Raw genomic sequence first — 57,671 nt, 5'->3', positions numbered from 1 at the left:
TAAGGCATGGAGGTGAAGCATCTTGGACAATCAAGAATCAATCGTAGTTGGCGGCGGACTTGCAGGACTAATGGCAGCGATTAAACTTGCTGAAGCCCAAAAAAAGGTAAAGTTATTCTCATTTGTACCTGTTCGCAGATCCCATTCTGTTTGTGCTCAAGGCGGCATAAATGGAGCAGTAAACACAAAGGGAGAAGGAGATTCAGTCTGGGAGCATTTTGAAGATACGATTTATGGTGGAGATTTTTTGGCGAATCAGCCTCCTGTAAAAGCAATGTGTGAAGCAGCACCTGATATCATCTATCTCCTTGCCAGAATGGGCGTACAGTTCAACCGGACTGAAGAGGGACATATCGACTTTAGAAGGTTAGGCGGAGCGAAGTATTCACGTACTGCTTTCGCTGGTTCCACTACAGGTCAGCAAATTCTTTATGCGCTTGACGAACAAGTTAGACGATTCGAAACAGAAGGCGTAGTCGAGAAGTTTGAGTACTGGGAGTTCCTTTCACTTGTTATCGATGATGACGGCCGGTGCCGGGGAATTTCGGCTCAAAACTTAAAGACAATGGAGATTCATACGTTTAAATCTGATGCCGTGATTCTTGCGACTGGCGGCATCGGTAATATTTTCAGAAAAAGCACGAACTCCATTATTAATACAGGCAGTGCCCACAGTATTGCTTATCAGCAGGGCGTTCGTTATGCCAATGGAGAGTTCATCCAAATTCATCCTACCGCGATACCTGGAGACGACAAGCTTAGATTGATGTCAGAATCAGCACGAGGAGAAGGTGGAAGAGTATGGGTGTACCGCGACGGGAAACCATGGTACTTCCTTGAAGAAAAATATCCTGCGTACGGCAACCTTGTCCCAAGGGATATCGCAACTCGTGAAATTTTTCATGTATGTGTAGATTTAAAGCTAGGAATCAATGGTGAAAACATGGTTTATTTAGACCTCTCACATCTTTCACCTGAATTACTGGATAGAAAGCTCGGAGGCATTTTGGATATTTATGAAAAATTTGTTGGTGATGACCCTCGCAAACTACCGATGAAAATCTTTCCGGCCATGCACTATTCAATGGGAGGACTGTGGGTGGATTATGACCAGATGACGAACATTCCCGGATTATTCGCATGTGGGGAATGTGAGTATCAGTACCATGGAGGAAATCGCCTTGGCGCCAACTCCTTAGTGTCTGCGATTTATGGCGGTATGGTTGCAGGTCCGAATGCCGTTAAATATATGAACGGCTTAGAGGTAAAGTGTGAGGACTTACCGGATTCTATTTATCAGAATGAATTGAAAAAACAAGAAGAAGACTATAAAAAGCTTCTTAACATGGATGGTCATGAAAACCCTTATCAGCTTCATGTGGAAATGAGCGATTGGATGGTTGATAACGTTACGGTTGTCAGACATAATGACCGGCTTCAAAAAACAGATGAAAAGCTTCAAGAATTGCAAGAGCGGATGAAAAACATTGGGATAGACGATCGAAGCTCATGGCAAAACAGAACCGTTCCTTTTGTACGCCAGCTGAAACACATGCTGGAGCTCGCAAGGGTCATTACAGTTGGAGCACTGCATCGAAACGAGAGCAGAGGAGCCCACTACAAACCAGAGTTTCCGGAAAGAGATGATGAGAACTGGCTGAAGACAACGATTGCTACATACACACCATCCGGACCAAGTCTTTCCTATGAGCCTGTAGATATTCAACATTTGAAACCAAGACCGAGACGGTATGATGTGGTTACGTCGAGCAAAGAACTTTCAAAAGCCTAATGAGGCAGAAAGGAGAACGGTATGAGTTCTGAAAAGGTAATACGGCTAAAAGTAAAACGAAAAGACCAGATGGACAGTGAATCGTACTGGGAAGAGTTTGCGATTCCTTATCGCCCTAACATGAATGTCATCTCTGCTTTGATGGAAATACAGCGAAACCCTATTAACGCAGAAGGAACTCAAGTGCGTTCTGTAGCCTGGGAATATAACTGTCTTGAAGAAGTTTGCGGAGCATGCAGTATGAGAATTAACGGGAAAGTAAGGCAAGCCTGTTCAACTTTAGTGGAGAAGCTCGAACAGCCAATCCAGCTAGAGCCTATGGAAACATTCCCTGTTGAAAGAGATTTAGTCGTAGATCGTCAGCGGATGTTTGACGCTCTGCAAAAAATAAAAGGATGGATCCCAATTGATGGGACATACGCAATGGGATCAGGTCCATTAATTTCGTCTGGGGAACAACAAGAAGCCTATAAATTTTCAACCTGTATGACTTGCGGCTGCTGCCTGGATGCTTGTCCTAATGTAAACAGCGGCTCTCCATTTATTGGCCCTCAGGCGCTGGCTCAAACAAAGTATTTTAACATGCACCCCACAGGAAAATTAACAAAAAATGAACGCCTGGAAGTGGTTATAGGTGATGAAGGCATTTCGAATTGCGGGAATTCACAAAACTGTGTTGAAGTATGCCCGAAAGATATTCCTTTAACAACGGCTCTTGCAGAATTAAATCATGAAGCCAATCGTTATGCATTATGGAGCTGGCTGAAAAAGTAGAGCCTAGTATGGAGGTCATTTTTATGTCAGATAAATCTTATCATTTTGATGTGATTGTAGTTGGCGGTGGCCACGCAGCATTAGTTGCTGCCATTTCAGCACGGGATAGCGGTGCATCTGTTGCCCTCGTTACAAAAGGGAAAGCAGGACTCGGAGGATCATCGGTGATTTCTGACGGTGTGTATGCAGCCATTTTTTCTGAACATGATTCTAGTGACATTTATTATACGGACATTTTAAAAGGCGGAAAGGGATTATCCAATCCTCGGCTAGCAAAAGTGCTCGCAGAAGAATGTACAGAAAGAGTGATGGAGCTTGAAAGTGTTTATGGTGTGGAGCTGCAGTTTGAAAAGATGGTTGCTACCCCAGGACACTCCTATCCAAGAAGGGTATATGCCGGAAAAGGAATCGGGAAAACTGTAACGAAAGCGCTAAGAGATGCTGCTATTGAAAAAGGTATAACCCTGTTTGAAAATTATACTGTGCTTGATCTGATTAGTGACGGAATACAAAATTATGGCGTGATCGCACAAAAAGATAATCAAATATACGAGTTTATAGCCCCTTCTACCATTCTAGCAACAGGTGGATTTGGCGGACTTTATACATCCACAGACAATCCAAGAGACATTACAGGTGAAGCGATTGGAATGGTTTGGCGGAATGGTATTGAATTAATAGATATGGAGTTTGTGCAATTTTATCCGTATCGTTTGAAGTCCCCTGCAAATATCGACGTTATGACGAAAATTTTCGGCAAAGGTGCCATTTTGCGAAACGAAAAACAAGAACGGTTTATGGAGAGATATCCCAAAAAAGAACTGGAAACCCGGGACGTTCTTAGTTATGAGATGTTCCAGCAAAAAGAGGTTTACTTAGATTTTTCAAACGTATCAGAGAATGATCTAGAAAAAGACAGTCCAGCCCTTTTTCGTCTTATAAAAAAAGGTCATGAGGGGAAATGGATAATGAGTCCCGTACAGCATTATTGTATGGGCGGAATCAAAGTGGATGAGTGGGGAAAAACCAGCTTGAACGGGTTATATGCTTGCGGCGAATGTACAGGCGGACTGCATGGTGCAAATCGCCTTGGAGGCGGATCCATTACCGAGGCTCTTGTATTTGGAAAACGGACAGGATATGCTGCAGCAGAAAATAAGAAAGAGATCACCTCATTTAATTATACAAAGACCGTTAGTCCAACTGATATTGAGGTTGATAGAGAACTAGAAAAAGAGATTTATACAAAAGTCAGAGAAATTATGTGGGAGAAAGCAGGAATTGAACGGACAACCCAAACACTTTTACAGGCAAAGGAAGAATTAAATCAACTTGCTGAAGAAACTTGTTCTGTACGATTAAAGGATAAAATTCGAGCAGCCTGGGCTTCCGTTTTTGCGGCTTCCATCCGTATAGAAAGCAGAGGAGCACATAAACTTCAAAATGCAGCTTCAGAAAAAAAGGAATGGGAAGGTAATATTGAAATTCATAATAGAAGTGCCCGGTTTATTCCTGCAGCATTAGATGAAGGCGGGAGAAAAAAGGAGCAGGTAGCTTATGAAAATCATCAAGTATGAGGAAATAGTAAAGCACGTTTCAAAAATGTGTCAGGAAGCAAACTTTGATTTAGGTCAAGATGTGGTCAATGCCTTTCAATCGGCTCTAAAAAAAGAGAAATCAGAAACAGGAAAAGATATTCTGGAACAGTTGATAGCCAATGCTGATATTGCAACAAGTGAGAGAGTCCCCATGTGCCAAGATACTGGTGTTTCTGTTTTTATTATCGAGCTTGGGCAAGACTGTCATATCACAGATGGCAAGCTGTATGATGCCATCAATGAGGGTGTCAAAAAAGGGTATGAAGAAGGGTATTTACGGCATTCAATCGTAGACCACCCCATTACGAGAGAAAAAAGTAAAGGGTATAACACACCTTCTATTATTCACGTAGAACTCGTTGAAGGCGACGAGTTGGTCATTCATATGTCCGCTAAAGGCGGCGGCAGTGAAAATATGAGTACGTTAAAAATGCTTAAACCCTCTGATGGTGTGGAAGGTGTGAAAAATTTTATCTTGGACACCGTCAGAGTGGCTGGTCCCAATGCCTGTCCACCGCTTGTGGTAGGCGTTGGTGTTGGAGGTAACTTTGAAAGAAGTGCCTATTTAGCGAAAAAGTCGTTATTCAGACCAATCGGACACAGAAATGAACGGACAGAAATAAGTGAGCTTGAAATGGAACTGATGGAGAAGATTAACCAGCTAGGGATCGGACCGCAGGGAATGGGCGGCAGTACAACTGCATTAGATGTAAAAATAGAAATTGAGCCCTGTCACATTGCAGCACTGCCGGTTGCGGTAAATTTGAATTGTCACGCAAGCCGGCATAAGGAAATCCGCTTGTGAAAAGGAGAGTGAAAACATGGCTGCCATTCAATTAAGCTGTCCAATTTCAGATGAAGAAATTAAAACATTAAAAGCAGGTGACAGGGTATTGCTGAGCGGAACCATTTATACAGCCCGCGACGTTGCTCATAAGAGAATGTCAGAAGCACTCCAAAACGGTGAAAAACTGCCTGTTCAGATTGCAGGACAGATTATTTATTATGTTGGTCCTACACCTGCAAAGCCCGGTCAGGTGATCGGATCAGCTGGTCCCACTACAAGTGGAAGGATGGATAAGTACACACCAGCATTGCTTGAACTTGGTTTGAAAGGAATGATCGGAAAAGGATATCGAAGTGAAGAGGTTGTTGAATCCATCAAAAAAAATAAGGCCGTATACTTTGGTGCTATTGGTGGATCAGGTGCTTTAATAGCACGAACGATAAAGTCTTCAGAAGTCATTGCATATGAAGACTTAGGTCCCGAAGCAATCTATAAATTAGAAGTAAAAGAATTTCCTGCCGTAGTTATTATAGATAGTGAAGGTAACGATTGGTATGAAATCGGAAAGCAGCAGTATCAATCTTAATCATAAACGTATTTAAGCAGCCTTATACAGGTTGCTTTTTTAGTTCCCAATCCCTTATCCCTTTTATACACTAATAAAAACAATAAAGTTGTAAGGTCAGGGGGAGGCTCATGCAGTCCAAGGATGAATTCATCAAGAGCGAAGGAACATCGTTTCCAGGAAAAACCTATGTCGATCATCTGCTTCGTCCTGTTTTTAACGATCAGCGGGACTACTTATTTAAACAAATGTTTAAAATACACCGTGCTCATGTCGTTATGCTCGCTGAACAAGCTATTTTAGATAAAAAAGAAGCAGCAATCATCCTTCAAGGAGTGGAAACCGTATCCCAAACGGATCCTCAGACACTCCAATACGACCCGCAGTTTGAAGATCTCTTTTTTATGATGGAACATAAAATCAGTGAACAAATTGGCCGGGATCTGGCTGGGGAAATGCACATCGCTCGAAGCCGAAATGACATGGGTGTGGCTATGTACCGGCTCGTTTTAAGAGAACACATTTTAACGCTATTACAGAGTTCTATACTATTAACAGATGCCCTTCTCGAACAAATTAATGAACACGCAGAAACTGTTATCACTGCCTACACACACACCCAGCCCGCACAGCCTACAACACTCGGCCACTACCTAACTGCTGTATTAGATGTTTTGCTAAGAGACATTCATAGACTTTGGTCGGCTTATGAAACCGTAAATCGATCCCCCATGGGTGCAGCTGCTTTATCCACAACCGGCTTCCCAATAAATAGAAAAAGAGTGTGCGAGCTTCTAGGTTTCAGGGAACTCGTCGAAAATTCTTATGATGCCATTGCAGGTGCTGATTACCTAATAGAGTCTGCAACTGCCGCCTTATCCATGATGGTCAACTGCGGCAGGTGGCTTCAAGACTTCCTTCAGCTTGTAACCCATGAATATAAAATCATAAAAGTCGCTGATCCTTACGTTCAAATCAGTTCTATCATGCCTCAGAAAAGAAACCCGGTCTCGATTGAGCATTCGCGATCACTTGCCAGCTCTTCAGTAGGCGAGGCACTCGCAGCGATCCAAATGATTCATAACACGCCATTCGGTGACATCGTGGATACGGAAGATGATCTTCAGCCACATCTTTACAGAAGCTATGAAAAAGCGAACCGTGTCATCCACCTGATGCATGCTGTTATACGGACAATGGAGGTCGACAAACAACGAGCACTCCACCAGGCCAAAACTTCATGTATCACAATAACCGAATTAGCTGATGTTATGGCACGCGACAAAAACGTCCCATTCCGTCTTGCTCATCAGATCACAAGCTCAATCGCAAAAAAATGTTCACAAGAAAAACTTAAGTTAAACGAACTCTCAATTCAAACCATAAACGAGGAAATCAGTAAACGTTGCAATGTCTCTTTAAGTCAGGAAGAGTGGAACAGCATCATTTGTCCAATCGAATTTATAAAAAAACGCAACATTCAAGGCGGTTCAAATCCTGATGAAGTAAAAAGAATGGCTGAAGCGCGTTACAAATTAACTAGAGCGAATGAAGATAGGCTTGCGGAGGAAAAGAATAGACTGCAAATAGCAGAAAAGAAGCTAACTGAATCTGTGCAAAAAATAATAGGCAAAAAATAAAAGAGCCAGCAGGCTTTTTTTATTTTTATGTCGAAATTAAGTTTAAATAAATATCCATTATTGCCGATATATGTAATAAACGGGACTTTGAAGGAGGAAAACATGGATAACACAGTGGTGAAACGGTTAATGATGACTTCTGCGTTTGCTGGTGCTTTTTTTGCTGTTCCTCTCGTTGGTGAAGCTGCTTTAGGCGACATGACCTTAAAGCAGGGAATCACTCATGGTGATGTGAAACAACTTCAAACAATATTAAAAGAAAAAGGCTTTTTTAAAGAGCAGCAAACGACTACTTATTTTGGACCGGTAACCCAAAAGGCAGTCATGGATTTTCAGAAAGCGAACGGACTTGTGGTTGATGGGATTGTCGGAAAACAGACTTACAAAAAGCTTTTAGAGAAATCTTTTCAAGAAGCACCACCTAAAAAACAGCCGGTTCAAACTGTTTCATATTCTTATTCAAAAGAATTAAAGCTGCATTCGACAGGACAAGATGTAATGAAACTTCAGCAAGATCTTAAGTTTCTTGGCTTTTTTACATATTATAAAACAACTGATTATTATGGGACGATCACGACGGAAGCGGTTCGGAAATTTCAAATCAGCCAGAAGCTAAAAGCGACAGGGGTTGCAGATGCGACGACATTAGACCGCATCACGAAAACAGTTGCGGCAAAGAAAAATCCAGTGCAGCCAGCACAACCTAAGCCAGCTGTAACTAAACCAGCAACACCGCCGGCACCTGCTAAATCAGTACCGGCTCCACAGCCTCCACAAAACACCGTGAAGGAATTGAAGTTTGGCATGACAGCACCGGAAGTAAAACAGCTTCAAACGCGCCTGAAAAATCTAGGGTTCTTTACATATCCGATGATCACGGAGTATTTTGGAGCGGTAACAGAGGAAAGTGTTGAATCTTTTCAGAAGGCGTATGGTTTACCTGTAACGGGAATCGTAACAAAGACAGTTTTAGATAAAATGACAGAAGTGGAGAATAAAAAAGGTGAAACGCCTAAAACTTCTGATCAAATTACGATTAATGTTATTGCTAATGCTGCTGAACTTATGGGAACACCTTATGTTTGGGCAGGTACGACTCCTCAAGGTTTTGATTGCAGCGGCTTCCTTCAATACATTTATACAAAAGAAGGGGTATCACTACCGAGAACAGTTGCTCAAATGTGGGATGCAACAACTTCAGTCAGTGAACCTGCAGTTGGCGATCTTGTATTCTTTGAAACTTATACTACTGGACCATCTCACGCAGGAGTCTATCTTGGCAACAACCAGTTTGTCCATGCAGGAACAAGTACAGGAGTAACGATAAGCAACTTGAACTATTCGTATTGGCAAGACCGTTACCTTGGGTCAAAGCGTGTAAATTATTAATCTATAACATTCATACAAACATTTTATGAGCAAATGAAAGCTCATAAGGTGTTTTTTTTATCATGTGTTTATCATACATTTATTACCATGCCCTTGTTATACTTAAACAAACGTTTAAATGGAAGGAGATCTATTTTTGAAAAATCTTTGCAAAATAATGTTGTTAGCCATGTTTTGTTTTACGTTGTTGGTCGCATGTTCTGAGCCTCCTAAACCAGAAGACGCATTAAAGAAGTATGCAGCCTCCTGGCAAAAACAAGATTTTGAGAGTATGTATGAGATGTTAGATTCAGAGTCTAAGAAGAAAATTACGAAAGATGACTTTGTAAAACGCTACAAAGACATTTATAGTGGGATTGAAGCTAAGAATCTAGCCGTAGAAACAAAAACTTCAAAAGAGAAAAAAGAGGAAGAAAGCGAGAAAGCGAGTCTAGCATATTCCGTTAAAATGGATACAATCGCTGGACCGATCGAATATACACATAAGATCAATATGAATCTTGAGGAGAGTGAGGATAAAGAGGCATGGAAGGTGCAATGGAACGCGTCGAATATTTTTCCAAAAATGGAGGAAGGCGATCGAATTTCAGCCTCAACTCTATCACCAAAAAGAGGTGCGATTTTAGATCGGGAAGGAAATCCGCTGGCATTCAACGGAACAGCTTATGAAGTGACGATCGTTCCGCAAGAACTGCCGGAAGATCCGAGCGAAACGATTGAACCTCTAGCAAAAATTATAGGAATGACTCCAGAAGAAATCCAGAAAAAGTTGGATCAGCCATGGGTGAAGCCACACTACGGAGTGCCAATAAAGAAAATGGAGACAGATAATCCTAAAATACATGATGCTGTTGAATTAGAAGGCGTGAAATCTCCGAAGAAGGAAACACGAATATATCCACTGAAGGAAGCGGCGGCGCATCTTACGGGCTATATCGGCCAGGTGAACGCAGATGACCTCAAAAGATTAAAAGGCAAGGGATACACAGCGCAAGACTGGGTCGGAAAAGCAGGGCTTGAGCAAGTGTACGAAGAGCAGCTGCGCGGAACTCCCGGCGGAATCATCAAGATTTTAACGAAAGAAAAGGAAGAGAAAGCGGTGTTGGCGGAAAAAGAAGTTGTAAATGGAGAAGACGTGAAAACGACGATTGACAGTAGCGTTCAGCGGTCTATCTATGCACAGCTAAAAGGAGATGTGGGGACGTCGTCCGCCATTCATCCAAAAACAGGTGAAGTCTTTGCTCTTGTGAACAGCCCATCTTACAACCCGAATGAATATACGCTTGGCATCTCAAACGAAACAAAAAACAAGCTGGAAAACGATTCGAAAAAACCAAAATTGAATCGTTTTATCTACACTTATGCTCCGGGTTCAACTCTAAAACCTTTAACAGCGGCAATTGGATTAGAAAACGGCACATTGGATCCAAATGACGTCATGAAGGTGAACGGGAAAACGTGGAAGAAGAGTGAGTCGTGGGGGAATTATCACGTAACTCGTGTTAGTGCAGTTCCAAGTGTGAATCTGGAAAAAGCGCTTATTTACTCCGACAATATTTATTTTGCTCAAAAGGCGCTCGACTTGGGGCAGGAGAAGTTTGTGAGTGGACTTAAGGAATTTGGTTTAGGAGAAGATATGCCGGTCGGGTATCCATTTACTGCTTCAACAATTGGAGAAAAAGGTATGACTGAAATCCAACTTGCAGACAGCGGATACGGCCAAGGTAAAATCCAGATGAGCGCTCTTCATTTAGGTATCTCCTACACACCTTTCTTAAATGAGGGGAACTTGTTGGCACCAAAATTGGATCAAGCCAAAGAGGATTCGACTATCTGGAAAGAAAACGTGATCTCACCTGAAACAGCAAAAATCATTCGGGATGACCTAACGAAAGTAGTAACAAGCACGAACGGAACAGCGCATGAGGCGTATATGCCAAAACTGCCTCTAGCCGGAAAAACGGGAACCGCTGAGTTAAAAAAGAGCAAAGATGACAAAAACGGCATGGAACTCGGCTGGTTTGTTGCTTATAACACAGAGGATCCGTCACTTCTCGTTACGATGATGATTGAGGATGTAAAGGGAAGAGGCGGCAGCCATTATCTTGTGCCGAAAGTGAAGAAAGTCTTTCAAGAAAGCTTAATCCAATAAAGCTGCCCCTTTATAAAGGGGCTTTTTCTATTTTATTTAAAGACTTTAAGTGGGTTGACTTTTGATTCTCTTTCAGGAGAAACATAGTGTGTTATAGTTAATGCAAATAATGTTTAGGTGGATAGTAATGAAAAAATTCTTAATTTACTGGTTGCCAGTTCTCATATGGATGAGTATGATTTTTTATGCCAGTTCACAGCCTTACGAAAAACAAGATCTTCGTCCTACGATATCTAATTATATAAATTTAGAAATCATTGAAACTCTATTCTCAACTGTTGTGATTCATTACGCTGGTGACGAGATTAGCATTAAAGCATTAGGATCCGCTCATTTTATTGAGTTCTTTATCAGGAAAGCGGCACATTTTTCTATGTATTTCGGATTAGGATTCTTGATTTACCGGGCATTAAGCCTTTCAATTTTAAACAAACGTTTAGTTTTTATACCTTCATGGGTGATAACGATTTTATATGCTATCTCAGATGAGATCCACCAAGGGTTTACTCCAAACCGTTCCCCTCACATTGAGGATGTAATGATTGATGCGATTGGCGGGCTGTTTGGAATAATATTAGCCTGGCTCATCTATAAAAAGATTCGTACAAAAAGAATCTAAATTTTGCACGAGATGCTATAATGAATTTAAAAAAGAATGCAGGTGAAACCATGCAAATGCCAATTACGATGCAAACTAATCTGGTGACACTCGGAAAAGAATCCCGTCTTGAAGGTAATCGATTTCAAATCTTTTTAGATGGTTATAAGTTGTTTATTTTAGATCATCCTGTTCCGGTTCTAAAAAAAGAAAACAGTTCTCCTGTAGGAAAAGCTGTTATAAAAGAAGTGGCATGGAAAGAGGATTCCACCCATCTCGTATATGAACTAATCGATCTTCATGGTGTTAATTAACAAGCGGCTCTATTGAGTCGCTTTCTTTTATTTATAGGTAATGGCTTGTGAACCCATCTGTTCCCATGCTTTTCTAAAATCCTTATATGGCAACTTTCGATTTTTTTCATTGTGCAGCGGGTCGTTAACATAAATATTATCCTTATCGAACCCTGTAATAACAACAGAATGTTCTTTCCATGTAATTTGAACTTGTCCGCTAGGTGTGTTCCATGTTCGAAAATCATTCTTTGGAAGCTTTTTGAAACTGGCATTTGTAATAATCCATACGGGTTTACCTTTTTTCACATTCTTCAATACATGTTCAAAAGCACTACCGGTTAGATTAACAATCCTTTTAGGTAAGTAAGTTTCAGCTAAATCAGCTACAGGTCCATGGTAAACCCCATATCCCATATTATCAAATGTATAAATGTCTCCAACAAAGCCATCATTCGGATTTCCGTAATAATATGTTCCGTTTTTATTTTCATAAGGTGTATCTACTTTTTTTATTCTATGGGCAAGTTCCATTTTATCTGTTTTAACTCCAGCATGTTGAAGGAGCATCGCTAATGAAGTTACTTCACAGCCACGATCTAGTTCTGGCTTTTGCTGAATTAATGGAACATCTTGAATTAAGATTCTGCCATTTTCATCTTCCTTTAACACCGTTGTCACCGGTTTACGTTTATTGCCTTTAATAATCTTATTGTCTTTTGTACCGTTTTCTTGAAAGGCAGCAAACAATCCTCCGATTATAAATGCCACTATTAAAATGAGTAAATATTTTTTCAAAATGGTCTCCTTCTTTACACGATATTCTTATACTACCAAAATATAGATGATTTAAGTATTCAATATCAGATAAATGTTCTTTTTAGATTAGAAGGATTTTGTCGATATAAGGAGAAAGAGAATTAGGAAAATATAAAAATGGAGGATATTGGAAAATTAAATTATGATTTTGCTTGGAGTTTCATAGCTGTATCTCTTATAAGGGAAGGGAGCTGCATTAAGGGATCAGACGCTTGAACCAGGAGGGACAAAAAATCTACATAGTTCCATTTGGACAGATTTTTGGAAATTTAATCTATAATTATAACAATGAAGGAGCCTGCATTTGAGACGCTTTATTGAAATAAATGCCGTGGTCAGCAGTATTATTGGAGTTTTTTATCAATTTTTCTATTGGGATCTGATTAAAAATGATCCTATGCAGCTGCTTGTCTTTTTTCTTAAATATGTAGTTTATGGTTACTTTACCATTGTAGCAATTGTATTGGTTTTTTTATTCTTTAGAGGAAAGATCTTGAAGATTCCTATAATCATTCAAAGTATAGCTCTAGCTGTTTTGTTATTTGTACCTTTAAGTGAAGCAAGAGTTAAGCTTGATTATTTTATAAATAAATCCGATCGAGAAAAAGTTGTTGAAATGATTGCAAATAGTAAGTATAAGTCAACTGGCCGTAATCAAGAGATGAATCTTCCGGCTTCCTATAAGCATGTGTCATCTGGAGGAAAGGTTCAATATTTAAAAAAAGAAAACGAGTACTTCATTAAATTTACGATATATGCTACCTTTTGGGGTGAATCTGCTTATATCTTTTCTTCCTCTCAAGAGAACTTAGATAAGGAACCTTATTATTTAGACGAAATGAATTCTGAGAAACTAGAAGCGCATTGGTTCTTTTTCAGCGACTTTAACCATCAATATTGGCCAGATAATAATTAATGTTCATTAAAATAAAGTGAGGACTTAAAAAACCATCCATACTAAATATGATCTAACACCTAGAATATAAAAAGATGGCCTCGGGACAGTGCCGTGGCCATCTATTAGTTAGTTTACAATTACATTTTTTAAATAAATATCGATATACATCTAAACTATGGGACTATTTTATTCACTATTGGTATTTTTTGAAGAATGAGAACTGCCAAATAACTAGATAAGGTGACCACAACAAAAGTAACCGGTACTCCGAATAAAACATGAATGGTTTTACTGTGCAGTGCAAATCCGAATAAATCCTGAAAAATCCTCGATTTATAAAAGACTAAAAAGAATGGATGGATTAAATAAATTCCAAAGCTTGCGGCTGCAAAAGAATTTACAAGACGTACATTAAAGTTAAAATTTTGTTTAAATAAAACAAAAATGGCTGCTGAAACTAATATGGTGTTAAGAGAAAGGTAGTCATACCAATAGATATCTAAAACACCTTTTGATGCAGTCGAAAAATATGTACCGAATATGGTTATTAAAAGACCAACCACTCCACCAATGTATATAAAGGCGGTTACTTTTTTGCTTAACGTATGTTTTGCTAGCAGATATCCTAATAAGAAGTAACCGGTAAAGCCTAAAAACATTCCTAACTTAAAACCAGTATGCATAGAGGTGAAATAAAATATAAGATTTTCTACTCTCAACAATAACCAAACTATTATAAAGTAAATAAGTAGTTTATTATTTTGTGCGATTGGTCGAAAAATCGGGGTGATTAAATATATGCCTACTATCATGTATAGAAACCACAAATGGTAAAAGGTTTTATCCGTATAAATATTAACAATAGCCGTCTTTAACGAAAACATATCAATATCGGTTCTAACTTTTAATAGCTCATAAAAAAGAATCCAGAAAAGAAAAGGAATAATAATCTTCGAAGCTCTTTTCTTTAGAAAGACAGAAAGTGGTTCGTCTTTACCAAGCAATAGAGCGCCACTCACCATAACAAACACAGGAACACTCCAGCGAGCAAAGCTCTCTATAATATTAGCCAGCCACCATGTTTTTGAAATATCTCCAGCTATTAAACTAGCTACTACATGAATCATCACAACTGCCATAATAGCAAGCGCTCGAAGTGCGTTAGCGTATTGAATCAAATGATCCCCTTCTTTCATCATCTTCCTAAAATTCACTTTCTTTTATTTAATAATACAAATAGCAATCCATTAAGACAACTATCCTCAATAATATCTTTTAATTACTTTGATAGACTCAAACTATTAAGGGAGAAGGATAAAAAGGTGATAATTATATTGGTAAGGTAAAAAGACTAATGATGGGTATAAAATACTAAAATATCCATTTTTTCAGCAAAATAGTAAAAAGAGGTTCCTTTTTTAAAATAATAATGTAATATAAATATGCGTATGAGATTTCCGACCCCCAAAAAATTTTTTAAAATTATAAAAAAGTTGTCACTGAAGAGGAAACTAAATTTTCCCAAAATATACTTTGTCTTAAATAATTACAAATACCTACAAAATCTGCATTTATTTTGAAAAACCTCTCCTTAATTGTAAAAAATATGTTAAAATTACTATGCAAGAAATGGAATTTTACTAAAAATACCAATAAATAAAGGGTGTTATTTAAATGAAAGTTAGAAAGGCCATAATACCTGCAGCAGGATTAGGAACTCGATTTTTGCCTGCTACTAAAGCTATGCCTAAAGAAATGCTGCCAATTGTCGACAAACCTACCATTCAATACATAGTAGAAGAAGCGATTGCTTCTGGGATTGAAGATATTATTATTGTCACAGGTAAAGGCAAAAGAGCGATCGAAGATCACTTTGACCATGCTTTTGAATTAGAACAAAACCTGTTTGAAAAAGGGAAAGTGGAACTTCTAAAAAAAGTTCAACATACTTCTAAAATGGCTGACATTCATTATATTCGTCAAAAAGAACCAAAAGGACTTGGACATGCTGTATGGTGTGCTCGTAAATTTATTGGTAATGAACCGTTTGCTGTGTTATTAGGTGATGATATTGTTCAGGCTGAAAAGCCTTGTTTAAAGCAACTAATTGAACAATATGAAACTACTGGTTCTTCTATTATTGGAGTTCAAGAAGTACCTGAAAGTGAAACGAGTCGTTATGGAATTATAGATCCAGATTATCAAAAAGGTCGTTTATATGGGGTTAGCAATTTTGTTGAAAAACCAGTTCAAGGTACAGCTCCATCTAACCTTGCAATCATGGGTCGTTATCTTTTAACTCCAGAAATATTTAAGTTTCTTGAAAGACATGAAACTGGTGCAGGTGGAGAAATCCAATTAACTGACGCTATACAAAAACTGAATTCAATTCAAAAAGTTTTTGCTTATGATTTTGAAGGTACTCGTTACGATGTGGGAGAAAAATTAGGCTTCATAACTACAACTCTTGATTTTGCTCTTAGAGATGAAGAAATAGGAATGCAATTAATGCCAGAATTAGAGCGCATACTTGAGCAATTAAAAATAGATACAAAAACGAAGTGAAATAAAAATTACTAAATATCAAAGTAATTATAAACAAAATGTTTATAGTCAACATAACAATTAAATTAAGATTTTATTAAGTTAGTAAGGAAGTGAAGACCAGTGTCTAATTTAGCTGAAAGAGAATATATCCACTTACATACTGGTGTAACCATTAATACTGAACAGCAGAGAAGCTACTTACTGGTAAAACGTATTATTGATATAACTGGATCTTTATTCGGTCTGTTTTTACTAGGGATATTATTTTTAATAGTTGCAATAGCAATAAAGATAGAAGATCCTAAAGGACCAATAATTTTTACTCAAAAAAGAGTGGGCAAAAACGGCAAAGAATTTAAAATGTATAAATTTAGATCTATGATATCCGATGCGGAAAATAGACTTGAAGACCTTCTGAAATATAATGAAACAACTGGAGCTATGTTTAAGATGAAAGACGACCCTCGAGTAACTCGTATTGGACGTTTTATTCGAAAAACCAGTATAGATGAATTGCCCCAATTGTGGAATGTATTTTTAGGAGATATGAGTTTGGTAGGTCCCAGACCACCTCTTTTACGGGAAGTGGAAGAGTATACTGAATATGATATGCAACGTTTACTTGTTGTGCCTGGTTGTACGGGGCTCTGGCAAGTGAATGGAAGAAGTGATATTGGGTTTAATGAGATGGTGGAATTGGATTTGCAATATATCAGATCACGTAATTTAAAATTAGATATACTCATTATTTTAAAAACTATTAAAGTTATGATATTACCTGATAAAGGAGCATATTAGGGGGGAAGTATGAAAAAGAAAATAGTTATAACGTATGGGACATTCGATGTTCTGCATTACGGTCATATTAATCTTTTAAAAAGAGCAAAGGCTTTAGGAGATCATTTAATAGTCGGACTATCAACTGATGAATTTAATGAACAAAAAGGTAAGAAATCTTATTATTCTTATTATCATAGGAAAGAAATTTTACAGTCTATTAAATATGTTGATAAAGTCATTCCGGAAGAATGTTGGGAACAAAAAGTTTTAGATTTAAAAAAATATGAAGTTGACATATTTGTAATGGGAAATGACTGGGAAGGGAAATTCGATTTCTTATCTGATAACTGTAAGGTAATTTATTTACCTAGAACTGAAGGTATTTCCTCAACATTGATTAGAGAAAGCGTACTTACGTAGTTTTTGTGCATGGTGAGGATACATGTTGAGGAACTTGGGGTTAATTAATTGCAATGAAATTAAAGTTTAATATGGTTACAAAAAAGGAGTTTAATGCAACATGTTAATAACTCATAAAAGTATTGATGTAGTAACAGTAACGTACGGAGAAAGATGGGAGTTACTTGAAAAAGTTATTAAACGAGTTATAACTTTTAAAGAAGTAAATTCAATAATAATTATAGATAATGCATCTACTTATTCTATTGAAGAAAAATTAGCCGAGCAAAATTTAATTGAAAAAGTAATAGTTATGAATCAGAACGTTAATTTAGGTTCAGCTCTCGGTTATAAAAAAGGGATTCAAAGAGCTGAATTGGAAAAAGGAAAATTCATATGGTTATTAGATGATGATAACTTACCAGATGAAAATGCTATACAAAATATAATAAAAGCACAGAAAAATTCAAAAGATGAAGAAAAAAACGTGTATTCCTCCTTTAGAAATGATCGTGAAGAATTAATTAGAAATAATGGCCAAAAGTTAATTAAGAATACCTTTTTTGAATTTAGTATTTTTGAAAAAATGAAAAAGAAAAAAAAGTTCAGAGTAAGATGGATTCAAAAATTTTATCTTGTGATTATGTTCCATATGGCGGTTTAATATTTCCTAAGGCTGTATTACAAGAAGTAGGTTATCCAAATGAAATGTTTTTTTTGTATGTAGATGACTTTGAATTTACTTATAGATTGACTAGAAAAGGATATAAAATAAAATGTGTTACAGATAGTATAATTGAAGATTTAGAACGTTCTTGGTTTAGGGTTGAAAAAGAACCTTTATTCAAGAGTTTCTTTAAAACTGATGATTCTTATCGAGGATTGATGCATATTCGCAATCGGGTATATTTTGAAAATGAAAATAACAATTCTAATGTGTTTATATATAATTTGAATTTAATTGTTTATTTAACTTTTGTATTGTTAAAATACATGCCAAAAAATGCAACTGGTATAAAGAAGTACAAGTCAATATTAAAAGCAATAAATTTGGGTAAAAAAGGTAAGTTGGGAAATGAGATTAAATAAACAAGCTGTAAACAATATTTTACAAATGGGTTTTGTCCAAGGTTTAAATTATATTTTACCACTTATTATGATCCCTTTTTTACTTAGAACTATTGGTGTTGAGAACTATGGTAGAGTGGCAGCCGCGATAGCAATAGTTCAAGTTTTATTAATAATCTCTGATTTCGGTTTTAATTTCACAGCAACTCAAAAAATTGCTGTAAAAGGTGAAATTGATAATAAATTAATTAGTACTATTTACATTTATAAAATAATAATAATAATAATTACTCTATTAATAACAATTATAGGATTAATTTATTTAAAAAATAGGGATGAAATATTATTCGTAGTTGGTTTTTTGTTTTTTTTATAGGCCAATCCTTAATACCAGTTTGGTTATTTAGAGGAATAAACAAAATGGTCTATGTTTCTATATTAACTTTCATTTCAAAGTTATCAACTCTGATTCTTCTTTTTGTATACATTAATCAAACAACTGATTATTATTTAATGGGTTTAATTTATGGTGTGCCATCTTTAACCACTATGATATTTTCTTATTTTATAATGAAAAGGTATGGATTTAAATTTGTTCAAGTTAGTTGGGAAGACTTGAAAGAAGAATTAAGTTTTGGAAAAGATATGTTTTTATCAAATATTGTAGGGACTTTTTATACAACACTAAACCCCATTATCTTAACTCTTATTGCAGGCCCTTATGCGACGGGTATTTATTCCACATGTGAAAAAATCATTGGGGTACTAAACAGTATGACCAACGCTGTATCACAAGCTGTATATCCAATAGTGTGTCAAAAAATTAATGAGAACCCATATTTTAAAATGAAAAAATATATGGTCCCGATCTCTTTTTTATTTTTCGGATGGTTTCCACCCTTTATTCTCATAATTAGTTTAGTAATAAATTTTAATAGTGAATGGATATTGGAAATAGTAAATGGAAGTGATGTCCCAAATGGACAAATATCTTTGCTAAAAATAATGATTTTTATTCCATTTGCCATTAGCCTTGGCCATCTTTTGGGTATTCAATCTCTTTTACCTCTTAACGAAAGAGTGAGTGTAAGAAATTCAATATTCAAGGGTGCAGTTCTTAATCTAATTCTCGGAACGTCAGGAACAATAATTTTTGGTGTTATAGGAATGGGAATTTCAGTTTTAATATGTGAAATTGTAGTAGCTTTATCAATGTTTTTTTATTTAGTGAGATATTTCAAGGAGAATAAATGGAATAAAATAATAACATCTTTAAATTAAAGTTTAGAGAAGGTATAGGTAATAAAATGGCTAAAATTAACCCTACTATTGTTTTGTATAATCAAAAAATCGACAAAAGTATTACATTCATTTCTTTATATAAGACATTAAAGAAAAACACTGAGCTAATTAATCACATAAATAAAATTTTAGTAGTAGATAATTCAGATAATGAAAACATATCCAAATACAACAGAGAAAAACTAGAAAATTTAAATGATGAAGTTATTACTGTTTTATATTTAGGTAAGCGAAAGAATTTAGGTATTGCTAAAGCTTACAATTTAGCTGTTAATATTCTTGAAATAGAGAATTTTTCTAATAATAATTGGATCTTATTGTTGGACCAAGATTCAACATTAACAAAAGAATTATTTTTAGGCTTTTTACAAAATGATAAAGAATATATGAACAATAATATTGGAATTGTTATGCCAAGAGTTATTTGCAAACAAAAAATTGTATCTCCGCTTTTAATTAAAACGCCATTTGATTTTAAAGAACCTTCAAAAAACATAAAAGGTATACAAAAAAAAAGAGTTACTGGAATAAATAGTTGCAGCTTTATAAATTTAAATGCTATTAAAAAAATAAACGGTTTTAATGAAGATTTCCCAATCGACTATTTAGATCATATTACATTTTGGGAAATACAAAACAAGGGTTATCAAGTTTACGTATTAGAAACAATGATTAATCATGACTTATCCTTTTTTGATTTTCCATCTGTTCCACTTCACCGTTATAAAATATACTTAGAAGCACGGTTGAATTTTATAAAAGAGATTTCAAAAACAAACAAAAAGCCATTGAACAGATCAATATTTGTAAAAGATTTTTTATTCTTACATTGTAAAAGAACTATTAAGAACAAAATGTACAAACATTTTGTTTACGGTAGTAAAGTGTTTCTAAAATTTATGTTTCTAAACAAAAAAAGTAAAAGATATTTTTAAAGGGGCTTATAATGAAAAGGGGAATTTTATCATTTAGGAACTTTTGCACACTTACAATCGCAGTTTTAATGTTACTAATGCTTACAGAAGTTCTAATTGCACGATTATCATTGCTGTTGTCAGATAATATTTTTTTTCTAACTAATTGGAAAATATTATTTATTTTAGGTCTCGTCCTATTATTAGGAACTTTTAAACGTGACAAATTAAAATCTTTCATAAATCGAGAATTTTTTATTGTACTAATAGTTTTTGCGACTTTTTTGATTCAAGCCTTAATAATTTTATGGAATACAGAGTTATCGCCCAAAGATGTAATAGGTGAAATATTATTACGATACTATTGGATATACTTAATAGGATTAATAATCTTTTTTAAAATTAAAAATATAAATATTAAACTATTCTTAAATTTCACAATATCTTTTATATTATTAAACGCAATTCTTGGTATCTTTCAATACTTAAATCGTGATCCTTTTTTACAAACAATGTACAATTCTGAACCCATTTCTTTTTCAATCTATTATTTAAATGGGACAAGTTCTTCATATGAATGGTTATATAACATGGGTGCTCAAGTCAGAGCCTTTGGTTTTATGGATAGTGGATTAACATTAGGACTTTTATGTGTTTTTGCTTTAAGTCTATGTATCTCAAACTTACAAAAATTATATAGTAAACTACCTTTTAAAGTAAATAAATTAAAAGTTTCATCTTTAATGGCTATATCCAGTGTGTTTTTAATTACCATATATATGACAATTACAAGGAATGTATATTTGACGCTTTTTAATTTGCTTTTATATTACTTCCTCTTAACTTTATTTAAGAAAAAAGGGATAAAAATTATAAAAGCATTATTTGTAGCACAGTGGGTATTAAGCATAGTCTATATAGGATTTACAAAACAACTATATGATATAGCTTCCCTCGTATTACCAAATTACAACATTGAAACTTTTAATAGTAGAATTGAAACCTATGAAAGAGTAAGTGATTTATATAATAACAATATTTTAAGTGCATTATTAGGAAAAGGGATTGTTTCATCAAAGGAATGGGTTATAGATAATGACTTATTATCCATAGTTAGTCATATTGGTTTATTATCTTATATTATTATGCAAGGGATTTATATTTGGATTATATTCAAATCATTAAATTATATTAGAAATAAAGATAATGAAAACCATATTTATGTTCAGGGATTAGTATTATTTTTAATGACTTATCCTCTTGCTGCGACATTAAACTACGTGAGTTATATTTACTTTTGGGTAGCTCTGATTACTACTTTTATTTTATTTAATAATAGGATAATGCAACCCTTTACATATAACTTTATTGTACATTCTATGAATATGAAAAATATGGAGTCATTCATTAAATTCTTCAAAGATAATAACTTTAATAAAAACATTAATTTAATAATTATAGAAGCAAATGATGACATTAAGACTAAAATTAAAAAGTTTTTTATACTTATTTCAAAAAATATGATGGTATCTTATCAGACTATCCCACTACTTTATTAGAAAAAAGTGAAAAGATTAGTATAGCAATGGGGCATGGTACTGCTATTAAAAAATTTCCATCTGATGCGGAACTGGAAAATGAAAAATATTTAAGACTATTTCGAGCTGTAAAATCTGCAAATTATTTTATTACAACTAGTGAGAGACAAAATGAATTAGAATTTCGAAACCCAATATTAGATAAAGACTCTAAAAATGTCTATTTACCTTTAGGGTTACCTAAAAACGACTATTATTTTAATCTATATAAAGTCAATAAAGTAAATTTAGAGGCAAGAGAAACTCTAGGAGTATTACCATCTGATTATTTAATCTTATACGCACCTACTTTTCGAGATTATTCTCTGAAAGAATCACCTATAAGTAAAGAAGTACTTATAAAAATAAATCAATTATTGTCAGGGAATAATGCTTACATGCTTTATCGTCCTCATAAATTAGGAGGAACTATTAATGAAGATTTAGTTAATAGATTAAATTTAGACAGAATTTTATTAACGAAGAGGTATCAACTTGATACATTTAGTTCATTGTGTGTTTCAAATGCATTAATAACTGATTATAGTTCTATTGGTATTGAATTTCTTCCTTTAAATAGACCAATAATATCTTTTGTCTTTGATGAGGAAGAATATAAAGAAAAAAGAGGTATTGAAATAGATTTCAATGACGAAAGTCTATCTCCAGGATTAGTTGTCAGGGATAGTGATCAACTAATAAAATCTTTAAGCCTACTTTTTAAGCAAGAATATGATAATGATTACTGGGTGAATAGAAGGAATGAATGCCTGAATAATCATTATACTTTTCCTGATGGAAAAGCTTCAGAAAGAATATGGAAATTAATATTAGAATTCTTAGAAAAATAGCTTTCTAATACTAATTGATAAAGAGGTGTGGGATGCATAAGGCTATTAATAAAATTATTAGTACGGTGAAAAAGGACAATTTTGAAATAGATAAAGATATTTATTTCCTTGATATATTAAGTATTATCTTTAAAAGAATTTTAATGATGTTAAAAGGATTACTTAAATCATTTGGAATGAAAAATAAAAGCGGGATAGTCTTTTTTGGAAGCAATGTAACTTTATATCACAAAAGATTAATTAGTCTAGGAAGGTCTGTAACGCTTGAAGAAAGTGTAGAAATTGATGCTCTTTCAAAAAATGGAGTAAAGTTAGGAAATAATGTACGAATTGGAGCTTTTTCAAAAATAAAGTGTTCAGGGACAATAAGGAATTTAGGTAAAGGTTTAACAATTGGTAAAAATAGTGGTTGTGGAGAATTTTCATATTTTGGAGCTGCAGGTGGAATTAGTATAGGTGAAAATGTAATTATGGGGCAAAATATTCGTTTTCATTCGGAAAATCATGTATTTGATCGTTTAGATATTCCAATAAAAGAACAGGGCGTTACGAATCAAGGGATAAAAATTGGTAATGATTGCTGGATAGGAGCAGGAAGTGTTTTTTTAGATGGTGTTACTATTGGTGAAGGTTGTGTAATAGGGGCAAATACTCTAGTTAATAGAGATATACCGGCATATAGTGTCGCTGTTGGTAGCCCTGTAAAAATTATTAGAAACCGAAAAGAAATCTTAAAAGTAAAATGAAAATACTTCATTACAGTTTAGGACTTCCTCCTTATCGAACCGGTGGACTTACCAAATATTCTATAGATTTAATGATGTCTCAATTAAAGGCTGGTCATTCTGTCAATTTGCTTTACCCTGGGCAACTAGATCCTATAATAAAAAAAACAAAGATTAAAAGTAATAATAGCTACAATGGCGTTTTAATATTTGAATTAATTAATCCATTACCAGTTCCTTTACTTGGCGGTATTACAAACCCTTTTATATTTATGGAGAAATTAAAGGAACAGAATGCATATTATAATTTTTTATCAAAGTTACAACCTGATATTATTCATTTCCACACGCTAATGGGAATTCATTATGAGTTTCTTATTTTAGCAAAAAAGATGGGTGTGAAGTTAATTTTTAGCTCACACGATTATTATGGAATATGTCCTAAAGTAAATCTTATAGATCATAACGGAAATGTATGTACGGATTACAATAAGGGGTTAAAGTGCGAAACCTGTAATTTAAATTCTTATAGCCTGCCATTGATTTACCTAATGCAATCACATTTATATAAAAGTTTAAAAAACAATAAAATAATATCAAAATTAAAATCCAATAAAAAACAAAGAATTAAAGAAAATAATATTCGTTCTTCTAAAGAGAATAAACATAACCAAAAGCAGGTATCCAATGGAGAGAATTTTATACAATTAAGAAATTATTATTTAAATATGTTGAATAAAATGGATAAAATTCATTTTAATAGTGAGGTTACAAAACAAGTTTATGAACAGCATTTAATGATAAAAAGTGATGTGATCTCTATAACTCATTCAGATATAAAAGATAATAGAGTTTTGAAAAAGTATGATATGAAAATTCCTTTACAGATTGGATTTCTGGGTCCTATAGACAAGTATAAAGGTTTTCCATTATTAAGGAATAGTTTGTTGAACCTTTTAGAAGAAGATGAAGATAATTGGCACTTACATGTATATGGCAACGCCGAGAATATTACCCTAGATAAAGATATAGAACACATAACTTTTTATGGAAAATACGAATACAAAGATTTAACAAATATTTTTAACAAAATTGATATATTGGTTATTCCAAGTATTTGGAAAGAAACATTTGGTTTTATTGGATTAGAAGCTTTATCTCATGGTGTTCCCGCTATTGTATCAAGTTATGTGGGTTTTAAGGATCTCGTTAAACATAATTCTACAGGGTTAATCGTAGATCCAGTAGAAGAACAATTATCTGCTGCAATTAAATATGTTATTCATAATCGGAATGAAATTAAAATTTGGAATTCTAATATTTGTTCTGGAAATTTCAATTCTATTATGAAGGATCATCATCTATTAATTGAAGGACTGTACGATTCAGTATTAGGAGAAAAGAAATGAAGAATGTATTTATAATAGGTTCTAAAGGAATTCCTGCACAGTATGGAGGCTTTGAAACGTTTGTTGAACTATTAACACGTTACAAAGTAAACAAGAACATATCATATCATGTTTCTTGTATGAGCACTGAAAATAGTGAATTTTATTATCAAAATGTTCGCTGCTTTAATGTTAAGGTACCCAATATGGGTAGTGCTAGAGCAGTTTTATATGATGTTTTAAGCTTGAAAGAATGTATACGTTATATAAAAGAGAAGAATATAGAAAATGCGATTATTTATATCTTGGCTTGCAGAATTGGCCCATTCATTTCAAATTACAAAAAACAATTAAGAAACATGGGGGTTACATTATTTGTGAATCCTGATGGGCATGAATGGAAACGAAGTAAGTGGAATTATTATATTCGACATTACTGGAAATACTCAGAACGACTGATGGTTAAACATGCAGATTTACTAGTATGTGATTCAAAAGGCATTGAGGCATATATTAAAGAGGATTATGCTGCTTATTCACCAAAAACTACTTTTATAGCATACGGAGCAACAGTAAAAAACTCGGTTCTATCAGATGATTCTAGTAAACTTTTAGAATGGCAAAACAAACATAAAGTAATGCCATTAAACTATTATTTAATTGTCGGAAGATTTGTACCAGAGAATAATTATGAACTTATGATTCGCGAATTTTTGCTATCTAATTCTAATAAAGACTTAGTGATAATATCAAATGTAGAAGAAAATACTTTCTATAAAGATTTATTAAATAAAACGCAATTTCAAAATGATAAGCGTATTAAATTTGTTGGCACCGTTTACGATCAGGATTTATTAGAAAAAATTCGTGAGCAAGCATATGGTTATCTTCATGGCCATGAAGTTGGTGGCACAAATCCCTCACTGTTAGAAGCGTTAGCTTCAACAAAAGTAAATTTGTTGTTAAATGTAGTTTTTAATAAAGAAGTAGGCAGTAATGGAGCAGTTTATTTTGATAAGGAAAAAAATAGTTTAGCTGCTCTTTTGGATGAAGTAGATCAATATGATATTAACTTTATAAATGAATTATCTAGAAAGGCAAAAAAACGTATAACTGATGAATATTCTTGGGAAAAGATAGTAAAGGATTACGAGACTTTATTCTTAAATTAAAAAGGAGTCGAACATAATGAAAGGAATTATACTAGCTGGGGGAAGTGGTACAAGACTTTACCCTTTAACGAGAGCTGTATCAAAACAGTTATTACCTATTTATGATAAACCAATGATTTTTTATCCCTTATCTGTACTAATGCTTGCTGGTATTCGAGATATTTTAATTATTTCTACTCCAAGTGATACTCCGAGGTTTGAGCAATTATTAGGTGATGGCAGTGATCTAGGTATTAATCTATCTTATGCTGTACAACCTTCTCCAGATGGATTAGCTCAGGCTTTTATTATTGGGGAAGATTTTATAGGAAACGATTCTGTAGCTTTAGTTTTAGGAGATAATATCTTTTACGGTCATGGTTTTACTAGAACACTAGAACGTGCTGCATCTCGTACAGAAGGTGCGACAGTATTTGGCTATAATGTAAAAGATCCTGAACGATTTGGAGTAGTAGAGTTTGATGAAAGTGGTAAAGCCATTTCAATTGAAGAAAAACCACTTGATCCAAAGTCAACTTATGCAGTAACAGGTTTATATTTTTATGATAATGATGTTGTTGAGATTGCTAAATCTATTAAACCTTCAGACCGCGGTGAATTAGAAATTACAGCAGTCAATGAAGAGTATTTACGCAGGGGTAAACTTCAAGTTGAATTATTAGGTCGTGGATTTGCTTGGCTGGATACTGGTACACATGAATCCTTATTGGAAGCTTCGACATTTATTGAAACGGTTGAAAAACGACAAAGTTTGAAGGTTGCATGTTTAGAAGAAATTGCATTTAGAAAAGGCTATATCAACAAAGAGCAATTAATTAAACTAGCAGAACCGTTGAACAAAAATGAATATGGACAGTACATGTTAAGACTGGCAAATCAAAATACTTTAGAAAAAATGTTGAGCAGGTGATTGACAGTGAATATACTTGAAACCAAATTTGCAGATTCGATACTTATTGAGCCAAAAGTTTTTGGGGATCACCGAGGTTTTTTTATGGAAAGCTACAACGAGGAAACCTATAAAATGCATGGGATAGATATGGATTTTATTCAAGATAATCATTCACTATCACAACAGTCAGGGACTTTACGTGGAATGCATTATCAGTTAGCACCTAAAGCACAAACTAAATTAATACGTGTAACACGCGGAGCAATTTATGATGTAATAATTGATATCCGAAAGAGTTCGCCAACTTATGGGCAATGGCAAGGGTTCATTTTATCAGCTGAAAATAAACGTCAACTCCTTGTTCCGAAAGGTTTTGCTCACGGATTCTGTACAATCACTGAGGATACCGAGGTTCAATATAAAGTTGATGAATTGTATTCACCTGAGCATGATCGTGGAATCGCTTGGGATGATCCTGCATTAAGTATTGATTGGCCTGTTAATAATCCTATTCTCTCTGATAAGGATAAACAACATCCAACTTTAGCAGAAGCTGAAAATAATTTTTAATAGGAGTGCAAAGGTATGAACATTTTAGTAACAGGTGGGGCAGGATTTATCGGAAGTAACTTTGTTAGACATATGATTGAAACTTACCCAAACTATCATATTGTAAACTATGATTTACTTACATATGCTGGTAATCTAGAGAACTTAAAAGACATTGAAGGTCATGAGAACTATACTTTTGTTAAAGGTGATATTAATAATCGTGAACTCGTAGACTATTTAATAAAAAAATACAATATAAATATACTCGTAAATTTTGCAGCCGAGTCTCATGTTGACCGAAGTATTACGGACCCTTCAATTTTTGTTAAAAGTAATGTATTAGGTACCCAAGCCTTATTAGATGTAGCAAGAGAGAATAATATTACAAAATATGTACAAGTTTCTACTGATGAAGTTTATGGTTCATTAGGAGAAACGGGATACTTTACGGAGGAGACTCCATTAGATCCTAATAGTCCTTATTCTGCAAGTAAAGCAGGCGGAGATCTATTAGTTAGTGCTTATCATGAAACCTTTGGCATGAATGTTAATATTACGAGATGTTCAAACAATTATGGACCATATCATTTTCCTGAAAAGCTAATACCTCTTATGGTAACAAATGCACTAGAAGGGAAAGATTTGCCTATCTATGGTGACGGTAAAAATATTCGTGACTGGCTGCACGTAAAAGACCATTGTTCGGCAATTGATTTAGTTATTCATAAAGGTGAACCTGGCGAGATCTATAACGTTGGCGGTCATAATGAACGCACAAATAATGAAATCGTACATCTAATTGTAGAGAAATTAAATGCTCCCAAGGGGTTAATTAAATACGTAGAGGATAGACTTGGCCACGATCGTCGATATGCAATAGACCCAACTAAATTAACAACAGAACTTGGTTGGAAACCAAAGTATACATTCGATACTGGAATTGTTGAAACTATTCAATGGTACATTGATAATCAAGAATGGTGGGAAAATATAAAATCAGGTAATTATTTAAACTATTACGACCAACAATACGGTGATAAATAATGTCACAAAAAGTACTTATAACTGGTGCAAATGGACAGTTAGGAAGAGAGTTAGTCGAATATTTTTCCAACAAGAATGACTTTGAAGTATTTGGTTATGGTCGTCATGAATTAGATATTACTAATCAAAATCAGGTAGAGAAACTATTTTCATTGGTTAAACCCAATATAGTTATCCATTCTGCAGCTTACACGAAAGTTGATTTAGCTGAAACAGATGTTGACACAGCATATTTAGTTAATAGTGTTGGAACTAGAAACATAGCTGTTGCAGCAGAAAACATTGATTCTAAGTTAGTCTATATTAGTACCGATTATGTCTTTGACGGTACTAGTGGCGAACCCTACAATGAATTTATGAGTACATCTCCTATTGGCGTGTACGGTAAAACAAAATTAGCTGGAGAAGAATTTGTCAGTGGATTTCATAACAAATACTTTATTGTAAGAACTTCTTGGGTATATGGAAAGCATGGTAATAACTTTGTTAAAACTATGCTCAAAATGGCTAATGAAAAGGATAGTCTTTCTGTAGTTCATGATCAAGTAGGTTGCCCAACATATACATTTGACTTAGCTGCTTGTATTTCTGAATTAATAAAGACTTCAAAATATGGAGTATATCATGTTTCAAATTCTGGTATGTGCTCATGGTATGAATTTGCAAAAGCTATATTTGAAGAAGCTGGCTTAAAAGTGCAATTAAACGCGTGTACTTCAAAGGAGTTTCCTCGACCAGCACCCAGACCTGCATATTCCGTATTTGATCACATGAGTTTAAGATTAAATGGCTTTAAGTCTATGAGACATTGGAAAGAGGCTATTGCAGAATTCATCGAAAAAAATAAATAAGATTAAAGAACAGAGATTGCAAAAGCAATCTCTGTTCTTTTTGAAACTATAAAGAGTTCTGAATATCTTTTAGAGACTCCTTGGTAGGTACCCAGTAATATACTCCATCTATTTTCGAACCACTACCTTTTAATTCTAAAGTCTTCTTGTTCTTTCTAGCCCCGATATAACCCTTTTGAATATCCTTCATTTCAGAGAATGTCATATTTGTTTTTACGCGATCTCCAAGAACTTCGAGAATATTATCAATCTTATTAATAGAAGAAACGCTAGCTCCTTTATCAACGATAGCATTAATAACCTGTCGTTGGCGGGCTTGACGACCAAAATCTCCGTTGTTATCAAGATGCCGCATTCTTACATATCCAAGGGTTTTTGGACCATCTAATGTAATTTCACCTTTTTTATAAATATAACCTTTTTTGTAATAACCTTCGTCAGACCAAGTAAGGTTATTATTCACTGTAATTCCGCCTAGAGCATCAACGATTTCACTGAGTGCTTCCATATTTACTTTAATATAGTAATCTAGTTTAAGATCTAGGAAATTTTCGACAGTTTCTACAGTCATTTTTGTCCCGCCAAAAGCATAGGAGTGATTGATTTTATCCATTTTTCCACGACCTACTATTTCTACCCGTGTATCCCTTGGAATACTTAGCATTGTCAGTGAATCATCTTGCGGATTAATTTTCATCACGATTAGGGTATCAGAGCGTCCTTTATCCCCAGCCCTTTCATCAACCCCCATTAATAGTATATTCAAGGGTTCTTTTTGTTCGATTTTTTCTTTTTGATTGCCTGATCCTGTCCAGTCGATTTTTTCATGCATTTTTGTTGCAGCTTGATCTAGCTGGCTATAAAGACTATAAGCATATGCTAATCCAGTTGCCAGTAATACAGAAAACACAATTAGTCCTACTAGAAGCATTTTCTTCCATTTTTTTCTTTTCTTTATTCGTTGTTCTCTCATTGAGTTGTCTCCTATCAAATAAAAAAATCCAATTTTATTATATCATTGTAACTTTTAAGCGTGGGAATAAATTTATGTTCGGTATTTCGTAGATTTTTTTCTTTTCTTATTAAAGGAAAAGAAAAAGTAAAATAATAATCTAAAAAATAAATAAAAAGCAAAAAAAGCTATAAAGCCCCATAACCCAATGATGGCATCAGCAAATTCCATATTGCCTCTTCCTGTAATTTTTTGTTGAATTTCTATGGCAAAGACAATAACTACTAGCACGGTAAAGGTATATAAAAAGGAGATTCCTGTAATGCTTAATGTAGAAATCCATTTAAATAATACATGGATAAATAAAAAAAAGATAATGCCCAGAACTCCAAAAATCCAAAAATGGAGCTCTTTATCATTTAATTGAAAACCAAACCCTTTAAATAATTCTTGTAAAATATCGTGAAACGTATTAACGATTTCAGCGGTAAATCTTATCATTTCCCCCATGATATCTATTACTCCTAATTTGTATAATGATAGTGTCACTTTACTATATTTCCTATGGCATTTATTGTCAAGATAGGTAATGTTATATTTTTATAGTAAATAAAGATATAGTAAGCTAGTTGTCATCTTTTTATTAATACATTCGAATATATATGAGTGGAATAATCTGAGTTTTGATGTTCTAATTGACTGTAAGGGAAGAAACGATTAGCATTAAAAAAGGATATTTCGCCCATAATGATGTACATATGTCCTAATAAAAGGAGAAGATTTTTGATGTCGGATAAAATTAAAGTAATGACAATCTTCGGTACAAGACCTGAAGCCATAAAAATGGCGCCACTCGTACTGGAATTAGAAAAATATAACGAGCAAATTGAGTCAATTGTAACGGTTACAGCACAACACAGAGAGATGCTGGATCAAGTGCTGGAGATTTTTGAAGTAACACCTGATCATGACTTAAACATCATGAAAGAACGTCAAACTTTAATAGATGTAACAACAAGGGCTCTTCACGGATTAGATGAAGTTATGAAGGAAGTAAAACCTGACATTGTGCTAGTGCATGGTGATACTACGACTACATTTGTTGCAAGCTTAGCTGCTCTTTATAACCAGATTGCCGTAGGACATGTTGAAGCAGGTTTGCGTACGTGGAATAAATATTCTCCATTTCCTGAAGAAATGAATCGCCAGTTGACTGGGGTAATTGCTGATATGCATTTTGCACCTACTGATACAGCAGCTCAAAATTTATTAAAGGAAAATAAACCAGGTGACAGTTTATATGTAACAGGGAACACAGCAATCGATGCTTTAAAAACAACGGTAAAAGAAGATTACACTCACGAAGTTTTAGAAAAGCTGAGTGATGATAGACTTATTCTCCTTACTGCTCATCGCCGTGAAAATCTTGGGGATCCGATGCGCAATATGTTTAGGGCGATTAAACGTCTGGTAAATGAACATGACGATGTACAAGTGGTGTATCCTGTTCACTTAAATCCGGCAGTACGCGAAGTAGCAGCTGAAGTGCTCGGCGATGATAACCGTATTCATTTGATTGAGCCGCTTGGCGTAGTTGATTTCCATAACTTTGCATCAAGAGCACATATTATTTTGACCGACAGCGGCGGGGTGCAAGAAGAAGCTCCATCACTTGGTGTGCCTGTGTTAGTTTTACGTGATACAACTGAGCGCCCAGAGGGAATTGAAGCTGGTACTTTAAAACTGGCTGGGACAGACGAAGAAACGATATATGGATTAGCTAAAGAGCTGTTGACAGATGTGTCCGCTTATGAAGCGATGTCCAAAGCTTCCAATCCTTATGGAGACGGGGAAGCGAGCAGAAGAATTGTAGAAGCGATTTTGTATCACTTTGGAAAGATAGATGAGAGACCAAATACTTTTAGAGTCATTTAGTTCTAAAAAAATCCCTCAGAATTGTAACATCTGAAGGGATTTTTTTATTATTTATTAATTTTCACCAAATCATTAACGCTATCCCATGTTACTTCTGCTCCAAAAGCTTCAGAAAAGAATCGTACGGGAACGACAATCCGGTTATTGATATTGAGTGGCGCTGTATCGAGTGTGATGCTTTTTCCGTTTACTTTTGCTATGTTTGACAAGTATTTTAATTCAACAGTTGTTCCGTTTAATTCAGCTCTTACTGTTTCTGTTGTTGTATCCCATTTCACTGAAGCTCCTAATGATTCTGCAATACCTCGAATGGGAGCTAATGTCCTGCTGTCGATATTAACAGCTGGTTGATCTAATTCTAGTTTTTTTCCATTGACCATGACTCCCACTTCATGAAGCTGTTCCTTCCTGCTATTAAGGTAACTGTTTATTTTAGATGTTGGTCCCATTACAATATGAGGTTTTTGGGACTGGTTCAGCCATCGCAGTAAATTTACCATGTTTGTTTCCGAAACAGCTACACAACCTGCGGTTGCTGAGCTGGATGATTTCCACATATGTAAAAAGATTGCGCTTCCTTTTCCGGAAATAATTGGATTATCGTTATATTTTATTACTACACCATATCTATACAGCGGGTGGTTCATTCTCTCAAAGGTTTTCCAGCGTGAATAGGGATTCCCGGTATAATAAATCCATTTATTATAGTCTCGAGAACTGATATCATCTACCCAATAGTCATATCGGGTTACGGTCCGGAAAGGATAGTTGCTGCCACTGGGCTTTCCAACAGTACCGAAACCTGTTCCCAATTGATAGATACCGGTAGGCGATGATCCTCCTCCTTCTTTCATTACCTCTGCAAAACCGTTATAGCCAATTACCGCTGGCATATCGGAAAGAGCCTTTTTCCAAACTCCTTTTACCTTGTGATAGGTTGATAGTTTAGCATACTTAGTATCCCATCCATTTGCCTCTACTATGATTAATTGAGATTCATTAAAAAAATGGTTTGATATTAATTTTTCTCTATAATCCGCAGCAGAAACGGGCTTAAGGTTCATACTTCCAAATACGAATAGAGCAAAACACCATATGGCTAGTCTTTTCATTTTACACCTCATTAATTATTCGGTCTTATATATCTATCTTATTAGAAGAACGATCTAAATAACCAGTATAAAAAGTCCTTAATTAAAATGATTTTTCTCAAAAACCATTTTAATTAAGCTTTTTGGATGAAATACATTTAAAAATCCTTCTGAATCTCAATGTGGAAAAAAATTACTGTAAAGGAAAATATAATAACTTATTTTTGTTTACATTTAACCGTAAAATGGGTATTGAATGAGGAACTAATTCATTGTACATAAAAATATGTAAGGGTTAAAGGAAGGGTATTTTAGCGTGAAACAATTTAAATTTATCAGTATCAATATAATTTTATTTGTATTGTTCGTTATTTTAATAGTATGGAAGCTGACCTTATTTTCAGACAGTTCAAAAACGGTATTTTCGCAATATGGAATTTTAGAAATGTTTAAACGTTTGTTTGCTTTTTTTGTACATGGCGAGTCGTTTTCACCATTGCGCGAAGGGATTATGCTCGTCTCGTTCGGAGCTATTATACTTTTATTCTTCTGGACAATTTTCCTTAAAATTAGAAAACAGATTATTGCGTTGCTAATATTAGACTTTGTTTTATCCCTTATTATTTTAGCGGACACCCTTTACTATCGTTATTTTGAAGATTTGATTTCAAGCGCTGTGCTTTTGCAGATCAAACAGATGAGTTCATTGGGAAGCTCGGTTGGTGACCTCTTTAAATGGAGCGACCTAATCTTGTTTGCTGACTTACTTGTATTCGTACCACTCTCTATTTTTATATTAAAAAATTTCACTCTGGTTCAAAATGCAAATCCTTTTTTACGATCGGGAATAGGGTTGCTTACTGGAATAGCAGGTGCCTGGCTGTTCTTTTATCCTCTTCATGATTTTGTTCAAAAAGGCGGTGCCTACTTATTTGATAAGACACTGTCCAGCATGAGGGTGTACGAGGTAACAGGTTTACTTGGTTTTCATGGGTACGACACATACAAGTATTTAGATGAATATGTTTTTAATAAGAAAAAAGTGAATGCTGAAGAAAGAAAAGATGCTAAGCAGTGGTTTGAGGAGAAAAATAATACCCAAGATAAAACGACTTATAAGGGAAAAGCGGCTGGCAAAAATTTAATTATGGTTCAGCTAGAGGCCTATCAAAGCTTTGTTATAGATAAAAAGATTAAGGGACAAGAAATTACCCCCAATTTGAATAAACTTAAACAAGAATCTCTTTATTTTAATGATATACACCATCAGACGGCGAGCGGACGTACTTCTGATGCTGAATTTAGTGCAAATACATCGCTTTATCCATTGCCGACGGGATCTGTTTATGTTCGATATCCCCGTAATGAATATGATTCCCTGCCAGCGATTTTAAAAGAAAACGGATATGATACTGCGGCTTTTCATGCTTACAAACCAGGTTTTTGGAACCGTTATATTGCTTATCCGAATCTAGGATTTAACGAGTTTCATAGTTTGGAGGATTTTGATGATAGAGAAAAGATAGGTTGGTCGATCAGTGATGAATCCTTCTTTATTCAATCTATGTACAAAATGAAAGAAATGAAGGAACCGTTTTATTCCTTTTTGGTAGCTTTAACCTCTCATTATCCATATACGATACCAGCAAAATATCAGGAACTAGATCTCGAAGGTGTAGGAGATGTGAACCTGCGTAATTATTTACAGTCGATTCACTATGTTGATAAAGCGATAGGTACTTTTGTTGAAAAGCTAAAACAGGAAGGATTATGGGATTCTTCGGTCATAGTCTTTTATGGTGACCATGATAGCGGTTATATGCAGGAAAATACACCCTCTGTTAACTTTGCACAACAAGAGGATGACGCACTTGGCGAACTTGAAGTAAAGAGCGGAATCCCATTATTTATTCATGCTCCAGGTATAGAGGCGAAGGAAATTGATAAAACAGGCGGTCAGATTGATATTATGCCGACATTGCTGGATCTGTTTGGAATTGATGAACAGAAATATCACCATATGGGACATAACTTATTAAATGATCAAGAAGGATTTGTATCTTTTAGGTATGGGTCTGTTAAAACTGATAAGCTGTACTATCAAAGCGCTGTTGACTTAAATCCAAAGAACGGAACTTGTTACGATCTAACAAGCCGAGAAAAAGTCCCGATGAAAACATGTTATCCTCTATATGAAAAAAATATTAAAGAGTTGGATGTATCTGATTCTGTAATTTATGGAAATTTAATTCAACGGTGGAATCAGGAGTAAATGTTTAAATCCGTTTTAAATAACTAGAGACTGACCAAAAAGACACACAATTAAATTTCTTAAAAACCAAATCGATGGGAAAAAAGAGGCATGACGTAAAAAGTTTATACTTTTAAGTCAGCCCTTTTTTTTGTTGAAACATTTTATAAAGGAATTACGTCTAAGGGTTAGTAACGAATATCTTTGGAGGTAAAGATTGTATGAAAAAATCAATGATTTTTCTCCTTATTACTCTTATTTTAATTACTGGCTGCAGCTTTTTGGATAAAAACAATGAGCAAAAAGTAGGATCTGCATTGGATAAAGAAATGGGATTAGTTTCAGTAAAACTTTCAGGTGGAAGTCAAGCTATATTTAAAAAGGACAACGAATTAGAAGCATTTCAAAATGCCGTTAATAACGCTAAAAAAATCGAGGGAATTCTTGATGTAATGAAAAGTAATTATGAATTCGATTTGATTTTCTCGAATGGAGAAGCTCAAACAAAATCATATTTCCTTTGGTTGGATCCTACAAGGCGATCCGGAATGATTATGGACCAAGAAGATACTCATACAGGGTACACTTTAAAAAGCAATGATGCAGAAAAATTAGTTGAAATTATTAAAGACATTAAAGTTAATTTAGAAAACAGAAATATTGAGGGCATCTCTGTTTCAAGAGTAGGCGAAGATATGATTGATATTAAAAGTCCTCATGTCAAATATACTCAGGAAAATAAAATACAACTTCAAACTTTTGTAGAAGCAATTACGCGTGCTAAAAAACAAAACGGAGTTGTGAAAATTGGGAATTCAGATTATATTCTTGATGTAGCATTTGAAGATCAGACGAACTCCCAATACATGCTATGGCTAAATTCGGAGCGTGGTTTAATCATGAATAATAAAGACACACACACACTGTACGATCTACCAGCTGATGTTATTAAGGACTTGAATAGTTATGTGAAATAAAAAAACAAACATGTTTAATACATTCCCTGTTATTCATCCTGCCTATTTTCTATGAAATGCTTTTAATTGTAGCCTTTATTTTATTTGTTCTTTCAGTATTATTAGTATTAGAAAAAAATATTTTTCTAGGAATTTTGTGTTTTTAAAAGTAATTTCAAAAAAAAAGTAATCTTTTAGCTGTATGTTTTAAAAATAAGTGAGAAAAAACGCGCTAACTCTTAATTGGAGTTTGGTGCGTTTTTTTATTTTACTTAGAGCCTCTAAAAAAGTTGACAATTTTCTATTTTTTTATCTAAACAAAGACAAATTTCGTCCGATATATATTTTGAAATAGTAAATAGACCTACCGAAATATGACAAAAACACTAAAATTTCTGTATAAAATCTCTTATTTCGCTATAAAAACTACTAATATACCAAATTGGTAGGAATCGCCAGCTATTTACAACTTAGAAATATAGGGGGGAATTAGGTGGGTTGTAAAAAAAATATTATTGCTTTTCTCTTTTTAATTACTTCAGTATTATGCTTATCTCCATCAGGGTCTGTCTCTGCAACAAGTTTTTCAGACGTATCATCTAATCATCGGGCATATGATGAAATAATGTATCTAGCAAACAAAAGTACATTAGGCGGCTATACAGATGGAACTTTTCGTCCTGATAATTATGTAAGTCGTGCTGAAGCAGCGTCAATGATTGGCCGTGCGTTAAAATTGCCAGGAGGGAATAGAACAACAGAATATGTTGATGTTCCAAAGACCCATTATGCTTCTGGATTTATACAAGATATGAGTGACAAAAATATATTAGCAGGTTATGGTAATAGATACTATGGTGTAAACGATAAGCTTACACGGGAACAAATGGCTGCCATCATTACAAGAAGCTGGACATTTTCGAACACCAGCAGTATTAATTTTACTGATGTTCCATTAGATTCACCAACTTATGATTCAATCAACAAATTAGCAAATGCTGGAATTGTTGGCGGTTACCCTAATGGAGAATTTGGCCCTAAGGATTTTATTAAAAGAGCAGATTTTGCATTAATGCTTGCAAGGGTTTTGAATCCAGACTTTCGTAGCTCTAATACAGAACCTAAACCAATTGCTCAAGCACAAGTAACTGCAGACTCTTTAAATGTTAGGTTGGGTCCTTCTACAGATGCTAATCGTACAGGTTCTTTTCCCAATGGTACTGTTGTTAATGTATATAGCAAATTATCAAACGGTTGGGCTTATGTAGGTACAAGTAATCTAAAAGGTTATGTTTATGGTACTTATTTGAGATATACAACTAACCCTTTAAAAGGACGTACAATTGTGTTAGATCCAGGTCATGGGGGTTCAGACCCTGGTGCGAGCGGCTACAAACTGATTGAAAAAAATATTGTCCTTATTACATCTCGACATGTAAGGGACTACCTGCAAGCTGCTGGTGCAAATGTAGTAATGACAAGAAACTCTGATGTATTCCTATCTTTATCCCAGCGTGTTAGTGTTGCTAATAATGCTAATGGCGAAATATTTGTATCCATTCATGCTAATGCATTTAACGGAAGTGCCAATGGAACTGAGACATACTATAACGGTGATACAAGAATGGCAGCAGAGAATAAAAAGCTAGCTACTTTTATCCACCAACGCATGATGAGTTCTAATTTAGGAACCATTGACAGAGGAGTTAAGGAAGGTAATTTTCAAGTAATAAAAAGTCAAGTTAATATGCCTAGTACATTAGTAGAGTTGGCATTTATTGATTATATAAATGACGCAAAAAAACTAGCTTCTGATGAATGGCGTAAACGTGCCGCAAATGCCATTCACCTTGGTATAAAAGATTATTTTTATTATTTAATGACCAAATAATACCTAGTGAAAAAGTAGGGGTCTGACCCCAAACAAATACAACTTACTTATATGTCCACCTGGAAAAGACGTTTAATCTTTAATCTTTCCAGGTGGTTTTTACTTTGTTTTCTCTTCGACAAATCTTCTTAAAAAATGCTATTGATTTCTATCAATTTTATACCGATAGTTAAAGAAGAAGCTGTATTGTATCATCTTTTGTTTATTTTAATTTCTAGGAGGACATTAATGGCTAGTTTTAAGTCAAAAATAAGTGTCTTTTTAATTTCATCTTTTATTGTTACTAATCTTTCAATTGGACACCAAACTGCATTTGCAGAGACAGCGAGTATTCAAGATGAAATAAACACGAGTTCCTATATTATTGGTTTCAAAAATCAGATTGATGAAGAACTTATAAAAAGATTAGGTGGCTCCATTGAATTACGCCTTGAAAGTATTGGAGCGGTCTCTGCTACCTTATCGAGTAAGGCAGCGATTCAATTAGCGTCATCTTCTTTAGTCCGTTTTATTGAACTGGACAAACAAGTTGTTCTTGAAGAACAATACATCGATCCGCAAATTTATGGTTTGAATTTCTCAAAAGTAATAAATGAAAACAACAACTTTACTGGCAGAGGCCTCAAGATTGGAGTAATGGATACCGGGATTGATATCGATCATTCTGATTTGAGAGTAGCTGGCGGGGTTTCGTTTGTGCCTGGTATGAGTTCCTATGATGATAATAATGGTCATGGAACCCATGTAGCAGGAATCATAGGTGCTCAGGACAATACTTTTGGAGTTAAAGGGCTTGCTCCAAATGCACAACTCTATTCAATTAAGGTATTGGATGCCAATGGTGCAGGGCAACATTCTCAGATTATAAGCGGTATAGAATGGGCAGTACAGAACGGTTTGGATATTGTAAATTTAAGTTTGGCTGGAGAAGGAGGTTCATCAGCACTTAAACTGGCAGTAGACGAAGCTTATAATAAAGGACTCTTAATTGTTGCAGCTTCTGGAAACCATTCAGATAATACTTTTAGTGAAGATCAATACGTCATGTATCCTGCAAAATATTCAAGCGTTATAGCGGTCGGAGCAGTTGATAAAGACAAAAAACATCCAAATTTTTCAGGTGCTGGTCCTGAACTTGAATTTGTAGCGCCTGGTGTAAATATATATAGTACTTTTTTTAATAATTCATATGAAACACTTACTGGCACTTCTATGGCAACACCATATGTATCAGCTATTTTTGCTTTATATAAAGAAGCCTACCCTTTGCTAACACCATCCCAACTTAGAACAAAGATACAAGGGAAAGCATTGGATTTAGGAGCTGTCGGAAGAGACGTTAATTATGGATTTGGGCTTATCCAGGCGCCGATTTTGGACAAGAATCCTCCTACTGCTCCTGGTAGCCTTAACTATAAGATTGGCAATACAGGCATAATGCTTAAATGGACTGCTTCTATTGATCAGTCAAAGATTAAAGGGTATAACATTTTTCGTAACGGAATCAAAATAAAATCCTTATTAAATACCACTCAATTTACAGAAAAGGTAAGTCCAGGATTTTACCTGTATGAAGTAACTGCAGTAGACGAAGACGGAAATGAATCGCAAAAAAGCAAGATAGACACTATGGTTTACCTTACTTTCCCTGATATAACTTCATCTAAATGGTATGCACCATTTGTGTATGATTTAACTGCGAGAAAATCTGTTGGTGGTTATCCGGATGGGAAGTTTTATCCTGAAAAGCCTATAACCAGAGGAGAAGCGGTTTCGATGATCGGGAGAGCACTTCAACTTGATGGCAGACAAAGATCAACTTCATTCCCGGATGTATCTAGCAGCTATTTTGCTTCGGGCTATGTCGCCTCAATGGCTCAGAAAAAATTCGCTGGCGGTTTTCCTGATGGATCTTTTAAACCTGCCCAAACAATAACAAGGGCGGAAGTAGTATCTTTACTCGATCGGGCATATTCTTTTAAAGAAACTGCCGGAACACCAAAAATTTTTCCTGACGTTAAAACGAGTCACTTTGCCTATAAAGCTATTCAACACCTATCTTTAGCAAAAATAGCAAATGGTTACCCAGACGGAACTTTCAAGCCTCAACAACCTGTAACACGTGCTGAGATGTCGGTATTCCTGTCCAGAACAATTGAAGAAAAACAATAAATATAATAAGCCATCTGGATCACTCCAGATGGCTTTTTTTTACTTTACAGTTAGAGTTGTAAGGGCTCGGTACAAGAAAGCTGAAAATTCAGCCCTGGATGTTTCTTTTAGAGGTTTAAATGTGTTATCTTCAAAGCCTGATGCGATTTTATTCTCACTTAATAGTTGAATAGATTCATAGGCCCAATAATCTGTTTTTACATCTGTAAATGAGTTGTTAGCAGATTTATTTGTCAGAACAAAAGTTTTATCAATTAAAGCAGCGATTTCGTCCCTAGTCATTTCTTTAGTAGGTTTGAACGTACCATCTGGATATCCGGCAATAATACCTGCTTCTTTAACAGCATTTATAGACGCAGATGCCCAATAGGTAGAAGAGACATCTTTAAATTGACTTTTATTAGTAGAATCACTTAAATTAAGAGCATTAGCAACCATTGCTGCAGCTTCAGCTCGAGTTACAGACTTTACAGGTTTGAACTGGCTGTACTCGTAACCATTCATAATTCCCTTCTTACTTAATGTAGTGATTGGATTATAAGCCCAATAATTTAAAGGAACATCATGATATTGTCCTTGTGGCAATACAGAAAGTGTTGCTACTTTTTCTTCTTCTTTAATAAAACGGCGTGCGCCTAAATATCTTGAACCCCAATAGTAAGGATCATTAATTGAAGAGATAGTGATTCCTTTTGATGAAGAAGCATGGATGAACTTTCCGCTTCCTACGTAAATACCAGCATGTGAAGGTCCAGGTTTATAAGTAGTGAAAAAAACTAAATCTCCAAGTTCTATATCTGCTTTTTTTACTGTAGTTCCCTCCTGATATAAATCAGTTGTCATTCTTGGAACTGTTATGTTGTGTTTTTGCTTAAATACATATGTTATAAAGCCCGAACAATCAAATCCTGTCGAAGGTGATGTGCCACCCCATGTATATTTGACACCTATGTATTTTTTCGCCGTTGTTACTATGTCTTCTCTTGTTCCCGCATCTGCTTGTCCTGGAAGAAGAGTTAGGACTAGTAAAAGAGATAAGATCCAAGCCCCTAACTTTTTAACCAATAAAAACACTACCTTTCCCCTTTTTTCAATCTATTAAACTATTTTTAGTGAATTTTCTATTTTTTTCTACAAAAATAAGTCTACCATATATTTCTACTTTATTTAAATTACAATTATGTAACAGATGTTACATATGGAAAACAAGAGACTTAAAGCCATTTGTCTATTTAATGTCTAATTAGACAAAAAATTACCATTTATAATGGGGAGAAATTTCCGATAAAAATAACGAACAAAAAAAGGAGGAAAAAATTTGAAAAAAATACTATCATTATTATTTGCTTTGGTATTAATTGCTGGTATCGTACCAGGAAAAGCTGATGCGGCAAGACCAATCGGCGTTCAATTAAATGGATCTTCAGTAACTTTTGATGTTTCACCTGTTATGGAGAACTATCGTGTACTTGTACCATTAAGAAAAGTATTTGAGAAAATGGGCGGAAAAGTAGAATGGGATAACAAGACCCGTTCAGTTATTATAGAGAAAAGTGAAAAAAAAATCTCTTTAGTAACTGATTCAAAGAATGTGACTGTTAATGGTGTAAAACAAGTTATTGATGTTCCACTTAAAATTAAAAACGGTCGTGCACTTGTCCCAGTTCGATTTGTTGCTGAAACAATGGGAGCAGACGTTCAGTGGTCGTTATACACCCAAACCGTATACATCTTCTCTGGGGAAGTCGCTACTGCGTTAAAACCTTTCCATAAAGGAATGACCAAGGAAGAAATAGCAGCAATTGTTCCTAACACAACATATACAGAGTTTACAGTTGACTCTGGTCGAGTAACAGGAAAATTACCTTTATATGGGAAGGAAGCAACTGCCTATTTCGATATTGCAAAAAACGGATTAATGACTATTAAATTGAAATTTGAAGAAGCAGGACAATTTGAAACTTTAGGGAAATTTTACAGTGATAAAATAAAACTAGAATATGGAAATTATGCGGTGAATACAATACCTTTCTACGTAGATTACAGTAATGCTTGGGAACAGTACATGTATCCGATAAATTTCCGGTTAGAACTTAATACTGTTGAAAAAGCTAATGGGATTGTTGAAGTTCAAATAGTTAAAATTTTACCGGATGTTACAATAAAATAACCATTAATAAATTTTAATACTTAGAAAAAAGGGTAATCTCCTAAAAGGGATGATTGCCCTTTTTTTTATTAAATTGTAAAATGGGAAGGTGCTGAAAGGGGATACAATCAATGATTTTAAATGGTTTTCGGCGTTGGGGATGGGACTTCTTTTTTTATGGAGCTTTCCTGATTGCCGTTTTTCTTAAACTATATTTATTTGCGGCGTTCTCCGATACTGTCTTCGCCTCGCAGGGTTTAGTTTTTTATGTGAAGGAAGCTTTACACAAACTCTTTTTTAAAGGAACAATCACTGGTTTTTTTGCGGGATTAACTTTAATTAGTCTTGGCGCTTTATTTATCGCCTCTTGTTGGACGCTGTTACTTAAACAAAGAAAGCGCTGGATCAGCCTCCTTATTCTAAATGCTGTCCTGACGTTTTTAATCGTTGGAGATTTAATCTATTATCGTTATTTTAACGACCTATTATCAATGACTGTCTTATCTCAAATGAACCAAGTGGGTGCTATTTCTGGTAGTATCCTAGATTTGTTTGAAATGAAAGATTTTCTATTCATCGCGGATTTAGTGGTTCTTATTCCACTGGTTGTTATTGTGGTTAAAAGAGGCAGCGGAAAGCTGATCGCGCGTCCTGTCACTCGTGTTGTACTGGGATTGGGTGCGCTTCTTATCGGATACTTATTTGTGATGAGCCCTATTAACGATTATGTGAAAAAATACGGCTCAGCTCTTTTTGCGAGTAACTGGTACAACATGTCGCTCTACAGTCAGACTGGTTTAATTGGATTTCATGGATATGATGTGTACCGTTTTGTAAATGAAACAGTTTTTCAACAAAAGAAAATCACGGCCAAAGAATCGAAAGAGATTGAAGAATGGTTTGAGAAACATCAAAGAGAAATGAAGAAAGAAACCCCTTTATACGGAATGGCCAACGGCAAGAATGTGATTATGGTTCAACTCGAGGCATTTAATAACTTTGTGATTAACCAAAAGATAAACGGCAATGAGATTACACCTAACATTAATAAACTTCTTGATGAAAGTATGTACTTCCCGAATTTTTATAAACAGACTGGCCAGGGGAGAACGTCTGATGCGGAGTTCTTAGCCAATGCTTCCTTGCATCCTTTGTATTCTGGATCTGTCTATGTTCGTTATCCAAGCAACACGTATGATTCACTTCCTGGCATTTTAAAACAAAATGGTTATGAGACAGCCGCTTTTCATGCCTATGAAAAGAGCTTCTGGAACCGTTATGTGATGTATGACAATTATGGTTTCGATCATTTTTACGGGGAAGGGGATTTTAAGAATGGAGAGATAGCTGGATGGACACTTGGTGACAAGCCGTTCATGCAGCAGTCGGTTGATCAGCTCTTAAAATTGGAAAAACCGTTCTACGGGTTCCTTGTTGCGTTAACCAGTCACCATCCGTATAATATCCAATCTAAATATCGTTCTCTCGATGTAGCAGAATATGAAGGAACAATCTTTGGAGATTATCTGCATTCTGTTCATTATGTGGACGAAGCTGTTGGAATGATGGTAGAACGTCTGAAAAAGGAAAACCTTTGGGATGAAACAGTGTTTTTGCTGTATGGAGACCATGATTATGGAGTCGATAATAATGAAGCTATGCTGAAGATAGCTGGCGAAGAATTTACTCCTTATAACATAGAAGAAATTTATCAGGAAGTACCGCTTGTGATGCATTTGCCGAACGATATGGGCAAAGGTGTATATGAACGAACAGGAGGGCAAATCGATCTTTCTCCGACTATTTTACATGCATTAGGTATTCCTTTTGATAGTCGGTTTATGATGGGTAACAATTTATTTGAAGAGAAAAATCAGCTCGTCGTACAGCGTAATTTATCTTGGACCAACGGGGAGTATACTTATAAATCCTCTCCAGAAGGTTTCTTTGAAAAAGGAACATGCTTCGATGGCTCTACTGGAAATATAACGGATATCAATTTGTGTAAACCAAGTTGGGACCAAGCTAAAAAAGAACTTTCAATCTCTGATAAAGTTATTTTTAGTGATGTATTAGAGAAACTTATAATAAAACAATAACTATAAATAAAGCATCGTTCACTTTTGGAGAACGGCGCTTTTTGTTTTATTAAAATAACACCTTTTTCATTTACTTTAAACAATTGACTTGAAATTCGATTGGATAGAGAAAATTATAACCATTTTGTTAATAAACTTTATTTTTAACTAAAAACCTTTTAGTTAAAGTGAAAATGGAATATTTTTTTTGGAAAATAGGAAAAAAGACATAGGACAAAAAAATGGAAAAAACTTATAATTTTTCCGTATACTATTAAATTCTACTAGACGGGGGAAATTTTTTTGAAAAAATTTATTGGTGGTTTGTTAGGTGCGGCACTTCTTTTAAGCCCTCTTACTACAACGGTTAATGCTGCTGAGTATAAGGATCCTTATGACAATTACTTCCCAGATGATACTTGGGGACATTGGGCTGAAGCCGACATGCTTAATATGCTACAATCTGATATCGTTCGAGGAGAAAAAGTAGAGAATAAAAAGCAAGGTATTACTTATTTATATTTAAAGCCAGACAGCAACATTACGCGTGCTGAATTTGTAGTAATGGTTGTGCGTGCTTTAGAACTTCAGACGACTAAAGCTGGTAAGAATTTTACTGATATTCAAGGTCACTGGGCACAAAATGATATTAACACGGCAAGTGCTTTAAATATCGTGGGAGGCAGAACCGCTACAACTTTTGACCCTTATGGAAAGATTACCCGTGCGGAAATCTCTGCTATCCTAGTAAGAGCCTTTGATGCTAATGTAGATTTTGATAAAGGACAGACTAAAAGTTTTTCAGATTTAAAAACTACCCACTGGGCTTATGATGACTTAGTTAAAGCTATTCGGGTAGGGGTTTTAAGAGGTGTAACTGAAACAACTGTTTCACCTAATAGTTATGCAACACGTGCGCAATCAGCGGTTATGATTAAGCGTTCACTAGGTAAAGAAGAACTGAAACTACCGACATTGGAACAATTAAAATCGTTAATATTAACAGATGAGCAGGATGCTGTAGATGCAACAAATGCTAAAAATGCTGATGAACTTGATGCTCTTAATGAACAAAACCACTATGGAATGGCACATTCATTATGGGGATGGAACAACGATATCTTACGTTATGCTTTTGAGGACCAGGAAGATCCGTATAATGTCGTTCAAGAAATTGCAAGTGAGCCAACATTCACAGTTAAATCTCTATCCACACATTTTGCTGAGGTAACGGTAGATAACCTCATTATGAATTATAATGTTCCTAATCCCGATACTAATCAGACAGAAACAATGACTGAAGACCAGTCTGGCGTTTATTACTTGGTTAAGAGAGATGGAGTTTGGAAGGTCTATTCTACTGATTATTTAGCTGCTTATTTATATGATGAATTTTAAGAACATAAAGTAAAGCCCCGGGATTTTCCTGGGGCTTTTTATTGATACATATAATTCTTTAATCCTATTGCAAACATTTTGAAAAACCAGGAATATTATAGAAAATAAGCCATTTGGAGATTGACGGAACCTGCTTTTACATATAATCTACTTAAGTATTTTACTATAATTAGAGGGGAAGACGTTGTGGGGATGCGAAAAAAATTACATATTCTATTAATCTTTACTTTGTTTATATCTGTTTTTGTCACTTATTGGTCTGATGATAACAAAGTAAAAGCAGCAAGTGATATCGTTAATCCAAACCAATTTTATACATATGATGAAATGGTCCAAGATATAAAAAAACTTGCAGCACAATATCCGGGGTTAATTACTTACAAACAAATTGGACGCAGTGAGTATGGACGTCCGATCTATGCCGTTTCGCTTGGCAAAGGAAATGCAAAGGTTTTTATTAATGGCTCTCATCATGCGCGCGAATGGATTACGACCAATTTAACTATGGACATGATTGATCAGTATGCACGTAGCTATACTAATAATGATGCTATGGGCAGCTATAATGTTAGGGATGTTTTAAATAAAACGACTATGTGGTTTGTGCCAATGGTTAATCCTGATGGTGTTACCCTTCAGCAATATGGTCTGAGTGCCTTTCCTTCAGCCGATCGTTTGAAATTAATCCAAATGAATGATGGAAGTACAAATTTTCAAAGATGGAAGGCTAATGCTCGTGGAGTAGATCTAAACCGACAATATCAAGCAGACTGGGCAAATATAAAAAACAGCCCTGGAAAGCCGTATTGGAGAAACTACAAAGGTACTGCACCTGTTAATCAAATGGAATCAAAAGCCATTGTAAATTTCACAAAATCTATTAATCCGGAAATGGCTGTAGCTTATCATTCTAGCGGTGAAATTCTGTATTGGAACTTTCATCAAACTGGCTCTATCTATGATAGAGATCATGCTTACGCTAAAAAAATTGGGAGTTTAACAGGTTATAGATTGATATATCCTGGTCCAAATCCTTCAGGCGGCGGTTTTACTGATTGGTTTGTTCTGAACTATAAACGTCCCGGGTTCACACCTGAACTTGGCAATTATGCAGGTGATACCCATGTACCTATATCAGAATATTCATCAATTTGGTCACAAAATAAGTATGTAGGGCTTTATGTAGCTTCAGAAGGGTATAAACTGTATGTAAAGTCGCCACGCTATAATCCGATCCAGCCCGTTAGTGTTAAAGTGAATGACAAATTAATGAAATTTGATGAGTCTGCATTTATAACCAATAATCGTACTTATGTACCGATTCGCGGGATCTTTGAAGAACTAGATATGACTGTTAGTTATAACGCCAATACTGGGGAAATTATTGCAAGCCGTTGGGATAGAACTGTTAAATTCAAAGTTGGATCCACGACAGCTATAGTAGAAAATGCAACAGGTTCAAAAACAATAACTTTTGATACAGCCCCTACCGTTAATAATGGTCGTACAATGGTTCCACTGAGATTTATTGGAGATGCTCTAGAGGGAGAGGTTAAGTGGGATAATTCTACTTACACCGCTTCTATTACAGACACATTCGTTGAGGTTGGGAAGATTAAAAATCCAAACCCTATTAATGTCTATGTAAACAATGAAAAACAAAGCTTTAATCCAGCAGCTCAAATGTTTGGTGGTGATACTGTATACGTACCACTCCGTGCTTTCTTTGAAAAAATTGGAGCGAAAGTAACATATGATAACTATGTAGCAACTGCAGTAAAAAATAATACGACAATGGTTATTGATTTTAATAATCGGCTAGTTAAGGTAAATGGTAAAACCATGTATTTGAATAAGCCAACATTACTTGTGAATGACTATACCATGATTCCACTTCGACTTATTTCCGAAGCCTTTGGTTATGAAGTGAATTGGTCACAGGCAGAGTGGTCGGCTTATATTCAAGTTCCTGCTGACGTGCAACAACAAAAATCAGAGGTTACACAACAAGAAACTGAACAACCAACAGATGTTACTACAGAAGAGAAACAGAAATTGTCTGCAGAGGAAGAAACTAAAACTGAAGCACGTGAACAGGAAAGCGCCCAACAACCAATTGATGAGCCGAGCAATACTCCTGAACAAGATGAAACAAACAATAACAATACTGAGACTGTAACATTGGAAGAAGAGGTTTCTACAGTTCAAGAACGGATTAATGAAGATCTTTCTTTAAGTGAAGAAAACGTTGAAGTCAGTACACCATAAAAATATAGTTTTAGAGGCAGATCTAATAGATCAGCCTCTATTTATTTTTAATTCGGTATGATTTTTATAATTTTTTGTTTGTTAATAAATTACACAAGAGTTAATATAGTCGTTAGTGATAAAAAGAAAAGAAGTTCTTTAAGTACGGAAAAGAATTTTAGAGGTGTAATATGTATTTGAAAAATAAAAACTTATGGAAGGTATTTGTTATAATACTTTTTCTCTTGACGATGCTCTTATTTATAATACGACCTAATGCTATACCAAAGATAGATTCATTGTTTTATTCTGAACCTTCAATATTAGTAATTCCGCTGGATGACCGTCCTGTCAATACCTATATCCCTTCAAAAATAGGACAAATAAAAAATTTAAAACTGTCTTTTATACCTGACAATATGTATAGAAATCCGGATAAATTGTTAACATGGCTCGAGCAAGAGGGAGTAAAGAAGGACGAATGGGTATTATCTTTAGACCAAGTCCTTTATGGAGGACTAGTTGAGTCAAGAATTTTAAATGAAGATACTTTATTAGCAAAAAAGCGATTAGAAAGATTAACAAAAATAAAAGAAGAACACCCTGAAATAAAAATATATGCTTTTTCCTCTCAATTGAGGCTAGCTCCTACTGCGTTTGTAAGTGATGATCTGGATTATTACACTAATCTCAGGAAGTGGGGAATATTAACAGACAAAGTAAACAGACTGCATGAAACTTCTTTGATTGAAGAACTTGAAAAAGTGGAAGATTCATTGGGTGAACAAGAGATTAATAAATATCAACGTTTACGGGGAAAACGATTGTCTGTTCAATTGGAAGCTATTCACGACACAAAAAAAGGCGTTTACGAAAGTCTATGGATTGGTCAAGATGATGCCTCCTCTGTAGGAATTCATGTGATGGAAAGACACCGTCTAATTAAGGAAACAGAAGAAATAAATGCAACTAATATTACTTTTTTCTCTGGAATTGATGAAGCAACCAGCTTGTTGGTTACTGCAATAACATCTAAAAAAAAGGGAAATGAAGAGAAGCTATTGATTCATCCTATATACACTAACCCACAAGAAAAGAATCAGTATATGCCGTTTTCTTCGGAAACTTTAGAAGAGACTGTAAATAATCATGTGAAAATGGGGAAAGGAAATGTTTCAAAAAATTTAGAGGGCTCTCAGTTAGTTTTAATTATTAATACACCGAATACATCGGATGTTCAAAGAGATTTTGTCATAAAACAAGTTAATAACTTAATTAAAAAGGGCAAAAATGTTATGGTTGCTGATGTCGCAATAGCTAACAAAGCAGACGAAAAATTTGTTAAGGCATTAATAAAAAATATCCCTGTTCCCTCGTTATCTTCATTTAGTGCATGGAATACAGCCGATAATACCATTGGGCTTAGCTTAGCACATGGAATAGCAAGGTTTGAAACAAAATATAATAAAGGTATTTCTCAAGACCAATTTTTTTCACATGAGGAGTTGCTTTTTCGTTCCTTTTTAAAAGACTATATTTATAAAACGAAACTCTATCCAACAATGGAATCAATGGCAATTAATCAGGGTTACGATCCATTAAGTTTAATGAATGGGACAGAAATTATGGAAGAATGGTTATCCGAAGAAATCGGAGTGGAAAGTGAAAAACTCTGGTTAACAGAATTTAAAGGCTATAAAGACCAAAATTATAAATTGAATAACTTACAATCAATAAAAACTGCACTCCCTTGGGCAAGGCTTTTTGAAGCTCAGATTGACCCAAAAATAGAATGAAAAATTCTGTTCGAAAGTTAAGAAATCTCCTAGCATAGTTTAGGGGATTTTTTTATTCTAATAAATGGAATAAATAGGATATTCGAACTAAATTTCTACAAAATATTGCATTTTTTTTAATGTATAATAAAATATAATAGTATTTTGGAAAAAAATATATTAATAGGTTCATTATGGAAAATAACATCGGGGGTAAGCAATAATCATGAATATTAGGGTTTGGCGTTTTTTTTCTTTTGGAATTTTAGCAATGTTAGTTTGGTCTATTTCATATTCAGTTTACGCAACAGAATTTTCTAATGGTTCAATTAAGACAAAATATCAACTTTCAAAATCCACTACATACCAGGATATCTTTTATAGATCAACCGCCCCACAAAAGGTAAAAGTACTGGAGGTGAAAATTGGAGATCCCAGTACTTTTATTAATATTGGAGTACCTGATCCTATTAATAAGTTAATGCCTGTTTCCTCACGGGCTAACTTATATAATAGAAAAGGTCATTATGTAATTGGAGCAGTTAATGCTTCTTTTTTCCGGGAGAATTTACCGACTGGAGTTATTACCGAGAATAATAGAATAATAAATTATGGATTGGAAACTGCTGATTCAAATTCACCAATGAATAAACAAGTAGCTTTCGGTATATCCAGCTCAAATAAAGCAGTTCTTGATTATGCTAACCCTAAGCTTTCATTTGGCTATAAAGGAAAAAACATTTCACTATATACAATGAATGCGACACGTTATCAAGGAACAGGTACAGTTTATACACCAAATCATTATTTCAGTTCCACACAAGCAAACCAGTGGGGAACTGAAATTGTAGTTACAGAAGTATCTAAGGATACTAAAACTTTATCATTTGGAGATACAATTACAGGAAAAGTTTCTAAGATTACGCGGTTTAATCAAAAAGCAGATAATAAAATTCCAGCAAACGGTTTTGTTATTTCTCTCCATGGAGAAGATTTAAGCAATAAAGTCTTGGATTTAAAAGTGGGCGAAACAATTTCTTTATCAGCTAGGATAAATCCAAAATTACAAGACGCAAAATTTTTGCTGGGTAGTGGTCCAATGCTTGTGCGCAATGGAAACATAGAGATTTCAATGTCACAAACTGATAACCTTGTGGATACAAGAAATCCTCGAACGGCTATAGGGATTGACACCAAAACAAATCGAGTGTTTCTTGTTACAAATGACGGAAGGGATACATACAGTAGGGGTTCAACACTTCAAAGTCTTGCAAAGTACTTAATATCCTTAGGTGCAGATTATGCAATGAATTTAGATGGCGGAGGGTCATCAGCGATGGTAATCCGTAAACCCGGATTAACTTATCCCACATTAGTGAACAAACCTTCTGATGGTTATGAGCGTTCAGTCTCAACTATTTTACAAATTGTTAACACTGATCCCTATTTTAAAGACTTGAAATATTCTCATTGGGCCATAGATCCAATATTAGTTTTAAGTAAGAAAAAAATAATTAGTGGATATCCTGATGGAACCTTTAAACCAGATAATAATATAACGCGACTAGATGCAGCAACTTTGATTTCGAAACATATGGGACTAAATGTGGAGAATGTTACAGACCAGCATTTTAAAGATGTGAATAAAAATACATATGGGTACGAAACGATTTCAGCAGTTGCAAAAGAAAAAATCATTAATGGATATAAAGATGGAACGTTCAGACCTAAAGATTATTTAACTCGAGCAGAGATGGCTTCTGTTATGGACCGTGCTTATAACCTATCCGGCATGGCAAATAAAAATTTTAAAGACGTTCCCAAAATTCACTGGGCTTACTCACCAATTATGACTGTGGCAGCAAACGATATTGCATCTGGTTATGAAGATGGCACATACAGACCTTCTAAAAGAATAACGCGAGCGGAATTTTCTTCGATGTTACAAAGATATATAACGAGGTAATAATAGATAGATAATTTGATAGGATGATAATCCTTTTTTGGAAAGATAAATCCCTATTGTAAAAAAATAGTCGAAAAGTTACTGGCGATTTTTGTAGAAGATTGGTAGATTATAAGTAATAAAGTTTTATGGGGGGATTTTGTGTTTAAAAAAGTATATTTGACTTTGTCTTTGTTTATTTTTTCATTAATACTTGTCGTAGCACCCGCTGCACATGCTGCAGATGACATTACGGGACATTATTTTGAAAAAGAAATGCGGGAACTTATTGAGCTAGGAATCTTGGGGGGATATAGTGAAGGTGTTTATCTTCCAGATAGAGATGTAACTAGAGCAGAGTTTGCAGCGTTTTTGCTACGCACATTAAAGTCTGAGGTAGAAGTTAAAGAGCCAAAAAAGTTTAAAGATGTCGCCGAAAAAGATTGGTACTATAAGGATGTTCAAGAAGCGTATGCACTAGGTATAATTAATGGATATACTGATGGAACTTTTGGTCCTAACAAAAAGATTAGTAGAGAAGAAATGGCTGCTATGGTAGATAAGGCCTTGCAGTCAAAAGGAATTACACTAGAAAAATCGGCTTTACCTTATAAAGATACAAGTACGATTCAAACGTGGGCATTAGAGTCTGTGCAGCGTATGTACGGAAAAATAATGAACGGAAATCCTGATAATACTTTTGCTCCTAAAACATATGCTAAGAGAGGCATGACTTCGGCTATCCTTTCAAGGACGCTAGTCATTTTAAATCCTCCTAAATCATTGGATTATAGTATAGCAACGGTTTCAGGAAGTAATATTACACCTGGAAAACAATATGATACTTTTGATGCTGCCAAAAGCGCCATTACCCAGGATAATCAGGTTGTTATAAAAGGCGGAAAAATTGTTTACATGAAACCAAGTACTGGTATTGTTGCAGCAAATACCCTCATGTCATTAAATAGTAAGTCTGACCTTACAGGTTATACAGTAGTTGGAGTTTCTGCAGGAAGCGAGGCGCAATACCTTGATGCTACAGAAAATTGGATTAAAGTAAAAGTCATCGATAAAATTGGATATATAGATCCTATGAAAGCTAATCTTTATCCAAAAACTTCAACAGAATATCAAAACCGTTCCAGCTACACAGTATCAGGCGGATTACTAGTCCACCGTATTTATAACCCTTTAAAAAATACAGCTGCTTCATATACTTATGGACCAACAACAACCTTTTTGAAGGAAGGATATAAGTATTATAGTTGGGATGGACGTAACTTTACAAATACAAGTGGTACATCTGTTGGAAAATATTATTCTTATTTTAACTTGTTGCCTTTGTACACAAAAACCAGTTACACAGCAGATCAATTAAATAGTTATCTTGCAAGTAACCCGAATGCAACAAATACAGAGTTTAATAAAATTGGCAATTCTATCGTTAAGGTACAGAATGAATATAACGTTAATGGACTATATATGCTTGCGCATTCAATCCTTGAAAGTAATTGGGGAACAAGCAGACTAGCGTTAGAAAAGAAGAATATTTTTGGACTTGGTGCCATAGATTCATGTCCATTTGATTGTGCACAATCTTTCAATACTTATGAAGAGTCTATTGAACAAGGATTGATAGACCGATTCTTATTAACTTCTGGAACTGGTTATTTAGTAACCGGTGGATGGAGAAATCAAGGAGAATTTTTAGGTAACAAAAATGCAGGATTGAACGTTTTTTATGCTTCTGATCCATACTGGGGACAAAAAATTGCAGGGTTGATGTATAAGATTGATACCTACTTAAAGGGCAATGAAAGAAATAATTATCAATTGGCTATCACAAATGTAGCGAATGTCAATGTTCGTTCTGGAACTACTTCAACTACTGAAAGTAATATCTTATATTCCTTTAAAACAAAAGAAACAAGTGTTGTTTTACAAAGTGAGACTTCTAATACAGAAGGAACATGGTATAAAATTGCACCAAAGAATATAAACGGTGCCAATTTTGCAAATACGTATATTTATAGTAGCGGCAGCAAAGGAAATAATGCGAGTAAAATCACGACCCATTAATATAATAAGAGAGGCACCCTTACCGGTTCGCTTCTCTTTTTTCTATTTCACACCTTTTTGTGTTATATTAATTATGTTTTATTTAAATTCGAGAAACTTTACTCATATTAATTTAACTAAGGAAAAAGTGGTGACATTCATTGAAAAATACTGTTCGAATTTTAGGTGTAGATTTCGTTAACTCAACTTTAAATGATTTTTTAAATACATTGAGCGGACATTTGGAAAGAGAAGAAAAGACGTTTGTAATAACGGCAAACCCCGAGATCGTGATGAAAGTTCGTGAAGATACCAGCTACCGTGCAGTAGTGGAAAAAGCAAACTACGTAACAGCGGATGGTATTGGTGTGGTTAAAGCTGCAGGGCTATTAGGGAAGCCGCTTCCAGAACGTGTAACTGGATTTGAAACATTTATGGGCCTTCTTCAAATCGCTAACGAAAAAGGCTATAGTGTTTATCTTTTAGGAGCACAAGATGAAGTGCTTCAAAAAACAGTTGCTGAGATCATGACGCAATTTCCAAACGTGAAAATTGCAGGAGCTCATCATGGTTTCTTTGACTGGAAAGATGATTACATTCCAAATGAGATTCAGCGTACGAAACCTGATCTTATTTTTACTGCGTTAGGTGTGCCTAGACAGGAACTTTGGATAGGACAGAATATGGACAAGTTTGAAAAGGGTGTATTCATGGGAATCGGCGGATCGTTTGATGTGCTAGCAGGTGCGGTTCAGCGTGCACCAGAAGTTTGGCAAAAGATGAACCTTGAGTGGGCTTATCGTCTGATGAAGCAGCCTTCCCGCTGGAAACGACAGCTTAGTTTGCCTCATTTTGCATTAAAAGTAATCCAGCAGAAGGTGACTGGAAAGCATGAGTAAGAACACGTTTATTAGGGGAGCACTCATTCTAACGATAGCGACCTTTTTATCAAAATTCTTAGGGTCTGTTTTCCGAATTCCATTGCAAAATATTGCTGGTGATGATGTACTCGGGATTTTTAGCCTTGTTTATCCGGTTTACATGACGGCACTTATCTTATCTGTAGCGGGTATTCCAATTGCAATATCTAAGCTGATTTCTGAAGCTCGCGCAAAGGGCGAGGATACAAAAGTTCGCGACATCTTCAATACTGCAGGGATCTTAGCAGTTATCTTTGGTATTTTGTCTTTTAGCTTTTTATATGGATTTTCTTATCAAATCGCAGAAATTCTTGGTGGTCAGGAAACCAGAAGTTCTCTCATTGTCGTATCTATTACGCTTTTAATTGCACCTTACATGGCCGTTTATCGCGGGTTTTATCAGGGATACGAAGATATGAAGCCAACTGCTTACTCACAAGTGATTGAGCAGTTTATTCGTGTGGCACTCGTAATCGTTGCGGCTTATTATTTTGTTTCTATTCATGCGGATAACGAAACGATTGCTGCCGGTACGATGGCAGGTTCAGCAATTGCTGCGCTTATTTCTTTAATTTTTTTACGAATTCTTTTTCAAAAATCGAAACTTAAACCGGGCTCGCATCGTCCATATACAATAGAAGCGTTTAAAAAGTCGAGTAAACACATATTAAAGCTATCTCTGCCGATTTGTGTAGGTGCGTTAACGATGGCGTTGTTGAATGTTGTTGATTCATTGACTATTCCATCTGCACTTAAAATGGCAGGGAACACAGCGAAAGAAACCTTCTACTTAAATGGTATTTATGCACGTGGGACTTCAATTGTTCAGATTGCGACGGTCTTCTCAACATCGATCGTTTTGCCGTTAATCCCATTAATTACAGGGAAAATAGCCAAAAACGAGATGGATGATGCGAATAGAGTAATTAAACGCTCGTTCAACTTAACGCATTTATTCTCTTGGCCAGCAGCTGTAGGGATTGCTGCATTAACTCTTCCATTAAACATCGCGCTTTTTACAAATGATGAAGGAAGCTTAGTTGTAGCAATCGTGAGCTTCAGTTCAGTGTTTACTTCACTTGCTGTCCTTGGAACAGGCATTCTGCAAGGAATTAACCGTTCAACAGCAGCGGCAGTCATTATCGTGGCAGCTGGGATTGGGAAAGCACTGTTAAACTTTATGCTGATTTCGCAATATGGACTATTAGGTGCAGCCATCGCAACATTGGTTATTTATATTGTTATTACAGTTGCCAATGCGCTCGTAATTAAACAAACGTTTAAATTGCCTTTTGTAAATCGGTCGATTTTAACCTTTGCCATTGGAAGTCTGATAATGGGAGTTGCAATAGGCTATCCAACTTTGTTGCTGGATCTTTCAGGACGTCTTGCAAGCTTATTGTATGCAGGTGTTGCAATAATAATCGGCGGTGCGCTTTTTTTGGTTTTTATTTTGTTTACAAAGGGAATGACAGTAGAAGAATTACAATCTTTACCGGTTATCGGAAAGAAATTGGGTCGATTTGGCAGGGTATCTAAAAATAATGCTTAAGTGTTTAGCGGAAACTAACTTTAGCAGAAAAACGCTTTCATTTTTTTAATAATTTGTTAACGATTTTTTCACACAAAATCGAAATTATCTATGCTATAATTTTCTCTGTGTATAAATTAAAAGTTGATTTTTGTCGAAACCAAATACAAAAATAAATTGCGTTTTTACAAACAATAATCATCACGCCAATTGGGGAGTGTAACTATGACTTACTGGGCACTGTTAATATGTTTTATTGCGTCGGTTCTTTTAACACCGGTCGTGAAAAGGTTCGCCTTTTTCGTTGGTGCAACGGATAAGCCCAACCAGAGAAAAGTTCATCAAAAAATTATGCCGCGCTTAGGCGGATTAGCCATCTTTATCAGCTTCGTACTCGGCGTACTGATCGTACAACCCGCGAGCCAATATACGGTTCCGATTGTACTTGGAGCGATTGTTATCATCATTACAGGTGTTTTTGATGATATTTATGAGCTTTCACCTAAAGTGAAAATGCTGGGACAAGTGATCGCAGCTGGAATCGTTATCTATGGTGGAGTAGAAGTTCATTTCATCAACTTGCCATTCGATTACCGTTTAAGCCTTGGATTCCTCGGTATTCCTTTAACGCTTTTATGGATTATCGGGATTACAAATGCCATCAACTTAATTGATGGATTGGATGGACTTGCGGCAGGTGTATCATCAACGGTATTGATCACCATCTCCGGTATGGCAATTTACAACGGCAACGTTTTAGTTGCTGCACTTGGTATCATCTTGCTAGGAAGTACTTTAGGATTCTTGGTTTACAACTGGCATCCAGCAAAGATTTTCATGGGAGACACTGGAGCGCTATTCTTAGGATACATGATCGCTGTTCTTTCTCTTCTAGGGTTTAAGAACATCACATTATTCTCACTCGTTGTTCCGATTATCATTCTTGGTGTTCCGA

General features: G+C 35.0%; 48 protein-coding genes and 1 pseudogene (2 of these 49 only partly in view). 43 read left to right on the top strand and 6 right to left on the bottom strand.

Going from position 1 to position 57,671, the window contains the following annotated elements; all coding sequences use genetic code 11:
• From UN64_RS04550 to UN64_RS04500, 11 genes are all read left to right on the top strand, one after another.
• Window positions 1-3 carry the 3' end of a succinate dehydrogenase cytochrome b558 subunit gene (locus tag UN64_RS04550; RefSeq protein WP_077360126.1) on the top strand. It extends 651 nt beyond the left edge of the window, so the window shows 3 of its 654 coding nt (coding positions 652-654); its start codon lies beyond the left edge, outside the window; its stop codon occupies window positions 1-3.
• Between the two features lie 19 nt (window positions 4-22).
• The gene (gene sdhA / locus UN64_RS04545; protein ID WP_077360124.1) at window positions 23-1,792 is read left to right on the top strand and encodes a succinate dehydrogenase flavoprotein subunit; all 1,770 of its coding nucleotides are present in this window, start codon (window positions 23-25) and stop codon (window positions 1,790-1,792) included.
• Between the two features lie 21 nt (window positions 1,793-1,813).
• Window positions 1,814-2,566, top strand: a complete 753-nt coding sequence (gene sdhB, locus UN64_RS04540) for a succinate dehydrogenase iron-sulfur subunit (protein ID WP_077360122.1) — start codon at window positions 1,814-1,816, stop codon at window positions 2,564-2,566.
• Window positions 2,567-2,589: 23 nt separating this feature from the next.
• On the top strand, window positions 2,590-4,143 hold the full coding sequence (locus UN64_RS04535; protein WP_171978796.1) for an FAD-binding protein: 1,554 nt from the start codon (window positions 2,590-2,592) through the stop codon (window positions 4,141-4,143).
• The gene (locus tag UN64_RS04530; protein ID WP_077360118.1) at window positions 4,124-4,969 is read left to right on the top strand and encodes a fumarate hydratase; all 846 of its coding nucleotides are present in this window, start codon (window positions 4,124-4,126) and stop codon (window positions 4,967-4,969) included. The genes UN64_RS04535 and UN64_RS04530 overlap by 20 nt, the downstream gene beginning before the upstream one ends.
• Window positions 4,932-5,537 (top strand): Fe-S-containing hydro-lyase, encoded by a 606-nt coding sequence (locus UN64_RS04525; RefSeq protein WP_425590095.1) that lies wholly within the window; start codon window positions 4,932-4,934, stop codon window positions 5,535-5,537. Before UN64_RS04530 ends, UN64_RS04525 begins: the two co-directional genes overlap by 38 nt.
• A gap of 110 nt (window positions 5,538-5,647) precedes the next feature.
• Window positions 5,648-7,156: an argininosuccinate lyase gene (argH, locus tag UN64_RS04520; RefSeq protein WP_077360114.1), complete on the top strand. Its 1,509-nt coding sequence runs from the start codon at window positions 5,648-5,650 to the stop codon at window positions 7,154-7,156.
• A 102-nt stretch (window positions 7,157-7,258) separates the two neighbouring features.
• Window positions 7,259-8,545, top strand: a complete 1,287-nt coding sequence (locus UN64_RS04515; RefSeq protein WP_077360112.1) for a C40 family peptidase — start codon at window positions 7,259-7,261, stop codon at window positions 8,543-8,545.
• A 136-nt stretch (window positions 8,546-8,681) separates the two neighbouring features.
• Complete coding sequence (locus UN64_RS04510) at window positions 8,682-10,697, top strand: penicillin-binding transpeptidase domain-containing protein (RefSeq protein ID WP_171978795.1); 2,016 nt, start codon at window positions 8,682-8,684, stop codon at window positions 10,695-10,697.
• Window positions 10,698-10,824: 127 nt separating this feature from the next.
• Window positions 10,825-11,316: a VanZ family protein gene (locus UN64_RS04505; RefSeq protein ID WP_171978794.1), complete on the top strand. Its 492-nt coding sequence runs from the start codon at window positions 10,825-10,827 to the stop codon at window positions 11,314-11,316.
• A gap of 20 nt (window positions 11,317-11,336) precedes the next feature.
• Entirely contained in the window at window positions 11,337-11,609 is a 273-nt protein-coding gene (locus tag UN64_RS04500; protein ID WP_077360106.1) for a DUF2584 family protein, read from the top strand.
• 27 nt (window positions 11,610-11,636) lie between these two features.
• Here UN64_RS04500 and UN64_RS04495 read toward each other — a convergent pair whose 3' ends face one another.
• A complete protein-coding gene (locus UN64_RS04495; protein WP_245801957.1) occupies window positions 11,637-12,386 on the bottom strand; it encodes a C39 family peptidase in 750 nt (249 codons plus the stop codon).
• A 325-nt stretch (window positions 12,387-12,711) separates the two neighbouring features.
• Here UN64_RS04495 and UN64_RS04490 point away from each other — a divergent pair, with 325 nt between their 5' ends.
• Window positions 12,712-13,323 carry a hypothetical protein gene (locus UN64_RS04490; RefSeq protein ID WP_077360102.1) on the top strand — a complete coding sequence of 204 codons (612 nt, stop codon included), beginning with the start codon at window positions 12,712-12,714 and terminating at the stop codon, window positions 13,321-13,323.
• 155 nt (window positions 13,324-13,478) lie between these two features.
• On the opposite strand, the gene UN64_RS04485 is transcribed toward UN64_RS04490, so the two are convergent.
• A complete protein-coding gene (locus UN64_RS04485; protein ID WP_077360100.1) occupies window positions 13,479-14,504 on the bottom strand; it encodes an acyltransferase in 1,026 nt (341 codons plus the stop codon).
• A gap of 475 nt (window positions 14,505-14,979) precedes the next feature.
• On the opposite strand from UN64_RS04485, the gene galU reads away from it, so the two are divergent.
• From galU to rfbD, 16 genes and pseudogenes are all read left to right on the top strand, one after another.
• The gene (gene galU, locus UN64_RS04480) at window positions 14,980-15,870 is read left to right on the top strand and encodes a UTP--glucose-1-phosphate uridylyltransferase GalU (RefSeq protein ID WP_077360098.1); all 891 of its coding nucleotides are present in this window, start codon (window positions 14,980-14,982) and stop codon (window positions 15,868-15,870) included.
• Window positions 15,871-15,972: 102 nt separating this feature from the next.
• Window positions 15,973-16,650, top strand: a complete 678-nt coding sequence (locus UN64_RS04475) for a sugar transferase (RefSeq protein ID WP_077360096.1) — start codon at window positions 15,973-15,975, stop codon at window positions 16,648-16,650.
• 9 nt (window positions 16,651-16,659) lie between these two features.
• On the top strand, window positions 16,660-17,052 hold the full coding sequence (tagD, locus tag UN64_RS04470) for a glycerol-3-phosphate cytidylyltransferase (protein WP_077360094.1): 393 nt from the start codon (window positions 16,660-16,662) through the stop codon (window positions 17,050-17,052).
• A gap of 100 nt (window positions 17,053-17,152) precedes the next feature.
• Window positions 17,153-17,695, top strand: a complete 543-nt coding sequence (locus tag UN64_RS04465) for a glycosyltransferase (RefSeq protein WP_077360092.1) — start codon at window positions 17,153-17,155, stop codon at window positions 17,693-17,695.
• Complete coding sequence (locus UN64_RS04460) at window positions 17,647-18,120, top strand: glycosyltransferase family 2 protein (protein ID WP_077360089.1); 474 nt, start codon at window positions 17,647-17,649, stop codon at window positions 18,118-18,120. Before UN64_RS04465 ends, UN64_RS04460 begins: the two co-directional genes overlap by 49 nt.
• Window positions 18,107-19,380 (top strand): annotated as a pseudogene (locus UN64_RS04450) (oligosaccharide flippase family protein). The gene UN64_RS04460 and the pseudogene UN64_RS04450 overlap by 14 nt, the downstream one beginning before the upstream one ends.
• A gap of 26 nt (window positions 19,381-19,406) precedes the next feature.
• On the top strand, window positions 19,407-20,336 hold the full coding sequence (locus UN64_RS04445) for a glycosyltransferase family protein (protein WP_077360083.1): 930 nt from the start codon (window positions 19,407-19,409) through the stop codon (window positions 20,334-20,336).
• An 11-nt stretch (window positions 20,337-20,347) separates the two neighbouring features.
• Window positions 20,348-21,874 (top strand): hypothetical protein, encoded by a 1,527-nt coding sequence (locus UN64_RS04440; protein WP_077360081.1) that lies wholly within the window; start codon window positions 20,348-20,350, stop codon window positions 21,872-21,874.
• A gap of 26 nt (window positions 21,875-21,900) precedes the next feature.
• Entirely contained in the window at window positions 21,901-22,743 is an 843-nt protein-coding gene (locus UN64_RS04435) for a CDP-glycerol glycerophosphotransferase family protein (RefSeq protein ID WP_077360079.1), read from the top strand.
• Between the two features lie 32 nt (window positions 22,744-22,775).
• Window positions 22,776-23,489, top strand: coding sequence for an acyltransferase (locus UN64_RS04430; RefSeq protein WP_077360077.1), 714 nt, complete (start codon window positions 22,776-22,778; stop codon window positions 23,487-23,489).
• Window positions 23,486-24,877, top strand: coding sequence for a glycosyltransferase (locus UN64_RS04425; RefSeq protein ID WP_077360075.1), 1,392 nt, complete (start codon window positions 23,486-23,488; stop codon window positions 24,875-24,877). Before UN64_RS04430 ends, UN64_RS04425 begins: the two co-directional genes overlap by 4 nt.
• Window positions 24,874-26,028: a beta 1-4 rhamnosyltransferase Cps2T gene (gene cps2T, locus UN64_RS04420; protein ID WP_077360073.1), complete on the top strand. Its 1,155-nt coding sequence runs from the start codon at window positions 24,874-24,876 to the stop codon at window positions 26,026-26,028. The genes UN64_RS04425 and cps2T overlap by 4 nt, the downstream gene beginning before the upstream one ends.
• Window positions 26,029-26,044: 16 nt before the next feature.
• Window positions 26,045-26,938: a glucose-1-phosphate thymidylyltransferase RfbA gene (rfbA, locus tag UN64_RS04415; RefSeq protein WP_077360071.1), complete on the top strand. Its 894-nt coding sequence runs from the start codon at window positions 26,045-26,047 to the stop codon at window positions 26,936-26,938.
• A gap of 6 nt (window positions 26,939-26,944) precedes the next feature.
• A complete protein-coding gene (rfbC, locus tag UN64_RS04410; RefSeq protein ID WP_077360069.1) occupies window positions 26,945-27,490 on the top strand; it encodes a dTDP-4-dehydrorhamnose 3,5-epimerase in 546 nt (181 codons plus the stop codon).
• A gap of 15 nt (window positions 27,491-27,505) precedes the next feature.
• Window positions 27,506-28,516, top strand: coding sequence for a dTDP-glucose 4,6-dehydratase (rfbB, locus tag UN64_RS04405; protein WP_077360067.1), 1,011 nt, complete (start codon window positions 27,506-27,508; stop codon window positions 28,514-28,516).
• The gene (gene rfbD, locus UN64_RS04400) at window positions 28,516-29,367 is read left to right on the top strand and encodes a dTDP-4-dehydrorhamnose reductase (protein ID WP_077360065.1); all 852 of its coding nucleotides are present in this window, start codon (window positions 28,516-28,518) and stop codon (window positions 29,365-29,367) included. Before rfbB ends, rfbD begins: the two co-directional genes overlap by 1 nt.
• 46 nt (window positions 29,368-29,413) lie before the next feature.
• Here the strand turns inward: rfbD and UN64_RS04395 are convergent, their stop codons facing one another.
• Both UN64_RS04395 and UN64_RS04390 read right to left on the bottom strand, forming a co-directional pair.
• Window positions 29,414-30,340, bottom strand: a complete 927-nt coding sequence (locus tag UN64_RS04395) for an LCP family glycopolymer transferase (RefSeq protein ID WP_077360063.1) — start codon at window positions 30,338-30,340, stop codon at window positions 29,414-29,416.
• A gap of 72 nt (window positions 30,341-30,412) precedes the next feature.
• Window positions 30,413-30,829 (bottom strand): hypothetical protein, encoded by a 417-nt coding sequence (locus tag UN64_RS04390; RefSeq protein WP_077360061.1) that lies wholly within the window; start codon window positions 30,827-30,829, stop codon window positions 30,413-30,415.
• Window positions 30,830-31,105: 276 nt separating this feature from the next.
• On the opposite strand from UN64_RS04390, the gene wecB reads away from it, so the two are divergent.
• Window positions 31,106-32,254 (top strand): non-hydrolyzing UDP-N-acetylglucosamine 2-epimerase, encoded by a 1,149-nt coding sequence (gene wecB / locus UN64_RS04385; protein ID WP_077360059.1) that lies wholly within the window; start codon window positions 31,106-31,108, stop codon window positions 32,252-32,254.
• A gap of 47 nt (window positions 32,255-32,301) precedes the next feature.
• Here wecB and UN64_RS20780 read toward each other — a convergent pair whose 3' ends face one another.
• Window positions 32,302-33,366 (bottom strand): stalk domain-containing protein, encoded by a 1,065-nt coding sequence (locus UN64_RS20780; RefSeq protein ID WP_171978793.1) that lies wholly within the window; start codon window positions 33,364-33,366, stop codon window positions 32,302-32,304.
• A 295-nt stretch (window positions 33,367-33,661) separates the two neighbouring features.
• On the opposite strand from UN64_RS20780, the gene UN64_RS04375 reads away from it, so the two are divergent.
• The 4 genes from UN64_RS04375 to UN64_RS04360 all read left to right on the top strand — a co-directional run bounded on the left by UN64_RS04375 (window position 33,662) and on the right by UN64_RS04360 (window position 40,615).
• On the top strand, window positions 33,662-35,617 hold the full coding sequence (locus UN64_RS04375; protein WP_077360057.1) for an LTA synthase family protein: 1,956 nt from the start codon (window positions 33,662-33,664) through the stop codon (window positions 35,615-35,617).
• Between the two features lie 200 nt (window positions 35,618-35,817).
• Window positions 35,818-36,573: a YhfM domain-containing protein gene (locus UN64_RS04370; RefSeq protein WP_077360055.1), complete on the top strand. Its 756-nt coding sequence runs from the start codon at window positions 35,818-35,820 to the stop codon at window positions 36,571-36,573.
• A 472-nt stretch (window positions 36,574-37,045) separates the two neighbouring features.
• Window positions 37,046-38,443: an N-acetylmuramoyl-L-alanine amidase gene (locus UN64_RS04365; RefSeq protein ID WP_077360053.1), complete on the top strand. Its 1,398-nt coding sequence runs from the start codon at window positions 37,046-37,048 to the stop codon at window positions 38,441-38,443.
• A gap of 228 nt (window positions 38,444-38,671) precedes the next feature.
• Window positions 38,672-40,615, top strand: coding sequence for a S8 family peptidase (locus UN64_RS04360; protein WP_171978792.1), 1,944 nt, complete (start codon window positions 38,672-38,674; stop codon window positions 40,613-40,615).
• Window positions 40,616-40,654: 39 nt separating this feature from the next.
• On the opposite strand, the gene UN64_RS04355 is transcribed toward UN64_RS04360, so the two are convergent.
• Window positions 40,655-41,689 carry a C40 family peptidase gene (locus UN64_RS04355; RefSeq protein WP_077360049.1) on the bottom strand — a complete coding sequence of 345 codons (1,035 nt, stop codon included), beginning with the start codon at window positions 41,687-41,689 and terminating at the stop codon, window positions 40,655-40,657.
• Between the two features lie 244 nt (window positions 41,690-41,933).
• On the opposite strand from UN64_RS04355, the gene UN64_RS04350 reads away from it, so the two are divergent.
• The 10 genes from UN64_RS04350 to UN64_RS04305 all read left to right on the top strand — a co-directional run.
• On the top strand, window positions 41,934-42,785 hold the full coding sequence (locus tag UN64_RS04350) for a copper amine oxidase N-terminal domain-containing protein (RefSeq protein WP_077360047.1): 852 nt from the start codon (window positions 41,934-41,936) through the stop codon (window positions 42,783-42,785).
• A gap of 110 nt (window positions 42,786-42,895) precedes the next feature.
• Complete coding sequence (locus tag UN64_RS04345) at window positions 42,896-44,863, top strand: LTA synthase family protein (protein ID WP_077360045.1); 1,968 nt, start codon at window positions 42,896-42,898, stop codon at window positions 44,861-44,863.
• Between the two features lie 282 nt (window positions 44,864-45,145).
• Entirely contained in the window at window positions 45,146-46,240 is a 1,095-nt protein-coding gene (locus UN64_RS04340; protein ID WP_077360043.1) for an S-layer homology domain-containing protein, read from the top strand.
• A 192-nt stretch (window positions 46,241-46,432) separates the two neighbouring features.
• A complete protein-coding gene (locus UN64_RS04335; protein WP_245801976.1) occupies window positions 46,433-48,508 on the top strand; it encodes a stalk domain-containing protein in 2,076 nt (691 codons plus the stop codon).
• A 176-nt stretch (window positions 48,509-48,684) separates the two neighbouring features.
• The gene (locus UN64_RS04330; protein WP_171978791.1) at window positions 48,685-50,283 is read left to right on the top strand and encodes a DUF4127 family protein; all 1,599 of its coding nucleotides are present in this window, start codon (window positions 48,685-48,687) and stop codon (window positions 50,281-50,283) included.
• A gap of 205 nt (window positions 50,284-50,488) precedes the next feature.
• Entirely contained in the window at window positions 50,489-52,228 is a 1,740-nt protein-coding gene (locus tag UN64_RS04325) for an S-layer homology domain-containing protein (RefSeq protein WP_077360038.1), read from the top strand.
• A gap of 141 nt (window positions 52,229-52,369) precedes the next feature.
• Window positions 52,370-54,286 carry an S-layer homology domain-containing protein gene (locus UN64_RS04320; protein WP_077360036.1) on the top strand — a complete coding sequence of 639 codons (1,917 nt, stop codon included), beginning with the start codon at window positions 52,370-52,372 and terminating at the stop codon, window positions 54,284-54,286.
• Between the two features lie 140 nt (window positions 54,287-54,426).
• Entirely contained in the window at window positions 54,427-55,164 is a 738-nt protein-coding gene (locus UN64_RS04315; RefSeq protein ID WP_077360034.1) for a WecB/TagA/CpsF family glycosyltransferase, read from the top strand.
• Window positions 55,157-56,737 carry a putative polysaccharide biosynthesis protein gene (locus UN64_RS04310; protein WP_077360032.1) on the top strand — a complete coding sequence of 527 codons (1,581 nt, stop codon included), beginning with the start codon at window positions 55,157-55,159 and terminating at the stop codon, window positions 56,735-56,737. The genes UN64_RS04315 and UN64_RS04310 overlap by 8 nt, the downstream gene beginning before the upstream one ends.
• Before the next feature lie 204 nt (window positions 56,738-56,941).
• Window positions 56,942-57,671, top strand: partial view of a glycosyltransferase family 4 protein gene (locus UN64_RS04305; RefSeq protein ID WP_077360030.1) — the 5' portion only. Its footprint extends 341 nt past the window's final position; only the first 730 of its 1,071 coding nucleotides appear in the window; it begins with the start codon at window positions 56,942-56,944; its stop codon lies off the right edge, out of view.

The organism is Fictibacillus arsenicus, assembly GCF_001999465.1.
Lineage (GTDB): Bacteria > Bacillota > Bacilli > Bacillales > Fictibacillaceae > Fictibacillus > Fictibacillus arsenicus.
This window is presented reverse-complemented; position numbering and strand designations above follow the sequence as displayed.

Bases quoted from the DNA above. Each gene is read 5' to 3' on its own strand.
- UN64_RS20780 (WP_171978793.1), bottom strand. From the start codon at position 33,366: ATGAAAAGACTAGCCATATGGTGTTTTGCTCTATTCGTATTTGGAAGT.
- UN64_RS04310 (WP_077360032.1), top strand. From the start codon at position 55,157: ATGAGTAAGAACACGTTTATTAGGGGAGCACTCATTCTAACGATAGCG.
- rfbD (WP_077360065.1), top strand. From the start codon at position 28,516: ATGTCACAAAAAGTACTTATAACTGGTGCAAATGGACAGTTAGGAAGA.
- UN64_RS04390 (WP_077360061.1), bottom strand. From the start codon at position 30,829: ATGGGGGAAATGATAAGATTTACCGCTGAAATCGTTAATACGTTTCAC.
- galU (WP_077360098.1), top strand. From the start codon at position 14,980: ATGAAAGTTAGAAAGGCCATAATACCTGCAGCAGGATTAGGAACTCGA.
- rfbA (WP_077360071.1), top strand. From the start codon at position 26,045: ATGAAAGGAATTATACTAGCTGGGGGAAGTGGTACAAGACTTTACCCT.
- UN64_RS04515 (WP_077360112.1), top strand. From the start codon at position 7,259: ATGGATAACACAGTGGTGAAACGGTTAATGATGACTTCTGCGTTTGCT.
- UN64_RS04325 (WP_077360038.1), top strand. From the start codon at position 50,489: ATGAATATTAGGGTTTGGCGTTTTTTTTCTTTTGGAATTTTAGCAATG.
- UN64_RS04440 (WP_077360081.1), top strand. From the start codon at position 20,348: ATGAAAAGGGGAATTTTATCATTTAGGAACTTTTGCACACTTACAATC.
- UN64_RS04535 (WP_171978796.1), top strand. From the start codon at position 2,590: ATGTCAGATAAATCTTATCATTTTGATGTGATTGTAGTTGGCGGTGGC.
- UN64_RS04500 (WP_077360106.1), top strand. From the start codon at position 11,337: ATGAATTTAAAAAAGAATGCAGGTGAAACCATGCAAATGCCAATTACG.
- UN64_RS04345 (WP_077360045.1), top strand. From the start codon at position 42,896: ATGATTTTAAATGGTTTTCGGCGTTGGGGATGGGACTTCTTTTTTTAT.
- rfbB (WP_077360067.1), top strand. From the start codon at position 27,506: ATGAACATTTTAGTAACAGGTGGGGCAGGATTTATCGGAAGTAACTTT.
- UN64_RS04435 (WP_077360079.1), top strand. From the start codon at position 21,901: ATGGGGCATGGTACTGCTATTAAAAAATTTCCATCTGATGCGGAACTG.
- UN64_RS04485 (WP_077360100.1), bottom strand. From the start codon at position 14,504: ATGATGAAAGAAGGGGATCATTTGATTCAATACGCTAACGCACTTCGA.
- UN64_RS04360 (WP_171978792.1), top strand. From the start codon at position 38,672: ATGGCTAGTTTTAAGTCAAAAATAAGTGTCTTTTTAATTTCATCTTTT.
- UN64_RS04370 (WP_077360055.1), top strand. From the start codon at position 35,818: ATGAAAAAATCAATGATTTTTCTCCTTATTACTCTTATTTTAATTACT.
- UN64_RS04445 (WP_077360083.1), top strand. From the start codon at position 19,407: ATGGCTAAAATTAACCCTACTATTGTTTTGTATAATCAAAAAATCGAC.
- wecB (WP_077360059.1), top strand. From the start codon at position 31,106: ATGTCGGATAAAATTAAAGTAATGACAATCTTCGGTACAAGACCTGAA.
- UN64_RS04335 (WP_245801976.1), top strand. From the start codon at position 46,433: ATGCGAAAAAAATTACATATTCTATTAATCTTTACTTTGTTTATATCT.
- argH (WP_077360114.1), top strand. From the start codon at position 5,648: ATGCAGTCCAAGGATGAATTCATCAAGAGCGAAGGAACATCGTTTCCA.
- sdhB (WP_077360122.1), top strand. From the start codon at position 1,814: ATGAGTTCTGAAAAGGTAATACGGCTAAAAGTAAAACGAAAAGACCAG.
- cps2T (WP_077360073.1), top strand. From the start codon at position 24,874: ATGAAGAATGTATTTATAATAGGTTCTAAAGGAATTCCTGCACAGTAT.
- UN64_RS04460 (WP_077360089.1), top strand. From the start codon at position 17,647: ATGGATTCAAAAATTTTATCTTGTGATTATGTTCCATATGGCGGTTTA.
- tagD (WP_077360094.1), top strand. From the start codon at position 16,660: ATGAAAAAGAAAATAGTTATAACGTATGGGACATTCGATGTTCTGCAT.
- UN64_RS04465 (WP_077360092.1), top strand. From the start codon at position 17,153: ATGTTAATAACTCATAAAAGTATTGATGTAGTAACAGTAACGTACGGA.
- UN64_RS04430 (WP_077360077.1), top strand. From the start codon at position 22,776: ATGCATAAGGCTATTAATAAAATTATTAGTACGGTGAAAAAGGACAAT.
- UN64_RS04505 (WP_171978794.1), top strand. From the start codon at position 10,825: ATGAAAAAATTCTTAATTTACTGGTTGCCAGTTCTCATATGGATGAGT.
- UN64_RS04425 (WP_077360075.1), top strand. From the start codon at position 23,486: ATGAAAATACTTCATTACAGTTTAGGACTTCCTCCTTATCGAACCGGT.
- UN64_RS04395 (WP_077360063.1), bottom strand. From the start codon at position 30,340: ATGAGAGAACAACGAATAAAGAAAAGAAAAAAATGGAAGAAAATGCTT.
- UN64_RS04530 (WP_077360118.1), top strand. From the start codon at position 4,124: ATGAAAATCATCAAGTATGAGGAAATAGTAAAGCACGTTTCAAAAATG.